The sequence below is a fragment of the Bifidobacterium callitrichos DSM 23973 genome (assembly GCF_000741175.1).
In the GTDB taxonomy this organism is placed as follows: Bacteria; Actinomycetota; Actinomycetes; order Actinomycetales; family Bifidobacteriaceae; genus Bifidobacterium; species Bifidobacterium callitrichos.
Window position 1 is genome coordinate 173,015 of sequence record NZ_JGYS01000022.1, and the last position, 51,245, is coordinate 224,259.

A 51,245-nucleotide genomic window follows, 5' to 3' on the forward strand; every position below is an offset into this window, starting at 1 on the left:
CGCTCGGTCAGCGGCCTGCCGCAGATCTGCGTGACGTACCATTCGTCGCCGATCTCGAGGAAGCAGCAGTGGCCGGACTTCTGCAGCGGATTACTCGGCTCGTCGCGCGTGGTCATCAGCGGCGTGTACGGGGAATCCTCGAACGGTCCCTCGAGCGAACGGGCGCGGGCCACGGTTGCGGCGTGCATGTAGCCGGTGCCGCCTGCCGCGCACAGCAGGTAGTACCAGCCGTTCCTCTTGAGGATCTGCGGGCCTTCGCACACGCCGAGCTTGGTGCCCTTGTAGAAGTGCTTGCGCTCGCCGATCAGCTGCATCGATTCGGGATCGAACTCCTGGATGACCGTGCCGGCGAACCGCTGGCGGCCGGGACGGTAGTCGTAGAGCATGTTGAGGAACCACTTACGGCCGTCGTCGTCGTGGAAGATGGCCGGGTCGAAGCCGGATGCGGTCAGGAAATGCGGTTCGCTCCACGGTCCGGTGATGTCCGGGGCGGTGATCACGTAGTTGAGGGTGTCCTTGAACGGCGCGTAGGTTTTGACGTCCGTGTAGACGAGCCAGAACTTGCCGTCGGCGTAGCTCAGGTGCGGCGCCCACAGGGAGCCTGAATCGTAGTTGCCGCGAAGGTCGACCTGCGATTCGCGGTTGACGGGGGCGGCGACCCACTCCCAGTTGACGAGGTCCTTGGAATGGTAGATGTCGATGCCCGGCCACCATTCGAAGGTGGAGGTGGCGATGTAGTAGTCGTCGCCGACGCGCAGGGCGCTCGAGTCCGGATGGAATCCGGGAAGGATCGGGTTGGTGATCATCGTGGTCATTGTTGTTTCTGACTCCTTATATCCGCTTGATATATATCCGCGTTGTGCTGTGTGTTTGCCGTTTGCCGTCCAGGCCCACCGGTCATGCCGCCGTCGAACCCGCCGCTCCATCGTCCGCATCGTCGTAGGTGAACAGCAGCCAGTTCGCCGGCCTGGTGTCGGTGTTGCGTCCTTCGGGACGGACGCCGAGTCGCAGCGTCGGCGTGCCGCCGTCCGTCACGGTCTCGACGAGCCGTCCATCGTGGACGAGGTACATGCGTCCGATACCCCAGTTGCGTAGGGAGAAGCAGTCGACGTTCGCACCGGCATCGGGCTGCGACGCCATGCGCAGTTCGCATCCGCCGTCCGCAAGTCCGTCACCGACCGTCAGGACGCGTCCATCGGACGTGTCGACCAGCGAGTACGTGCCGTCGTCGCGGGCAACGAGCCGCAGCAGGGCGGCGTCGCGGCGCATGGCCGTCACGGCGAGCGTGCCGTCCGACTGGACGGCGAAGTACGAGGGCATGGTCTCGGTCGTGTACCCTTCAGGCAGCACGCCGTCGATCAGCGCGTTGGAGGGGACGTCCCCTTCGGCGCGGATCGCGGACCAGGAGTGCTGGTACCACGGTTCGAGCATCGTGCGCAGGCGTATGAGCGGTTCCGTCGTCTCCTCGGCAGGCCCGTCGTAGGTCGTCAGGGTGGAGAAGTTGAGGTTGTCGAAGTGGACGAGACCCTCCGGACGCATCGCACGCGCCGCACGCTCGGTCCATGTCATGTCGACGCCGGGCACGTGGCGGTAGTGGGCGAGAGCGGTCTCGTAGATCGGCCGCAGCTGCCCGCGGTAGACGCCCTGCTCCTCCATGTGGTCCCAGTAGGAGATGTCGTCGAAGTAGCCGAAGATGCCGGACAGCGGCGTCACGACGAGTTCTCCCTCGCCGTGGAACAGGTTGTAGCATGCGCACCATTCGTACGCCTTGGCGAGCCTGTTGTCCTTGAGATCCCACAGGTCGACGCCCTGATGCTCGGCGATGGCGCAGGTGTCGCCCATCGCGCCGATGCCGAGCTGGCCGTGCGCCTGATCGCGCGCGGTCTCGACGCTTTGGCCCCAGTCGGTCAGGTAGTTCTCGATCGACCCGTTGCAGTAGCGGCTCAAGTACATCTCGACGCCGCGGGCGAAGATCCGGCGGTCGTCGGTGGCGACGCCGATGGCCAGCAGCGTGGTCATCGGCGCGACGTCCCAGTTGCCGTTCGCATTCATCGGCGCGCCGCCGTCACGCACGACCGGGTAGATGACGTTGTGCAGCATGGTGCGGAATCGGGCGAAGGCCTCATCGTCGAATCCCGTGTAGCCGCCGTCGAAGTATCGTACGATCTCGGCGGCGTTGATGAGCTTGATGGTGGCGAGCGAGGCGCCGAGGATGCGGTCGCGTCCGTCGATGACCCGCAGGGTCTTCGACCAGCCGTCGATGATCTCGACGGTCTTGGCGGCGTACTTGTCCTCGCCGGTGACGACCCAGCGCAGCGCGTTGAAGTAGGCGGCCGCGCACGACATCTCCCAGTCGCCGATGTGGCCGGATCCCTCCGGGTTGCCACGGCCGACGCCCTCACGGAAGGTAGGTACGTACCGCTCGTTGGACATGTCGTTGGGCACGGTGTCGGTCAGTCGGTGATAATCGGCGACCCACGGGTTCTCGTGGGCGCGCACGTGATCGCGCATTGCCGTCAGCTGCGCGGCCGACAGGTTCACGCCGGGGTGGACGAAGACCTGCGGGATGGAGTCCGGAACGTCACCCGCGGAGTCCGCGGCGAATTCCGCGGAATCGACCTCCCCCGCATCCTCGACGAACAGTCGCTGCACGGCTACGTTGCCGTAGTCGATGTACGCGCCGGACAGGGTGACGCGCATCGGGAACGCCGAGCAGTTCGGCTCGTCGCGCAGGTCGTCGCAGTGGCTGGCGATCAGCGTGGAGCCGTCCGGCTGGTCGGTCAGCGTGAACCGCTCGTTCCAGAACGCCTCGGGCGCGGTGGCGGTGACTACGTACGTGAGTCCCCGCCTGCGGTAGTACGTGGGCCTGCCGTCCGCGTCGACGGTGTCGGCGTAGTTCTGGATCGTCAGGTAGCACCCGTTCGTCAGGCTTCTCAGGGCGTAGGTCACGTCCTGCGCGCCGTCGAATACGATGTCCGTCGTGCCGCCGGACATGCCACCGGAGCGCAGATACTGCGGGTACCGGGAGGCGTAGAGCGCGAAGCGTTCGGCCTCGTCGGCCGTGCCGAGCGTGAGCCCGCCGTCGGACGCGAGCGCGACGTAGTCGCCTTCGGCCGTGCGGATGCGCACGATGCGTTCCACGGTCCGCTCGCGTGTGGGGTAGTCGTCGGCGTGACCGGTCATGATTCATCCCCCTTGTTCATGCGGATGGTGACGGTGACGATTCTCAACGCGGTTCCCATATTGGTCTTTCCTGATCGTGTGCACCCCTAACTCATCTGAGTCTGAGCGTGCGTACGATCTGCTCGGTGGTGAACGTGACGTTGCGCGCGGCGTCCTTCAGGAGGCTGTCGAGGCTTGCGGCGCCGGGTGCGATGCCGAAGACCGCATCGATGCCGACCTCGTGGAGCTCGTCGATGCCTTTGCCGATGTGTCCGGCGACGGCGATGACCGGCTTGCGATGCGCTTTGGCGGTCTTAGCGACGCCGGCCGGCGTCTTGCCGAACTTGGTCTGGAAGTCGATCGAGCCCTCGCCGGTGAAAACGACGTCCGCCCACTGCGCGGCCTCATCGAGTCCGGAGGTCTCGATGACGATGTCGATGCCGGGGCGGAATTCGGCGTCGAGGAAGCCCTTCAAGGCCGCGCCGATGCCGCCTGCCGCACCGGCTCCGGGCACGTCGGCGACCTCGACGTGCAACTGGTCGGCGATGACGTGCGCGAAGTGGGTGAGCGCCTGGTCGAGACGTTCGACGTCGGCCGGCGTGGCGCCCTTCTGGGGCCCGAATACGGCGCTGGCGCCGTCGTGGCCGGTCAGCGGGTTGGTCACGTCGCAGGCGGCGATGACGTGCACGTAGCGCACGGCCTCGTCGAGTCCGCTCACGTCGATTCTTTCGAGACTGGCGAGCGCCGCGCCGCCGCGGGCGAGTTCTCTGCCATGCTCGTCGAGCAGACGCACGCCCAGCGCCTGAAGGAGTCCCGCGCCGGCGTCGTTGGTGGCCGAGCCTCCAAGGCCGACGATGATGCGCCTGGCGCCCGCATGGGCGGCCGCGCGGATCAGTTCGCCGGTGCCGTACGAGGAGGCGATGAGCGGATTGCGTTCGTCGGACGAGAGCAAGGCGAGTCCGCTGGCTTCGGCGGTTTCGACCACGGCCGTCACGCCGTCGCCGAGCATGCCGTAATGGCCGGTGATGGACCGTCCGAGCGGGTCGTGGACCGTCGCCTCGAGCATCACGCCGTGCGTTGCGTCGACGAGCGCACGGGCGGTGCCTTCGCCGCCGTCGGCCATCGGCAGGCAGCGGACCTCGGCTGCGGGGTCCGCGTTCTTGATCCCCTGGGCCATGGCCCGCGCCGCCTCCATGGCGGTCAGGCTCTCCTTGAAGGAGTCAGGGGCGCATAGATATCGCGTCATGCACCCCAGCATACCTCACGACACGCCGAAATGGAAAACGCTTACCGCAATATCGGGATGCGCGCAGGCGGATACATTCGAGCAAAATACTGCACAATCGCGCGTCATCGCTCGCATTTCGTGCGCAATGCAGCTATGATTGCGGTAAACGTTTGAAGATTATTTTCCGTTTCCGGGAAGAACAGGATCAGCGAGGACCATGGCAGCTCAGAACGACAAAACGCAATCGCCCGCGACACTGATGGACGTGGCAAAGGCGGCCAACGTCTCCATCGCCACGGCGTCACGTGTGCTGAACGGCAGCACGCGCAGGGTCCGCAACCAATCATACGTGAAGGTGATGGAGGCGGCCACCAAACTCAACTACCGCCCCAACGCCTACGCGCAGGCGGTCGCCAAGGGCACGGCGCCGAACATCGTCCTGCTCGTCTCGGACATCTCCGACCCGTACTTCGCCGCCGTCTCGCAGGGCGTGGTCAAAGCCGCGGCCGAACACGGCCTGACGGTCACGATCAGCGTGGCGCCCACCCCGCGCGAGGAGCTCGAGGCGGTGCGCAAGGCCACGGCCACCCGCCCGCGCGGCATCATCGTCGCGGAAAGCGAATACGTCGACGCGCCCGAACGCGAGCCGCTGACCAACGAGCTCAGACAGTACGAGTCGACCGGTGGCCGCGCCGTGTTCATCCTCAACCGCGACCTGCCGTTCCCGGCGGTGGACGTCGCCAACGACGTCGGCGCACGCGCGATCGCCAGACTCATCATCGACTCCGGATACACCCGGCCCGTGATCCTCAGGGGCGACGAGACCTACCGCACGTCAAGGGAACGACTGGACGGCGTGCTCGCCGCGTTCGCCGACGCCGACGTCGTCATCGACCCGCGTGCGACGGTCAACGGCCGGTTCAGCCGCACCGAAGGCTATGCGGCGATCATGCAGATGGCGCGCGCGGGGCTCCTCAAGCCCGGCGACGGCGCGCTGTATGAGGGCAGGGGCGCCGACTCGGTCATCGCCCTGAACGACGTGATGGCGATCGGCGCGATGACCGCGCTGCGCGCCAACGGCATCGAGCCCGGAGTCGACGTGGGCGTCACCGGATTCGGTGACATCCCCTACTCGGCGGACGTCTACCCGCCGCTGACCACCGTGCACCTGCCGCTCGAGCAGATGGGGCAGGCCGCCGTCGGCAGCGTCCTCGCCAAGCGCGACGCGCAGGAGACGACCGGCGAGACCGGCTCGAGTTCGGCCGACGCGGGACGTCTGATCTACGTGCAGAGCGCCCCGGACGTCGTCCTGCGCGGATCACTGCCCAGAAGGTGAGATGCGTCCCGTATTCCGGCGTGCCGGAATACGCCGCTTGCAGCGAATCGTTCTCAATAGCAAACGTGTGAGCCCATCGCACACCATCGCACAAACGCACAACAGGGGATGCCCCGGAATTCCAACGTTCCGGGGCATCCCCTGTTCGATTGAGGCCGAAAAGGCCTCACACGTTTCTTATTGAGAACGATTCGCTGCAAGCGGCTGGCGGCCGGCCGACTGCCGGCCGACCAGCCGGCCGACAATCACTCCGCGTACTCCAGCGGCTCGCCCTTGATCATGTGGGTGAGCTCGTTGACGACGTTCTCGCCCATGCCCTGCAGCTCGGTGCCTTCGGAGCCGGCGATGTGCGGGGTCAGGATCACGTTCGGCATGTCCCACAGCGGGGAGTCGGCGGACAGCGGCTCGTCCGGATCGGTGACGTCGAGGATCGCGTTGATGCGGCCGGTCCTGAGCTCGGCGATCATCGCGTCGGCGTCGACGACGGCGCCACGGGCGGAGTTGATGAACCAGGCGCCGTCCTTCATCATCTTGAAGTACTTGGCGCCGATCATGCCGCGGGTGGCGGGCAGGCTCGGCGTGTGCACGGAGATGACGTCGGACTCGCGGAACACGGTCTCCATGTCGGCCTTGACCGCACCGTAGGAGGCGGTCTCCTCGGCGTCCATCGAACGGGACTCGGCGAGCACGCGCATGCGGCATCCCTTGAGCAGGCCCATCAGGTGGCGGCCGATGCGGGCGGAGGCGGTGACCAGGCCCACGGTCTTCAGGTAGTTGCCGGCGGTCGGGAACTCGACCTCGCGGTTGATGTACTCGCGGCGCTCACGGTAGATGCGCTCGGCGCGGAAGAAGTCCTTGTTCGCCATGAGGATCATCGCCATGCAGTACTCGGCGACCGGGATGCCGTTGACATAGCCGGAGTTGGAGCGCAGGATGCCGCGCTTGTCGACCTCCTCGAGCGCCTCCGGGGTGAGCAGACGCCACGCGTTGCCGGCGGCCGCGGCGATGCCCTTGAGCTTGGGCATCCTGTCGAGGGTGTCGACGTCGATGCGGGCGTCCGGGCCCCATCCGGAGAAGATGTAGTCGGCGTCCTTGATCTGGTCTTCGACGCCTTCGGCGTGAAAATCGGTGATGACGTCGCGGTCGACGTCGGCGACGGCGTCGAGACGAGCCCACTGGGTGTCGTTCATGAGCTTGTCCACCAGCTCCGGCGGCTGCATGGTCAGGACGACTTTCGGCTTGGATTTGGTCATGGTGTATGCACTTCCTTTGATTGCCTGTAATTCTTGCTATTTGGTGAGTCTAGGTCTATCGGACGCTATTTCAGAACGCCTTACCGGCCTTCTTGGCCTCGCCGAGGGCGGGCACGACGGACAGAGCCGGGTCAAGGCGCGGGATCAGCGTGGACTGGGTGGCGTGGTACAGGTCGGACTTGCCGGGCCACACGGTGCCGATCACGTGGTTGTCGCGATCGAGCTGGTGGAACCAGGAGCCCTTGACATGGTCGACGACGCACTCGTCGATGTACTTGCAGAACCGCGCGTAGTACTCGTCGTAGAACGGATCGCCGGTCACCTTGGCGAGCGTGGCGGAGGTGTTGACGGCCTCGGCGATGGTCCAGTGCATGCGGTCGTGGACGACGGGCCTGCCCTCCCAGTCGGTGGTGTAGACGATGCCGGGCTGGCCGTCGGCGTCCCAGCCGTCGGCGACGGCGCGGCGGAACAGCTGTTCGGCGGCCTCGACGTACGGCTTGCGGGCGGTCTCGTCGTCCGGATAGGTGGACAGCGCCCACTGGGTGATCAGACGCGCCCATTCGATGCCGTGGCCCGAGGTGGCGCCGTACGGCTTGAACTGGTCGTCCTTCTTGTCCGCGTTAAACTCGAGCTGCGGCTCCCAGCCGGAGTTGAAGTGCTCCGGGATGCGCCAGCCGTTGTTCCGGGCCCAGCCCAGCACGTGGTCGATGATGCGTCCGGCGCGCACGCGGTAGGAGTTGTCGCCAGTCACGTCGGCGACGGCGAGGAACGCCTCGGTGGTATGCATGTTGGCGTTGAGTCCGCGGTACGGGTCGAGCTCGGTGAACTCGGTGTTCCACGTGTCGACGGCGAGTCCGAGCTTGTCGTCCCAGAAGTGCTCGTCGTAGGTCCTGAGCGCGAGGTCAAGCAGCTCCTTGGCGCCGGGGCGGTCGACGTAGACGGCGGAGGTGGCGGCGAGAATCACGAAGGCGTGGGCGTAGCAGACCTTGCCCGGAGCGTGGGTGCCGTCGGTGAAGACCTGCGGGTACCAGCCGCCGTGCTCGTCGTCGTGCAGGATGCCGGTCAGGCCCTTGAGGGCGGCGTCGACGAGTTCCTCGGAGCCCGGGTGGCCGTAGAGGACGCCCAGCGAGTAGACGTGCGCCATGCGGGAGGTGATCCAGGTCTCGACGCCGTGGGAGAGATCCGGGTTGCCGTTCTCATCCAGCCATGTGGATCCGCCGTCCTTGTACGGGAAACGCTTTCCAAAATTGAGCAGATCGTTGGTCTCCTCGTCAAGGAACGCCGTGTTCTCGGCGGTTCCGCGCTGATACTTCACACTTAGCTCTTCTTGACCTTGCGTCATTGTGATATTCCTTTCGCAGCTTTGCGGTAAGCCCTTACCGAAAACAAGTGTACAATGATCCCTGACATCTGTCGACCGGGTTTGGGAAAAAAAATCGGAAAAAACTGTAAGGGCTTGCTGAACTATGCCGTACATCATCAAACGTTTCCTCTGCTTCATCGCCGGAATCAGCATCGAATCCTTCGGCATCGCACTCATCACGAAAAGCGCGCTCGGCACCTCGCCGATCTCCAGCATCGCGTGGGTCGTCGCCCTGCGATTCCCACAGATCAGCTTCGGCGTGACCATCTTCGCGATGAACGTGATCTTCGTGATCATCGAGGTGATCCTGCTGCGACGCGATTTCCACGCCTTCCAGTACCTCCAGCTGGCCGTCACCTTCTGGTTCAGCGCCGTGCTGGACGTGAGCATGACCATCCTCGGCTGGTTCGACCCGGATACGTGGTGGATGCAGGGCGCGGGGCTGCTGCTCGGCTGCTTCGTCCTCGCCCTCGGCATCTGCATGGAGGTGGCACCGGGGATCATCATGGTGCCCGGCGAGGGCATCGTGCACGCCTTCTCCGTGGTGACCAAGGTCCGCTTCGGCACGGTCAAGGTGTACTTCGACGTCTCGCTGATCATCATCGCCGGCGTGCTCTCATTCGTCTTCTTCCACCGGCTCAACGGCCTCGGCGTCGGCACCGTCGTGGTTGCGGTCATCACCGGCCAGATCGTCAACCTGCTCAACCGGCACTTCCGCTTCGTGCCGGCGATCCGCAAGACGCAGGCCGTGCGGGAGGCGTGAGGGAGCCGAGTGTTTGGTAACATCCTCGTGAATTCCATATTCTGACTCTTGACAAAACGCGTGTCCCGATTAGGGACTTGAATGGAAGCATGACTGAAATGCGTTCTGCCAAACTCATGTCGGGCCGCGTCTTCGCAGGTGCCCGAGCCCTCTACCGTGCCGCAGGCGTCAGCGGCGACGACATGGGCAAGAAGCCCATCATCGCCATCGCCAACTCCTTCGACGAGTTCCTCCCCGGCCACGTCCACCTCAACAAGGTCGGCCGCATCGTCTCCGAAGCCATCAAGGAGGCCGGCGGCATCCCGCGCGAGTTCAACACCATGGCCGTCGACGACGGCATCGCCATGGGCCACACCGGCATGCTGTACTCCCTGCCTTCCCGCGACATCATCGCGGACACCGTCGAATACCAGTGCAATGCGCACTGCGCCGACGCCCTGATCTGCATCCCGAACTGCGACAAGGTCGTCCCCGGCATGCTGATGGCGGCCCTTCGCCTCAACATCCCGACCGTGTTCGTCTCCGGCGGCCCGATGGAGGCCGGCACCACCGTCCTCGCCGACGGCACCGTCAAGAAGAACACCGACCTCATCTCCGTGATGTACGCCTCCGCCGACGACAGCGTCTCCGAGGAGGACCTGCTCAACTACGAGAAGACCGTCTGCCCGACCTGCGGCTCCTGCGCCGGCATGTTCACCGCCAACTCGATGAACTGCCTGACCGAGGCCATCGGTCTCGCCCTGCCCGGCAACGGCACGATCCTCGCCTCCCACGGCTTCCGCAAGGAGCTGTTCCGCAAGGCCGCGCGCCAGGTCGTCAAGATCGCCAACCAGTACTACAAGGACGACGACGATTCCGTGCTGCCGCGCTCCATCGCCACCAAGGAGGCGTTCGAGAACGCGATGACGATGGACGTCGCGATGGGCGGCTCCACCAACACCGTGCTGCACATCCTCGCGATGGCGCAGTCCGCGGACGTCGACTTCACGCTCGACGACATCGAGCGCATCTCCCACACCGTGCCGTGCATCTGCAAGGCCGCACCGTCCGGCAAGTGGGAGATCTCCGACGTACACCGCGCGGGCGGCATCTGCGGCATCCTCGGCGAGCTTGACCGCGCCGGCAAGCTGCACAGGAACGTCCATTCGATCGACTACCCGACGCTCGAGGACAAGCTCGCCGACTGGGACATCATGCGCGACACCTGCACCGAGGAGGCCAAGACCCTCTACCACGCGGCGCCGGGCCACATCATCTCCCCCGAGCCGTGGACGCACGAGACCCTGTTCGACTCCCTCGACACCGACCGCGTCAACGGCGCGATCCACGACATCGACCACCCGGAGATCCACGAGGGCGGTCTCGCCGTGCTGCGCGGCAACCTCGCGCCCGACGGCTGCGTCGTCAAGACCGCCGGCGTGCCGCAGGAGATCTGGAAGTTCCGCGGACCGGCTCTGGTCGTCGAATCCCAGGAGGAGGCCATCAAGGTCATCCTCGACGACACGTTGAAGCCCGGCATGGCGCTCGTGATCCGCTACGAGGGCCCGAAGGGCGGCCCGGGCATGCAGGAGATGCTCTACCCGACCTCCTTCGTCAAGGGCAAGGGCATCGGCAAGCAGGTCGCCATGCTCACCGACGGCCGCTACTCCGGCGGCTCCTCCGGCCTCGCGATCGGCCACATGGCCCCGGAGGCCGCGAACAAGGGCCCGGTGGCGCTCATCAAGAACGGCGACATCATCGACATCGACATCGAGGCCCGTTCCGTCAACGTCGAGCTGACCGACGAGCAGCTCGCCGAGCGCCGCCGCGAGCTCGAGGCCGGAGACGGCTACGTCGCGCACCGCGACCGCAAGGTCTCGCAGGCCCTCAAGGCCTACGCCGCCTTCGCTCGTTCCGCCGACAAGGGTGCGACTCGTGATCCGGAACTCATCAACAAGCTTTCCGGCCTCGCCTGATCGGCTGGCGACATCAGCTGACGAATAGACGAAAAGCCCCGCGGTTCAAAGCCGCGGGGCTTTTCATATGTCTGAAATTCATATCAGTCGCCGATGATCGCGCCGACGATGCCGGAGACGATGGCCATGATGATCGAGCCGATCGTCGCCCACAGGAAGCCGTGCACGTAGACGCCGACGCCGAACAGGCTCAGCGCGAACCACGACGCCAATCGCATGCACAGCCAGTTGACCACCAGATAGAACACGCCGAACGTGAGGATCGTGATCGGCAGGGAGACCAGCTGCATCACCGGCTTGACGGATGCATTGATCAGCGCCATGAACAGGGAGAACACGGCGATGCCGAGGATCGGCGGCTCCCCCACCGTCGTCATGCCGGGCAGCAGCACCACCATCACGGCGGCGGCCACGGTCAGTATCAGCCATTGCGTCAGAAACTGTCTCATAGCCCCATGCTATCCGCGTCCCACTGGCGGTCTGCGGCCGAACGCCATCTTGTTACACAAGACCCATCACCCGCCCCGTCGTGCGATGACCATGCGCGAGAAGATTCCTCCTTGGTTGTTGTACAATATCTTGTACAACAACCAAGGAGGAGCCATGGTACAAGCCGTCACATACAGCGCCTTCCGCAACGACCTCAAATCCTATATGCGCAAGGTCAACGAAGACGCGGACATGCTGCTGGTCACCAACACCAATCCGGAGGACAACGTGGTCGTCATGAGCGCCGCCGACTACGATTCGCTGATGGAGACGTTGCGCGTATACCACAACCCCTATCTGCTCGACAAGGTCGCACGCGGTCTGGCGCAGGTGCGCGATGGATACGTCGCACAGCACGATCTGATCGACCCCGCCCCGGAGGACGATCGGTGACCATGCTGCTGTGCTGGACCGAAGACGCGTGGAACGACTATCTGTACTGGCAGTCGCAGGACAGGAAAACCCTGAAACGCATCAACACCCTGATCCGGGATGCCATGCGCACCCCGTTCGAGGGCATCGGCAAGCCGGAGCCACTCAAATGGGAGCTATCCGGCGCATGGTCCCGTCGCATCGATTCGGCGAATCGCATCATATACACGGTCAGCGGCGACAGGCTCTGCATCCTGTCCGCGCGCGACCACTACCAATAGCCATCGGCGGCAAAGCGCACTCAGGACCGGCCGGAAATGCCACCATCCCGATGCGTACGAATGTACGTATAGCGAGTCAGTTCGGGAGCACGCCAGACATACGGTGTATCGTTTGACGTATGGTTACGATGAAGCAGATCGCGCAGGAGACGGGGGTTTCGGTTTCGACGGTGTCGCTGGTGATGAATCACCGCGACGAGGGGCGCGTCAAGCCGGCGATCGCCTCGCACGTGCGCGCGGTGGCCGAACGCCTCGGCTACAGGGTCAACCCGATGGCAAGCTACCTGAGAACGAACCGCACGCACATCCTCGGCTTCATCAGCGAGGAGGTCGCCACCACCCCATACGCCGGCGGCATGATCCTCGGCGCGCAGTCCGCCGCCAGCCAGTACGGTTACATGCTCATCACCGTCAGCACCGACGGCGGCATGGACGAGGACGACGAGATCGCCGCCCTGAAACGCTACGGCGCCGACGGGTTCCTCTACGCGAAGATGTCGAACCGCATCACCGACGTGCCGCAGGCGCTCGCCGACCTGCCAGTCGTGCTCGTCGACGCCACCGATCGCAACGATGGAGACAGCCTCGCCGATGGCACCGGTTCAGCTCCGGTCCCCAGCGTCGAACCGGACGAGTTCCGCATCGGCTACGACGCGACCCGCCGGCTCATCGACGCCGGATGCGAGCGCATCGCGTACGTCGGCTGCAGCGAGGACATGATCGCCCAGCACGGGCGTCTCGCCGGCTATCGCGCCGCGCTTGAGGACGTCGGCCACAAGCCCGACGACCGGCTCGTCGTCAACGTGCTCAACAACGGTCCGGCACTCGCGGCCGTATCCGACCTGTTCGACTGGGAGCGGCCGGACGGCTTCTTCTGCTTCAACGACGCACGCGCCTGGTACGTGTACGAGTGCGCGGCGCGGCGCGGGATGACGGTGGGGCGCGACCTATCCGTCGTGGGCGTCGACAACCACCGCGTGTTCGCCGAGACCCTCTCCCCGCAGCTGACGACGATCGAGCTGCCGCACTTCGAGATGGGATACTGGGCCGCGGCGAAGCTGATCTCGCTGATCGAAGGACGCGATCTCGACGAGAGCGAGTGGCCGAGGACGACCGCGCCGATCCCGCCGCTCGACGCACCCGCGCCGGCGAAGATCCACTGCACCCTGATCGAAAAGGAGTCGGTCAGAAGGGGCTGACTTTGTTCTTCCGAGCCCGCGACACGCCGGAGTGTTGCGGGCTCTCGTTTTGGGACGGTCGACAAAAACGGCGTTATATCAATCGTTTGACGCGTTGACTCGTCTGTTGTCGAACCGGTTTACATAGAACGTTTGACGTAAATCGTTTGATGCGTTATATTGATAACCGTCAACACGATTCCCCACACGGCGTGGCAGCCGCGGGAGGAACCCCAGCCGGCATCCGGCACCGATACGACAAACGCCATACAAAAGGTCCATCCGCACGGCAGCGGATGGGAGAGACAAGGGAATACACATGGCAAGCACATCCAAGTCCGCATGGAGGAACCCTTCCTATCTGCAGAGCTCCTTCGGCATCTTCATGTTCTTCTGCTCCTGGGGCATCTGGTGGTCCTTCTTCTCGAGGTGGCTGACCGACCCGACGCACGGCCTCGGCATGACCTCCGCCGAGCAGGGCCAGATCTACTCGATCAACTCGCTGGCCACGCTGATCATCATGTTCGTCTACGGCGTGATCCAGGACCAGCTCGGCATCAAGCGCAAGCTGGTCGTCTTCATCTCGATCATCGCCGCGCTCGTCGGACCGTTCGTCCAGTTCATCTACATGCCGATGCTCACCGCCGGCGGCACCACGCGCTTCCTGGGCGTTCTGATCGGCTCGATCGTCCTGTCCGCGGGCTTCATGTCCGGCTGCTCCCTGTTCGAGGCGGTCACCGAACGATACTCGCGCAAGTTCGGCTTCGAGTACGGCCAGTCCCGCGCCTGGGGCTCCTTCGGCTACGCGATCGTCGCCCTGTGCGCCGGCTTCCTGTTCAACATCAACCCGCTGATCAACTTCTGGGTCGGCTCCGCCTGCGGCCTCGGCATGCTGCTCATCTACGCGTTCTGGATCCCGTCCGAGCAGCGTGAGGAGCTCAAGAAGGAGGCCGATCCGAACGCCGCCCCGACCAACCCGTCCTTCAAGGAGATGCTCGGCGTCCTCAAGATGCCGACCCTGTGGATCCTCGTCGTCTTCATGCTGTTTACCAACACCTTCTACGTCGTGTTCGACCAGCAGATGTTCCCGAACTACTACGCCGGCCTGTTCCCGACCACCGAGATGGGCAACAGCACCTACGGCGTGCTCAACAGCTTCCAGGTCTTCCTCGAGTCCGCGATGATGGGCGTCGTGCCGATCATCATGAAGAAGATCGGCGTGCGCAACGCCCTGCTGCTCGGCGCGTTCGTCATGTTCGCCCGCATCGGCCTGTGCGGCGTGTTCCACGACCCGATCACCGTCTCCATCGTCAAGCTGTTCCACTCCATCGAGGTGCCGCTGTTCTGCCTGCCGGCGTTCCGCTACTTCACCCTGCACTTCGACACCAAGCTGTCCGCTACGCTCTACATGGTCGGCTTCCAGATCGCCTCGCAGATCGGCCAGGTCATCTTCTCCACCCCGATGGGCGCCTTCCACGACTACATGGCCGCCCTCATGCCGGCCAACGACATGGGCTCCCGCGTGACCTTCTGGGTGATCTCCGGCATCGTCCTGCTCGCCCTGATCTACGGCTTCTTCATCATCAAGAAGGACGATCAGGAGGTCGGCGGCGACCCGTTCTACACCGATCGCCAGCTCAAGGCCATGGAAGCGGCCAAGGCCTGATCGCACACCACACTTGCGTCCGATCGTGACGGTTCCCCCTTCCCCGTCCGGTCGGGCGCAATCCCACATCCGCACCGAACCGCAACCACACCCGCAACCACACCCATACTCACAAGGAAGTGCATCATGACCACCGACTTCACCCCCGACTCCCCCGTGCTCACCCCGATCCGCGACCACGCCGCCGAACTCGTCCGCGCCGAGGAGGGCGTCGCCGCGCTCGCCGCCAAGCGCAACGACCGCTGGTACCCGAAGTTCCACATCGCCTCGAACGGCGGATGGATCAACGACCCGAACGGCCTGACCTACTACAAGGGCCGCTGGCACGTCTTCTATCAGCTGCACCCATACGGCACCCAGTGGGGCCCGATGCACTGGGGTCACGTCTCCTCCACCGACATGGTCAACTGGAAGCGCGAGCCGATCATGTTCGCTCCCTCGCTCGAGCAGGAGAAGGACGGCGTGTTCTCCGGCTCCGCCGTGATCGACGACAACGGCGATCTCAAGTTCTATTACACCGGCCACCGCTGGGCCAACGGCCACGACAACACCGGCGGCGACTGGCAGGTGCAGATGCTCGCCACCCCGGACAACGACGAGCTCACCTCCGCCACCAAGCAGGGCATGATCATCGACTGCCCGACCGACAAGGTCGACCACCACTACCGCGATCCGAAGGTGTGGAAGACCGGCGACAAGTGGTACATGACCTTCGGCGTCTCCTCCGCCGAGCACCGCGGCCAGATGTGGCTGTTCTCCTCCGACGACATGGTGCGCTGGACCTACGAGCGCGTGCTGTTCGAGCACCCGGACCCGGACGTGTTCATGCTCGAGTGCCCCGACTTCTTCCCGATTCGTGACGAGCATGGCGTCACCAAGTGGGTCATCGGCTTCTCCGCGATGGGCTCGAAGCCGAAGGGCTTCATGAACCGCAACGTCAACAACGCCGGCTACATGATCGGCACTTGGGAGCCGGGCGAGGCGTTCAAACCCGAGACCGAGTTCCGCCTGTGGGACTGCGGCCACAACTACTACGCGCCGCAGTCGTTCCACGTGGACGGCCCGGAGCACGGCGGCGAGGGCCGTCAGATCGTCTACGGCTGGATGAGCCCGTTCGTCCAGCCGATCCCGATGGAGGAGGACGGCTGGTGCGGCCAGCTGACCCTGCCGCGCGAGATCACCCTGCGTGACGGAGACGTCGTCACCGCGCCGGTCGCTGAGATGGAGGGCCTGCGCGCCGACACGTTCGACCACGGCGCGATCACCCTCGACACGGACGGCGAGCGCACGATCGCCGACGACGCCGAGGCGGTCGAGATCGAGATGACGATCGACCTCGACGCCTCCACCGCCGAGCGCGCTGGCCTGCGCGTCCACGCCACCGAGGACGGCGCATACACGTCGGTCGCGTACGACGACCAGCTGGGTGCGGTCGTCGTGGACCGTGGTGCGATGAGGAACGGCGACCGCGGCTACCGCGTCGCCCCGCTGACCGAGGCCGAGCTCGCCTCCGGCAGGCTCGAGCTGCGCGTGTTCGTCGACCGCGGCTCGGTCGAGGTGTACGTCAACGGCGGCCGTCAGGTGCTGAGCTCCTACTCGTACGCCTCCGAGGGCCCGCGCGCAATCAGGCTCGCCGCCGAATCCGGCTCGCTCAAGGTCGACTCGCTCAAGCTCCACCACCTGAAGTCCATCGGACTGGAGTAAGCCTCTCCCAAAACCATCCCCTTGCCGGACTAACCGCGTCGCTATACTGTGACGCGGTTAGTCATGTCCGGCTGGCGCGCAGGCTCCTCACCTTACTGCTCCACGCCCCGGCATCAGGCGTCGGACAGGCCGGCGCCACGGAAGGCAAGGTGAACCTCACATGTCCATCGTCGCGCGCGTCAGACGCCGCATCCCCACCATCATCGCCGTCATCGCACTGTTCTCCATCTGGGAGGCGTGGGTGCGCATCGGACACGTGCCCTCGACGATGATCCCCGCGCCGAGCGAGATCGCGCAGGCCACCATCGAGGTGTGGCCCACGCTCGGACCGGCTGCCGCCGTGACCACCTACGAGGGTGTGACCGGCTTCCTGTTCGCCGTGCTGCTCGGCATTCTCATCGGCATCGGCCTGTACTGTTCGCGCGTGTTCAACGCGGCGTTCTATCCGCTGCTCGCCGCCGCGCAGACGATGCCGCTCATCTCCATCGCCCCGCTGTTCCTCATCTGGTTCGGATTCGAGACCGAGGGCAAGATCGTCATCACGGCCGTGTTCGGCCTGTTCCCCGTCGCCGTGCAGACCGTGCGCGGACTGGAGGCGGTGCCGCAGTTCTACGAGGACGTGGCATTGACCTGCGGCGCCACGCGCGTGTGGACGCTGTGGCATGTCAAGCTGCGCGTCGCCGCCCGCCAGATCTACGGAGGCATTCGCGTGACCGCCGCCTACATCTTCGCCACCGCCTCGACGGCCGAGTATCTGGGCGCGCGCAAGGGTCTCGGCATCTGGCTGCAGGCCGCGTACAACTCGTTCCGCACGCCGCTGATCTTCTCCGCCACGTTCACGATCATCGCGATGACGTGTCTGCTGCTCATCGCCGTGAACATCAGCGAGCGCGTGCTGCTCGGCCCGGTGGGCGAGGACACGGATCCGGATGCGGATCAGTGAGGGGCCGGCAGGAGAGGTAGTGCCTGTCCCCTATAATGGGGGGCGCTTGTCCGACGTGTGGCAAACGGCCTCTCCCCTTTTCTAGCGCTTCGACCGGGAGACGCCGGGGCGTCGGTCGGGCGGATCGTCAGGCCCTCCATATCGTTCTCTGCCGATCATCCGCCCGAAGCGTCACCCAGAGAACGATCGAGAGAACAACGAACTAGGGATTCATCATGAAGCACAGCCTTGTGAACAAGGCCATCGCCCTCGTGGGCGCCCTCGCCATGACCATCGGTCTTGCGGCGTGCGGCCAGAGCAACGACACCTCTTCCTCCTCCGCTTCGAACGGCGACCTCAAGAAGGTCACGTTCATGCTGTCTTGGGCTCCCGACACCAACCACATCGGCGTCTACGTCGCCAAGAACAAGGGCTGGTTCAAGGATCAGGGCCTCGACGTCGACATCGTGGCCGTGGCGCAGGCCGGCGCCGAGCAGGCCGTGAACAACGGCAACGCCGACTTCGCGCTGTCCAACCTCACCAACGTGGGCATGTACAACATCAAGGGCGCGCACCTCAAGCAGGTGCTGCAGGTCCAGCAGAAGCCGAGCGCCATCTGGTGCGCGCTCGCCTCCAACACCGCCATCAAGTCCCCGAAGGACCTCGACGGCAAGACCTTCGCCACGTTCGGCTCCAACGAGTCCGACGCCGTGGTGCGCCGCATGATCCAGACCGACGGCGGCAAGGGCGAGTTCGACAAGGTCACCGTCGGCACCTCCACGTTCCAGACGCTCCAGTCCGGCAAGGCCGACTTCGGCGGCTTCTACGCCACCTGGGAGGGCGTGCAGGCCGAAATGTACGGCCCTAAGCTCAACTGCTTCACCGAGCCCGACTACGGCGTTCCCGGCAACGCCGACGCCATCGGCGTGATCACCAGCGACAAGACCATCAAGGAGAACCCGGATCTGGTCAAGAAGTTCACGCAGGCCACGCAGAAGGGCTACGAGTACGCCTACTCGCACCCGGACGACGCCGCGCAGATCCTCGTCGACGAGGCTCCGGAGGCCAACCTCAAGGTCGACTTCGTCAAGAAGAGCATGCAGACCATCGTCGACGGCCAGTACTGGGGAGACCCGGCCAAGATCAAGGACGGCTCGTTCGTGCTCGGCACCAACGACTTCGTCGAACCGCAGAAGTACTTCGATTTCCTCGCCGAGGAGGACGCCTACACGGACAGCCACGACAAGGTGATCCATGAGGCGCCGAACACCAAGGACTTCGCCACCAACGAGTTCCTTGGCAAGTGACTTTGACAGGCAGCCTGTTGACCAGTGAGCGCCAGCGCATCATCGCCAGCGTCGATACCGGCGTCGATGATGCGCTGGCGCTCGCATATCTGCTCGCTTCCCCCGCCTGCGAGCTCGCCGGCGTAATCGCCTCATACGGCAACGTGGACGAGCCGACCGCGTTCGCGAACACGCGACACGTGCTCGACCTGTTCGGCCATGCCGACGACGTGCCCGTGTTCCACGGCTCGACGCACCCCTCGTGGGCCGACTCGTTCATTCCCGACGCCGGGTGCGCCAAGTTCCACGGTACGGACGGACTGGGCGGATTGAGCGGGCGGACCGCGGTCCGCACCGACACCGCCGCACATGTCGTCACGGCGCATGGCCCAGCACGCGGCTCGCATCCGCAGACCGCACAATCCGCATGGCCCACGCATTCGCAGCCGTACGGCATCGTCTCGGTAGGCGGGTATCCACTGGACGACCCGCATGCGAATCCGGCCGTGCCGGCCGCCCCACCGCACGAGACCGGTATCGGAACCGTCACCGGGACCACCACCGATATCGCCACCGAGCCGGCGGCACGACTCTCGTCGGAGCAGGACGTCCCCTGCGGCATCGACTTCCTCATCGAACAGGTGCGCGCATACGGGCACGACGTCACCGTGCTCGCCACCGGACCACTGACCGACGTGGATGCGGCCCTTGCCAAGGCGCCGGACATCGCATCGAAGCTGCGACTCGTGATGATGGGCGGTACGCTCACCCAGCCGGGCAACTGCTGGGATGCGGTCGCCGAGACGAACGTCATCCAGGATCCCGAGGCCGCGGACCGCGTGTTCCATTCGGGTGCGGACGTGACGATGATCGGCCTCGACGTGACGCACCAGTGCCTGCTGTCCAGAGAAGCCGCCGCACGGTGGCGGGCCATCGGAGAGACGGCGGCGGAAGTCCGCGGTCGTTTCCTCGACGGTCTCGCCGAGTTCTCCATCGCGGCGAATCTCGAGGCCGATCCGGCGATCTTCGCCGGAGGCATGCCGCTGCATGATCCATTGGCGGCCGCGGTCGCCCTCGACCCGACGCTTGTCGGCTGCTTCGACATCGCCTTAAAGGCCGAGACCGCGACCGGCGACTTCCATGGCGTGCGCGGGCGCACCACGGGAGACCCCGCGGGCCTCGTCATCCCGGACGCCCCGCGCGTCCACGTGGCCCTTCAGGTCGATGCGCAGCGGTTCCTCGAGGAATTCACCGACCGTCTGGCATCCCTATGCCGTTCCGTCGGCGTTTCCTAGGCACTTTTTGCATTTCCTAGGCAGGTGTCGTCGGAAACCGGATACGGAACCGACTCCAAAACTTAAGGAAATCAAGACATTCCGAAACGTGGCTTCCAATTCAATGCGGACGGACCTGCCTAGGAAACACAAAATGTGCCTAGGAAACGCGGTTTCTCCCCCAGTCAGCTCGCCGCCAGGCCTCGCGTCCTACTTCTTGACGCCGCCGAAACGGCGGTCGCGGTGGATGTAGTGGTCGATCGAACGCCACAGGACCTCGCGGCCGCAGTCGGGGAACAGTTCGGGCACGAAGTCGAGCTCGGCGTAGGCGGCCTCCCACGGCAGGAAGTTCGACGTGCGCTGCTCGCCGGAGGTGCGGATCACGAGATCGCAGTCCGGGATGTCCGGGTTGTAGAGGTGGTCGGCGATCATCTTCTCGGTGACGCGGTCGCCGGAGATGCGCCCGTCGCGCACCTCGCGCGCGATCGCGGCGCAGGCGTCGGCGATCTCCGCGCGGCCGCCGTAGTTGATGCAGAACACCACGTCGATGACCTTGTTGTGCTTGGTGCGCTCCATCGCGACCTCAAGCTCGTCGATGACCGACTTCCACAGCTTCGGACGGCGTCCGGACCAGCGCACGCGCACGCCCCAGTCGTCCATCTGCGCGACGCGGCGGTGGATGATCTCACGTGAGAAGCCCATGAGGAAGCGCACCTCCTGCGGGCTGCGCTTCCAGTTCTCGGTCGAGAACGTGTACAGGCTCAGATAGCGCACGCCGGCCTCGATCGCGCCGGCGATCGTATCGAAGACGACCGGTTCGGCGGCCTGATGGCCATTGGTGCGGATCATGCCGCGCTGCTTGGCCCAGCGTCCGTTGCCGTCCATGATGACGCCCACGTGGCGAGGCACCTTGTCCTTGGGAAAATCGGGGATGCGCGAAGGGTCGGAGAATGGTGCCGCGGGAATGTCCAGCGAAGTGTAGTCGACGTTTTCGAAAGCCATGACTGTCAATCTAGCAGTCGCATGGAACGTAGGGGGCGTTCGAGATAGTACTCGGCCCATTCCTCCACTTCGCGTTCGGTTTCCTGCGCGAGCTCGGTGCCGTCGAGCGTGGCCCAGTCGCCGTCGACGAGCGCGCGCAGCTGCGTGAGCGCGAGCGGCGAGAGCCGGTGCGATTCGGGCGTGTGGTCCTTGCCGCACATGAGACCGCCGGCCGGCATCGACAGGTACATGCCGAAGGCGAAGCCGTTCGATCGATCATCCATCGCAGGCCTCTCCCCGCACACCACGCAGGTCCTGAGGCGCGGCTCCCAACCGGCGAGCGCGAGCGCGCGCATCACGTAGGACGAGGAGATGTGCGATGGCGCGTGCGCATGCCTGGCGAGTGCGTTCAACGCCCCGACGAGCAGCCGGTATTGTCCGGCGACGCGCTCCTCCTCGGTGCTCACGAGCTTGTCGACCGTTTCGACGATGACGTTCGCGGCGGTGTACGCGTCGTAGTCGGCGCTGATCGGACCGGCGTAGGCGGCGATCGATTCGGCCTGCGAGACGACGTCGAGCGAGTGTCCCTGCGCGATGAGCAGATCGGCGCGCATGAACGGTTCGAGTCGCGCGCCGAAGCGCGATTTGGTGCGTCGCACGCCTTTGGCCACGGCACGCACCTTGCCGTGGCCTCTGGTCAGCAGGGTGATGATGCGGTCGGCCTCCCCCAGCTTCGCGGTGCGCAGCACCACCCCTTCATCCCTGTACAACGGCATGGACGATTAATCCCCTCAGTAGACGAACAGGCCCCAGAAGGCGAAGAAGAACAGCACGTGGAGCATCGTGACGGCGGTGAGCCAGAACAGCACGCGGCCGAAGCGCGTGGTGGCGAGCACCGGTTCGGTGCCGCTGACCACGCCGCGGATCGATCCAGCCCGCGGCGGCCAGGCGAGGATGCCGCGTTCGGTGGCCACTTCGATGAGCCGGGCGAACACGCGCGACCACGCCCAGACGACGAGCGTGCACACGATCTGAATGACCGGCCAGCTCCACCACATGACCCCGGGCTCCTCGGCCGGCGCGGCGCCCCATGCGAGCCTGACCACGCCCATGATGACCTGCCCCAGACCGGAGGCGAACAGCAGCAGCGTGGCCATCGTGGTGACGGCGAGGGTGATGAGGGCGTTGCCGAATCCGTGCCGGAATCCCAGCCCCGGATAGCGTACGCCACGGTTGGCGCGGTGCAGTCTGAACGCCGCGTGCCGCCACAGCGCCGCAAGCCATGCGAGCGCCGTGGCGACGAGCAGCACCAGCATTCCCGCGTGCAGGATCGCGCCGTAGACGGTCAGCGACCGTCTGGGCGTCAGATCGTCGGGCACGGCGATCGACTGGTAGATCACATCGCCGGCGACGCGCTCGCTGGTCTGCGTGAGTCCCGCGACGGTGCCCAGCGCCCATGAGGTGACGTCGTCGACGTACTGGTCGGCGAACTTCGTGCCGGTCTCCGCCTCGTCGCCGACGCGCAGCACGTGGTTGGCCACCGGGTAGCTGCGGACGGTGACGTCCCAGTTGCCGGCCCGGTGCGCTTCGAGGAGGATGTGTTTGACACCTTCGACCTGTGCGGTCATCACGTCCTTCGACCCGTAGGCGACGAGCGTCGGTATCGCGTAGGCGTGCGATTCGGGCAGGTCGAGGTCGAAGTTGGTCAGGCCGAACAGGGCGGTGTCGGCGTTGAACACGCGCCGGACGATCGACTGGTAGCCGTCGTTGGCGCCGACGAGCGCGAAGTCCTGGGAGATGAAGAAGCCGAGCGATCGGCGGGGCGTGAACACCATGGGGCTCAACAGCACCTGGAAGGCGATGTCCGGATCGTCGGCGAGCAGGTACTGGCTGATCCACGTCGATTCGCTGGTCGCGTAGATGCCGACCTTGTCGGCGTCCACGTTCTCGAAGCCGCGCAGCAGGTTGATGGCGGCGTCGTAGACGCGCGCGGACGCCGGATAGTCGCGGGTGACGTCGGAGGTGGACCAGACGGGCTTGTCGATGACGGCGGTGACGAATCCGGCGGAGGCGAGCGTGGTGGCCATGTCGCCGAACGAATTGTATGCGGTGCCGAATCCGGCGCCGTGCATGAAGACCACGCCCGGACGCCTGACCGGTTTGCCCGAGGCCTCGACCGGCTCGCGTATCAGCACGGTGATGGTCTGCGTCTCGTCCGCGCCCGACCCCTGCACCTTCCAGGTGTCGTCCGCGTCCGGGTCGACGGCGACGCCGCGCGGTCCGCCGACCTGCGTGCCGTCGCGGCGCATGGTCAGTTCGATGGCTCGCTCCTCGACCTCGTACGTGCCCGCGCGGTCGAGCGTGCGCCCGGCCGCGCCGCCCGCGTCATCGTTCGCATCGCCATCCGCATCCGTGTCGAACGTGACGGCCGTGTCGTCGGTGAGCGTGGCGATGGTCTGTCCGGTGGGATCGTTGTTCCACGGGACGGTGGTGAGGTTGGAGACGGAGACGAGCAGGCCCATCAGGATGATGAAGATGGGCAGGCTGACCGTCAGCCGACGCCAGAAGGACCACGGGGCGGGATCGGTCAAGGCGCGTCCTCAGCCGTTACGGCGGTTGGGGTGCTGGATGGGCACGACGACCAGGCCGGTGGAGCCGTCCGGCACCTTGCCTTCGGCCTCCATCTGCGCGGCCATGTCGTTGGCGATCTCGAGCAGCGTGTCGACGATCTGATCCTCGGGCACGGTCTTGATGACCTTGCCCTTGATGAAGATCTGGCCCTTGCCGTTGCCGGAGGCGACGCCGAGATCGGCCTCGCGCGCCTCGCCGGGGCCGTTGACGATGCAGCCCATGACGGCCACGCGGATCGGCGCGGTCACGTTTTTGAGGCCCTCGGTCACGGCGGAGGCGAGCTGGATGACGTCCACCTGCGCGCGTCCGCAGCTCGGGCAGGAGATGATGTCGAACTTGCGGGGCCTCAGGCCCATATATTCGAGCAGCTTGCAGCCGACCTTGACCTCCTCGACCGGAGGCGCGGACAGGGAGACGCGGATCGTGTCGCCGATACCCTCGGCCAGCAGCGCGCCGAACGCGAGGCACGACTTGATCGTGCCCTGCCATTGCGGTCCGGCCTCGGTGACGCCCAGATGCAGCGGCCAATCGCCCTTCGAGGCGAGCAGACGGTAGGTCTGGACCATGGTGATCACGTCATGGTGCTTGACGGAGATCTTGAAGTCGTGGAAGCCGACGTCCTCGAACATGTGGGCCTCCTTCAGCGCGGAGGCGACGAGCGCCTCGGGCGTGGGGCCGCCGTACTTGGCGTACAGCTCCTTGTCGAGGGATCCGGCGTTGACGCCGATGCGCAGGGAGATGCCCGCGTCGGTCGCCGCCTTGCAGATGTCGGGGCCTACAGACTCGAACTTGCGGATGTTGCCCGGGTTGACGCGCACGGCCGCGCATCCGGCGTCGATCGCCTGGAAGACGTACTTCGACTGGAAGTGGATGTCCGCGATGACCGGGATCGGCGACTTCCTGCAGATCTCGGGCAGCGCGTCGGCGTCGTCCTGGCTGGGCACGGCCACGCGCACGATGTCGCAGCCGGCGGCGGTCAGCTCGGCGATCTGCTGGAGCGTGGCCGGCACGTCCGCGGTGAGCGTGTTCGTCATCGACTGGACGGAGATCGGCGCCCCTCCGCCGACCGGCACCGGGCCGACCATGATGCGGCGCGACTTGCGACGCGGGTGCAGCGGCGACTCGCTCGTGAGCGCGACCGGGTCGCCGGTCTTGCGGAACGGCTTGGAAACGGGATCGGTATTCAACGTGTTCAACGTATTCATCACTGCTTGTCTATCAGGTCGTCTGCCAGGCGGCGGGCCTCGCGCTCGAGCTGTTCCATTTCCTCCACGTCACGGAACAGCGGGTCGCCTCGCAGTTCGGCGTCCATCTGGTCGAGCACGGCCTTGACCGTGTCGACGATGCCGAGATACGGGAGACGATGATCGAGGAAGGCATGCACGGCCTGCTCGTTGGCGGCGTTGAGGACCGCGGTGTGCTTCTCCGACGCCGTCAGGCAGTGGCGCGCGAGCGAGACGGCGGGGAACGCCTCGTCGTCGAGCGGCTCGAACGTCCACGAGGCCGCCTTGGTCCAATCGCATGCGGCGGCCACGTTCGTCATGCGATCCGGCGCGGACAGGCCCAGCGCGATGGGCAGGCGCATGTCCGGCGGCGACGCCTGCGCGATGGTGGCACCGTCGACGAACTCGACCATCGAATGCACGATGGACTGCGGATGGACCGTCACGTCGATGCGATCCGGCGGCACGTTGAACAGGCGCGACGCCTCGATGACCTCGAGGCCCTTGTTCATCAGGGTGGACGAGTTGATGGTGACGACCGGACCCATGTTCCACGTGGGGTGGTGCAGCGCCTGCTCGGGGGTGATGTCGGTCATCTGCTCGCGCTTCATGCCGCGGAACGGGCCGCCGGAGGCGGTGACGATGAGGCGGGCGACCTCGGCGTGCGTGCCGGAGCGCAGCGACTGCCAGATCGCGGAGTGCTCGGAGTCGACCGGATTGATCTGATCCTCGCGCACGCGAGCGCCGAACAGGAGGTGTCCGCCGGCGACGACGGACTCCTTGTTGGCCAGAGCCAGCTGCGATCCGGCCTTCAGTGCGGCGATCGACGGTTCGAGGCCGATCGAGCCGGTGATGCCGTTGAGGACGACCGAGGCGCCGAAGCCGGCCATCGCGACGACGGCGTCGTGGCCGGCCTGCACCTGCGTGTAGGGGGCGCCGGCACGGTCGAGGGCCTCACGCAGCTCCTTGACCTTGGACGTGTCGTTGATGACGACCTGCGGCACACGGAAGCGAGCCGCCTGGCGGGCGAGCAGATCGATGTGCGAACCGCCGGCCGCAAGGCCGACGATGGTGAATCGTTCGGGATGACGGGAGATGACGTCAAGAGCCTGGGTACCGATCGAACCGGTGGACCCGAGTACGACGACGGTGTTGCTGTGGATCACTGTTCCTTCTTTGTCGTGTCCTGTATCTCATCCGACATGTTTCCGTTGATGGACGGGAACGAGAGGTCGGGGATGCCGAGATCGTGGTTGTTGGCCGACAGCAGCGAGAAGGGCGGCTGCGGGGGTTGCGTGGAGCCGCGTTCCGGCTTCGCGGCGGGCGCGAAGGACGGGATCGCGGCGGACGTGGAGACCGACGGTGAGGTGGATGATGGGGTGGGTGATGCCGTGGCGGAGGACACGACGGGCGCGGACGGCGCCGAGGCCGGGGCGGACGGCGTGACCGCCGGCATCGAGGTGAAGGTGTTGGGCACGTCGAGGCTCGGCATATGCGGCTCGAACGGGGAGGTGCCGTTCACCTTCGGAAATTCCTGGGAGGCCTCGGCCATCTGCGCAAGCGCATCCAGCGAGGAGGTCGTGTACTTGTCGTCCGACTGTGCGGGAGCCGGGGATGCCGGTTTCGGCGACGCGGACGGGGCGAAGGACGGGGACGGCGGCGTCGCGAACGACGGCGGCATCTCGATCGGAGCCGTCGGCGTGGTGTACGACGACGCCGGCGCCGACGCCGACGAAGGCGTCACGGGTGCCGCAGCGACCGGGACGACGGGAGAGACGATCGGAGCAGTCGGGGCGACCGAGACGGCCGAGGCAGTCGATGCGGTCGGGGCTGCGGCGGAGGTCGCGGGCGCGGCCGAGGCGGCCGGGAAGAGCGGCGCCACCGGAGTCGATGCGACCGACGCGACCGGTTCGACTGGCGGCACGGACGGTGTCGACGCCGATGCCGCGCTTCCGGCCGATGCCGAGAACAGACTCTGCTCGGCCTGGCTCAGCGCGTTGAAGCTTGCCGCCTCGTCAGCCTTGACGGACGGCGCGTAGCCGTGCGGGGTGTCGTCGTCACCGTCGGTCGAACGGCGTCGGGCGTCGGCGGAGAACAGGGGCGCGACCTGTCCGCCGGCGATCGCGGTGGCCGACTGCGCGGCGGAGGATGCGGCGTTCGCAGCGGATGCGACGGGTTGCGCGGCGGATGCGATGGACGCCTCTGCCTCCATCGGCACCGCGCGGGGGCGCGGCTGGGAGCCGATCGAGGCGGCGGAACCGTCGGCGTCGCCGTCGGCGGTGATGTAGTCGGAGATGCGGTCGAAGGATTCGATGCGGCTCAGCAGCTCCACGCAGGAGTTGAGGAAGTAGTCGACCTGACGTTCGTCATAGCCCTTCCTGCCCTTGCGCTGGGTGAACACGGAGTCCGCCACGTAATCGGGGGTGATGACGTCGAGCTTGGGATCGTCCTCGGCACCGTCCACGCCGAGTTCGGCGGCGCATTTGTCGACGATCCGGTCGATCAGGCGATCGACCTGTTTGCGATCGTAGGAGGGGGACTTTCCCCGCCCTGGCGCGAACCGCTCGCCCTCCCCTCGGTCGGCATGGCCGGCGATCTCGCGGTACAGCTCCTCGGTGCGCGCCTTCCACGCCACGCGACCCTGCTTGGAGATCTCCCATGTGGTCTGCTTGTCGACCACCGCGCGCTCCAGCCTGGCGAGCGCCGCATCGACCTGCGCGATGACGTATCCGCCCCTCTTCAATTCGAAGGACACGTTCTGAATGTCCTGCTGGGTCAGCTGCGCGTCGTCGCTCTCGTACAGCTTGTGCGCCTTATCCAGAAACTCGTCCACCTGATCGGGGTCGTATCCCCACTTGCGCTTGCCCGCCCTGGGGATTCCGGCTTCGGATTGCTGCGCCATGGGCTTCAAACCTCCTCAAGGAACATACGATACTGTGTGCCACATTACGTGACTGTTGAGACGCATGAGCGCATTCGGCGTCGATCAACAGGGAAATAACACGGCGTTTTCACCACCGGGCCGCCGTTTTCCCGCCGGCGAAGGCTGCCAATAGGGGCGTTTCCTCCACTACCGGCGTTTTTTCGCGTTGCTTCCCCCATCCGGCTCCATCCGCCCCCATCAGGCTTGCGGCTTGTGCCCGGGTTGCGCTATGGTTAAATGTCTACGGGCGATTAGCTCAGTTGGTTAGAGCGCCACCTTTACACGGTGGATGTCACAGGTTCGAGTCCTGTATCGCCCACATAGGATAAGGCCCGGAATCCCAACGATTCCGGGCCTTATCCGTCCCGTAGGATGGCGCTGTGACAACATCGTGACAACGAAAAGTCACGTGGCATCCCCCGCCACCCTGTCGAGCGCATCCGCCACGTCGTCAAGGTCGCTGTCGAACAGGTCGGCGTACACGTCCAAGGTCATCGCCGCCGAGGAATGACCAAGCATCCGCTGGAGCGCCTTGACGTTCGCGCCAGCATGCACCGCCAAGGACGCCGCCGTATGACGAAGGTCGTGTGGAGACGGCCATTGTTTGGCCGGCCATCCGAGCCGGCGAAGCGCGGACGGCCACCACGTCCGATTGCGCTTCAGGGAACTCGCGGATTGTGGGCGCAAGGGCGCGCCCGACCTGTCCACGAATACCCTCGCGTCGTCGCCGTCCGTCTCGCGCCGCCGTACGACTATCGGACCGACCGCCTCGAGGACCACGCGGGGCATGACTACATCCCGCCCCCTGCCGTTCTTGGGCGTGCCGTCGATTATCTCGCCATCCACTTTCGACGTGCTGGACACTATGTGGAGCCGCCGCCGCTTCAGATCGACGTCGCGGACGCGAAGCGCCGCCGCCTCGCCCCATCTCAACCCGCACAATCCCAAGGTGAGTATGAGCGCGCGTCGGTCCGCGCCGAGTTCCTCACCCCTGCCGCATTCATCCGCGAAGTCGAGTAGCTGACCCATCGTCAGGTACACGCGCCGTTCCTTGCGCTTGGGGCGCGCTGGAAGCCGGACATCATCACAGGGATTCGATGGTAGACGCTTTTCCTTGACCGCGTATCCAAGCACGCCATTCATGACGCCGAACGCGCGCGACGTGGTGGAAGCGCTTCGCCTCGCGGCTATCCCGCTGACCCACGCCTGTAGCTCGCCGCACGTGATCGATGCAATCTTGCGCCGCGCCCACACGTCGCGGCAATGGGTGGCCCACGCGACGGCAACGCCGTGACGATAGGTCGGTTTCCACAGCGGCCTCATTACGTCGAACCACCGTTCGTAGAGTTCTCCCACTGTCAGGTTTCCCGCCGAAGGGTCTATGAACGTGTTCGTGGCCGAGGCGATCACGACGTGTTCCGCCGCCCACGTTTCGGCGTCGCGTTTCCGTCTGAACCCGCGTTTCGTGGTCTGTGAGCCGTCAGGCTTGCGGTAGGTGACGCGCCACCGCGTCTCGCCTGTCCTCAGCGTGTATTTCTCATAGCTCGCCACGGAAGACTACCCCCTCGAGCCGCGTATGAGTTGGGCGTCTGATCGGCGGGCCGACTCAACTAGAGCTGCCTTCTCGGCTTGAGTTGCCGCCTCTGCGTCGTCAGGCAGCCACATCGTCACCCCTGCCGTCATGTTTCTCGCCTGTATCTCGGGGCGCGCGTGAAGCCGGAACAACGCTATCGCCCGATCATTGCCGGAATGGTCGGATAGTGCGGGGTCCTGTGGAAGCTCAAGCGGTTCATCGCCCCTAGCCCATAGCCATGCGACGTTCGACCCCATCTCATCCGGGTATCCGGTTATCCGCGTGGTGATGTCCCTCGAGCCGCTTTCAGGCAACAGAAGAGTGAGCGGACTGACCTCGAACACGATGGCGAGGGCCATTAGGTCGTCTACATCCACCTTGCGTTTCCCGTTCTCGGCATCGCGGATAGCAACCGGCGTAAGCGGTCGGCCGACTTCCGCCAACTTCTCGGCTAAGTCCTTGTATTGCATACTGCCGCGCAACCTCTTTATGTTCGCGGCTACTTGCTTACCAGTTTCGTCTATTGGGTTCGTGGCTCTTGGCATGGCTTAAGTCTATTGACATTTATCAGCAATGAGCAACATTACGACACGCTGACACCAAATTGTTGACAATCACTGACGATTGCAGTAGTTCTATAGTCATCGTCAAAAATCAACAATGATTGACATTGTTTCACGTGAAACCGTGGAACACAGGGATAGGAGATGCACAGGGATGACTCAGACAGCTACCCCCGCCATCGCGATCACCAGCGATGACGTGTGGATGACCCCGCGCGAAGCCGCCGAGTACGCGCACACCACCACCGGCACGCTCTCGACGCTTCGCTGGACCAAAAACGGACCCAAATTCTACAAGCCGACCTCGCGCCGAGTCCTGTACAGGAAGTCCGACCTTGACGACTGGATTATGGGCGGTACGAAATGAGACACGTTGACGCCCTATGGCTGACAGTGCTGTTGTCGGTGCCGTTCATCGTGGGTTTCGCCACGTACGCCCTACACATGTCCCTGTTGATCGGCTTCGTCGCACTCGCCGTCTGCCTGACCGCAAACCACATGGAAACAAGAAGTACCCCCGCACAGCGGAAGAGCTTTGAGCGGGGGTTGGAGAAAGGAAGGCGAAATGGCGAGACCGATTCATCCGCAATCGCCCTATCCGATTCTACTGCCTTTGGCGTACACGGACGAGGAAATGAAGGCGATTCGGGACTGGATTGCATGGAACCGGCACATGGTCAGGGCCACGCGCCCGCCCCGACTAGACGATTCGTGGTATGTGGGCGACGGCACACCCCGCGATCAATCCGGCAAACCCTTTGAACCGTTGAACTGGAAGAAGGACTGAAATGGCAACCGCGTTGAAACAACGCCCCGCCGTCCACAGGACGGCCGAACAGATCGAAGAGGTAATGGAACCCCGACAGACGCCCACAGGACTCTACACGATGCGCCAGTGGCTCACATGGGTATGGCAGTACGCGAAGCACTACAACCTCAACCCGTTCGCGCTCGTAATATCCGTGATCGTACGTGAGGCCATGCGCATCCCCCTGAACCTGCTCATACCCTCGCTGGGTATCGGCAACGGCAATCAGGCCGGAATCAACGTGTACGCCGCGCTGGTTGGCGGAAGCGGCTCGGGTAAGGACACCACCGACCGGACCGCCGCCGCCATCGTGCCCGACATCCTAGGAGCTGGCGTACACGTGCCGGTATCCGGCGAAGGACTCGCCGCCATGTTCGCCGCACGCATCCCCGAACTGGACGAGAACGGCAAGAAAACCGGACTGTCGCACCAGACCTGTATCAACCCGCGCGCCCTGCTGTCCGTAAGCGAGGTCAGCCAATTGTCAGGCGCGGCCAAGATCAGCTCGAGCACGCTCATAGCGACCATGCTCACACAGTTCATGGGCTACCGTTTCGGCGCGTTCAACAAATCGGTTGACAACCGGCTCGAGATACCCGACTTCGCCTATCGACTCTGCCTCACCGTGAACGCCCAGCCGGACAGCGCGGACGTGTTCGTGGAGAACGAAGGCAAGGGATTTCCCCAACGGTTTCTATGGGCGGACGTGCTGGACCCCGATTGTGACACCGACTATGATCATCGCACCCCGTTGCCGAAAGGCGAGTTCACATGGCACGTCAACTATGAGCATGTCACATTGAACGCGCTAGCCGACCTGTATGAGGCTGGCGACTGGACCACCTACATGGCGACCCACACGCCCGGACCCGACACCATCGAGCTGACCACGCTCAAATACCCCAAGATCGCCTACAGGGACGCCTTCGAGGATTCCGTCAGACGCAACCGTGGCACAAGGGCCAAGCGCGACTCGCACGTCATGCTGCTCACCGCCCACGTCGCCGCTGTGGTCGCGTCCATGCGCGCATCCGACCTCAAAGTCACCGCCGACGACTGGAGCATCGCGAAGGCAATCGTAGAGGAATCCAACCGGATACGCGAACGATACCTAGCGTCCGCCCGCGACTCGATCACCGACCGCGAAGCCGAGGACATGGCATTGAAGGACGAAGCCCGCGAACGCAACGACATCAGGATTGCCGAGAAGGCGAGGGTGCGAATCGTGAAGGTGCTGACCGAACGCGACCCCCACCGTGTGGGCATGCCTGAGCGAGAACTACGTGGTTTATTGAACAGCACGCAACGACGTCAGTTTCTCCCCGCACTCGATTCACTCAAAGCGGAAGGCGTTATTGAGTGGACGGAAGGGCCTGAAGGCGGAAAACTCTATTCACTTTCCATGAAAGACGAGTGAAAAACGTGTCCACACCGTCCACACGTTCTCTCGCTTGGTTTTCCACTGTCCACGCCCACTGTCCACAACTGTCCTCAAGTGTCCACATCAATCCATGACGTGTGGACACTTGCGGACACGTGTGGACAGTGCATGTGGACGGCGGAAACCCAATGATTGCAACGTGTGGACACTTGAGGACACTTTTTAGCGACGCTCACTGAAATCAGAGGTGACAGCAACCATGAAACCGGCGATAGTGCATTACACAAGAACCCTCAGCGACCACACGACGGCCGTCACCCTATGCGGCATGAAACTACGTACCGACCACAGGGCGGTACGCGAAGCCAAACAGTCCGGCCCTTGGGTGTCGTGCCCATTGTGCGAAGCCGCCCTCATGCTCGCTGACATCACCCTCGAGGAACCCGATGAGCCGGACCGGCCGGACGGCTGGACCCAACCCACATTCACAGGAATGGAGAACAGACCATGAACCCGACCACACGCGCCGCAATGGACGCCTACAGGCTGGACACCAGCGAAGTCAAGGCCATGTTCGTGGGCGACGTGACCCAGCCGCGACGCGACGCGCGCAAGCTCGCCGGTTCCATGTTGCGCGCCGCCGCTCACGCGATCACGGCCGGAACGGAAACGTTCACGTTCCGCGTGCCCGCCGACCCGCTCGCCGCGTCGGTACAGGCCGCGTCGCTCGTCCGGCTGGCACAGGACATCGACCCCGTGATCATGCGCACGTCCCCGCAATGGGAACGCGACGAGGGGACTCGCCGCAGGCGAGGCGAAGGAAGACCAATCACAGAAGCTGACCCGACAACGGAAAGGAAGCCATTATGACGGAACACAACACACAGAGCAAGAACAAGACCGCCAAGGCCCTTATCGCCGATATGCTCTCGAAGCTGGACGAGCAGGAAGACCGCCTCGAGGAGAGACGTCGCCGCATCGCGGCATTGAACGAGGCGCGTACCGTCCTGTACGAGCATGCGCAGCAGATCGACCTCGAACTCGACAACGATCCAACGGCATCCGAGGAAACGCGTGAGAACCGCATGCTGTTCGCGGATGATATCCGCATCATCGCGGAACGGTTGGTCGCGGATTACGCCATGCGGTTCGACGAGAAGACGGGATTGAGCCAATGAGCAGGATTGACGGGATATTCACGGAAACACCGACCGGGAGCACCCCCCCCCTGAGGCTCGCGCATGCGCCCGGCTGGAGGTTCGATGCGATGCCCGACCCGAATGATGATGGTCTCATCGTGTTCTCCAGCGATAACGACGACTTCAACCTTGGTTTCGATATCGACGTGTTCGCGGACGGCACGGTGTCCAACTCGCTCAGTCCCGGCAGCGTCGTGGAGACGCGCGACCTCACCCCGGACGGGCTGGAACGGCTCGCCGACCGGACCGACCGACTCCGGGCATGGCTCGACGACCTCGCCGTCGTCGTCGCTTGGACCCGGGAACACCAAGACGACCTCGTAAGGAGGATACGTACATGCTGACCCGCGTGCCCGTCCGGTACCGGCGAAGGATGCAACGAATCGAACAACGCATGGACCACAGGCCACGCCCCGAAAAGGACGTGACGGCAGGCGAACAGGATGAAAGGAAACGGCAATGGCCCGGAGACGACACGGCAGCGGCATCAGGTCCGCGAGCCTCGAGGAACGGTATCTGGCCGAACTCGGCGATGGACGGCAGGAACGCGACGACATGCTACACGCCCTATGCCGCATCGCCGACCAGATGAAACGACTCGCCGACCGGCGGGACAACCAACGACAGGAGGGAACACCCCATGAATGACAACCACAAGCCGAACGACGAGTTTGACGACATCGACCTAACCGGCATGCTGACCGGACCGGAAAGAGACGCCATGAACGACGAGGACGCGAAGGCCCTCGCCCTCATCGCCGCGCGCATGGGCGGCAACGCGCTCATGCTCATGCACAACGCCCTCGCCGACCACAACAGGCAGGTGGTGTTCGTCATGCCCACAGGCATGTCCGAGCACGCACGAAGCTGCATCGCCACCGCGCTGGACATAGCCGCCGGCGCGTTCGCCGAGATCGAGGACCGCAACACCGACGACACCCACACGTTCGACACGGCCGTGCGCCGCTTCGGACTCATGCAGGAGGAGAACACCCGATGACCGACACGACACCGACCACACGCACCCCGGCCGACATCGCCGCCCGGAACGCCGCCAACGCCTTGGCTACATCCATCAGACGCGACCCGGCCAAGGCCGCACGCGAGATGGGACGACTACGCAGGGAGGCCGAACAGTGGCGCGGCAGGGCCAAGGCATTGCAGACCCGCCCCGAATCCGTCACCACGGAGGAATGGGACGCCATGACCGCCGAGCAGAAAGCCGAGGCATGTCAGATCGACCGCGAGACGGACCGTATCAGACGACGCACCGCCGACATCGAGGCCAAGGCCAAGGCATCCATGGAAGGCCCGCGCGGGGAGATACGCCGCCTACGCATCGAGTCCGCCGCCCGACGGACGGGAATCGACCCCGCCATCGCCGTCGGCATCCTCGACAAGGCCATCCCGGAGGACACCGACGAGACGACCATCGACCGCGCCGTGACCGAACTCGCTGCAAGGTACCCGTACCTCGTCGAACGACGGACACGACCGGAGACCGCCCAACGCGAGACGCCCCCGTCGCCCAACAGCCTCGAACGGCTGCTGCCCCAATACGGTCAGTCGCCCGCCGACTACCGCAACAGGACCGCCATGAACCGCCTCACCCGCGCGTTCTCCCCGTACGGCGAAATCTGACCCCGACGCATAGCGTATAATGATAACCAGAAGCAATACCGCAACGGGTTGCTTCCATACACTTCATTCCGAACGGCCCGGAGCCGCCTAGGAGAGCACCACGCAAGCTCTACACAGGCACGCCCCGGGCCGTTCCGCATACACGCCCCGGGAACAAGTGCCGGAAAGACACCCCAATGGCAGACATCACCAGAATCACCAGCGGCGACGAATCCCTGTACCCCTCGCTCAGCTTCATCGCACAGGACCTAATCCCCGACGCGCTCATCTACACGCTCACCACCACGGCCGGCAAGATCGAGGGCGACGCCCCGTTCGTCCGCGTCCCGATCGTCACCACCGACCCTAACCCCACATTCGTACGCGAGGGACAACAGATCACCCGAGACGCCCCCGAACTCGCAGAGGTCAGGTTTACCACCGCCAAGCTCGGCAACATCTTCCGACAGTCCAACGAATCCGCCGCAAGCGCGAACGCAAACGGACTGCTTGCCCAAAGCGTGCGCCGCGCCATCACCACCGCCGCCGACACCGCCCTACTCAGCAACAACCCCGCCGAACAAGACGGCAACTGGCAACCCACCGGACTGTTCAACGACCCCGACATCCCCGTCTCGACCGACACGTTCGGCACCGTCGGCAAACCCTCGGAAGCGTTCAACGCCGTCAGCAACGCAATCACCACGATCAGCACCAACAGCGGCAACGCAACACACATCGTCATGCACCCAAACGTGTGGAAGACATTCACCGACGCGACCGACGCCAACGGCCGAAGCATCCTCGGCGACCCCGCCACCGCCACCGAACGCACCCTATGGGGAATCCCCGTCATCGTCACCCCATGCGCGCCGGACAACAAAATCCTCGTACTCGACAACACCGCCATCGTCTCCGCGACAAGCGACATCCAACTCGCCAAATCCGGAGAAGCCGCATTCGACTACGACTCAATCGTCTGGCGAACCACGTTCCGAATCGGATGGAAACCCGCAAACCCCAAACGCTGCATCATCATCACCAAGACAACCAGCACCAAGTAAACCCCGACACGACGGGTTGCGACCGACCACACACCGGTCGCGACCCGTCCACAGGGACACGAAAAACCCGCAACACACCCCCGGGGGGATACCCCCAGACACACCCCGAAAGACCGCCGGTGAGGGGGCTCGCAAGTTTTTGCTAATCAAACATCCGACAGAACGAAACGCAAGGCAGTGAGCACCAACCGAAATTAGGGTTTTGCCGGCGACAGGCCTACGGCGGAATGTCGGCGCGGTACGAGAGTGACGTGCCGACTGAGGAGAAACCGGCTGGATAGTCCAGCCGGTTTTCCTTTTGCCGTGACAACATCGTGACAACATTCACCGTTGAACTACAGTGATAAACGTTTGCCCAGGACGAACTACAGTGAACTGGAGATTGTAGGCGGCAGTAGGCGTTTCGGCCATTTTCCACCGATACCCGCCCATAGGCGTCAATGTTTCGAGTCCTGTATCGCCCACATAGTAAAAGGCCCGGAATCCCAACGATTCCGGGCCTTATCCGTCCCGTAGGATGGCGCTGTGACAACATCGTGACAACGATATGGACGCACTACGTCCCCAGCCGCCCTGTCCGGCGCGTCCGCCATGTCGTCACGGTCGGTGTCGAACAGGTCGGCGTACCAAGGTCATCGCCGGCGAACGGACATGCATGTCATGGTCGCGTCAAAACTCATCCTGCGGGATTCGGTGGGACCGGTACCGCAGGGGAACAGAAAGACGCTCAGCGGCCCTTGCCGAAGGCGCGCAGGCGGATGCCGTTCCAGTCGGGGCTGACGGTCAGCGGAGTCGCTGCGTTCATGCCGGCGGTCTTCGCGGCGGACTGGACGGTCGAGGAGCTGGCGGCACCCGGGCGGCCGGGCTTGGGGGTCAGGACCCACAGCGGACCGTCGTTGCCGACGACCGCGTACGCGTCGACGATCGTGTCGGACAGCTCGTCCTCGTCATCGCCGTCGCGCCACCACAGAATCACGCCGTCCACGGCGGAATCGTAGTCCTCGTCGACGAGATCCTCACCGGTCAGATTCTCGATCTTCTCCCTGATCGAGTCATCCACGTCATCATCCCACAGCCATTCCTGCACGATGTCGCCGGGCTTGAAGCCAAATTCCTCTGCGTTCTGTGATGCGGTTTCATTCACGAGAGTCAAGAATAGCAATACACGACGAACAGCGGCGTTAACACGCGATTAAATCGCTGAAATATGGGACGGCTACCGCTTGATCTGTTTGTCGACCGTGTCGACCGTGCAGTGAGGCAGGGAGTCGCCCTTGCCCTGGCCGATCGCGACGAGCGCGTCGTACGCCTCGTCGAGCGTCGAGACCTTCACGTCGCGAAGGCCGGATGGCACGTGGCCGACGACCTCGCCGCAGTTGGACTCGGGGGCAAGGAACCATGTGGCGCCGTCGCGCTTGGCGCCGAGCATCTTGAGCCTGATACCGCCGATCGACCCGACCTTGCCCTTGGCGTCGATCGTGCCGGTGCCGGCGATCGTCTTGCCGCCGGTCTCGTCGGCGGGCGTGAGCTTATCGATCAGGCCCAGCGTGTACATCATGCCGGCGGACGGACCACCGATGTCGTCGACGTGCATCGAGACCTTGAGCTTGGACAGATCGGCGCCCGTCAGACCGGCCGATTCGGCGACGTCCGCATTCGCTGCAAGGAAGCGTTCGGCGGCCTTGATCGCGTTCGACTGCGAGCTGGACATCTCCCTGTCGGTCTCCTTCTTGTACTCCTGCGTGGTCTGGCCGACCGGCACGACGGCCTCGCGCGGCATGACGACGCGATCGGAGGCGATCCAGCCCCACAACACCTCGGCGTTGGTCACCGGATAGCCGGGCACGCCGTTGGCGGAGACGGTGACGAGCAACAGCCTGCCGGAGTCCTTGTGCGTGTCGGCGCCGGAGACCTGAATCACCTGGTCGTCGACGGACTTGCCGTCGCCGCCGACCGTGCCGAGCACGTCGCGCGTCGGCCCGGGCCATTCGACCGAGTAGGCGCTCGGCAGGCACATCACCAGCACGCACAGGGCGACGGCGAGGAAACCCGCAAGGAATCGGGGCGAACGGGTGGTCAGGTACCTGCCGATTGCGCCCGGGATCTTCGGCACGCGGCGCAGGATATCGACGATCGAATTCAGGAACGGCATACCGCGCATGATACCAGCGCTTGCTTTACGCGGAAAAACATGCGGCCGGACGCCTGTGCCCCCTAGAATGGCAGGAAAAGACCGCGAACGACCAAGAGGTTCCGATATGGACGAGAACGCAATTCACGAGTGGCTGATCAAATGCTTCGGCCCGGTCCAGGGCGAGATGGCGTGGCAGCAGATCTCCCAGCTGCCCGATTCGATCCGCGAGCAACTCATGAGCCAGGATCCGAGCACGCTGCCGAATCCGGCCGAGGTGCAGCAGATGATGGCCGCGTTCACGGCCGGCGGCCTCAACACGATGGGCGACATGGCCCACGTGGTCGAGGAGGGGCCGATCAACGTGAAGCTCGCCAAGTCGCTGGCATTGCAGCAGGCGAACGCGAACGGCTCGCGCACGTCGGTCTCCGCCGTGGAGGGCGGTGAGGTGCGTCGCGCGATGAGCGAGGCGAACCTGTGGCTCGACACCGCGTGCGAGTTCGATCCGGCGCCGGGAGAGGCGCAGGCGCTCACCCGCGCCGGTTGGGTGGAGGGCACGCTCGACGCGTGGGCGAAGTTCGCCTCCCCCGTGGCCGCGTCGATGGGCGATGCCCTGGCCGCGGTGATCTCGGAGCGTCTGGGCGATTCGTTCAACGGCGAGGTCGCAGGCATGTTCGCCGGCCCGATCCCGATTCCGATCCCGGACGGCATGAAGGACCCGAAGCAGCTGGTCAAGCTGCTGGGCAACACCTCGTTCGCGATGCAGCTGGGCAACGCGGCCGGCACGCTGAGCCGCGAGGTGCACGGCGGCTTCGACCAGGGCATCGCGCTGCTGTCCAATCCGGCGGGCGCACTGGTCGTGGAGAACGTCGAGGAGTACACGAAGCAGCTCAACGGCGAGGCCGGGGACGACTCCGGCGACGTCGGTGCCGGCGATACCACCAGCAATGGCACCGGCAATCCGATCGGGTTCACGTCGGCCGCCGCCCCGCAGGCCGAACCCAAGTCGGACGGCGGTGCCGACAACGACGCCGACAACGACGGCACCGATGCCGAGGGCACCGGTACGCCGCATCACCCGGCGTCAGACCCGCAGACCGAGGCGCTGTTCGCCGAGATCGTGCGCCCGAACGACACGATTCCGGCCGACGAGGTCATGTCGTTCCTCGCTCTGCGCGAGGCCGCGCACGCACGCCTCTACTCCGCCGTGCCGTGGCTGATGCCGCGATTCGAGGCGTTGATCGGCAAGTACGCGCGCGGCATCTCCATCGATCTGGATGCGATGGAGGAGCAGCTGCGCGACGCCGGCGCGCTCGACCCGGATTCGATCTCCGACGCGGTGAACCTCACGAAGGTCGGCATTCCGGACACGCCCGAGCAGAAGGAGGCGCTGCGCTCGCTCGAAACCATGCTCGCGATGGTCGAGGGATGGGTCGACTGCGTGGTGTGGCGCGCCGGCATGGCGCACCTGCCGCATATCGAGCAGCTGCGTGAGATGATGCGCCGCGAGCGCGCGACCGGAGGCCCGGCCGAGCGCACCTTCGAAAGCCTGCTCGGTCTGGAGCTGCGTCCGAAGCGCATGCGCGAGGCCGCGTCCCTGTGGGAGATGATCACCTCCGCCGAGGGCGTCGAGGGACGCGACTCGAAGTGGTCGCATCCGGATCTGCTGCCGACGCTGGCCGACGATACGACGGCGGCCGGCACCGCGGGCACGGCCGGCACCGGCCCGGATGCCGACACCGCCGACTCCTCCAAGGGGGAATCCTCCACCCAGTCGGGTGCGCAGGACTCCCCCACGACCGGCGGGTCCTCCGGGGCCGGCTCCACCGGCACCGACTGGGACGCCGAACTCTCCAAGCTCCTCGGCGAGGAGGGCGGCGAGGACGACTGATTACTCCAGCTCCACCGCGCCGGTGTAGAGCTGGTAATACTCGCCCTTCAGGGCGATGAGCTCGTCGTGGTTGCCGCGCTCGATGATGCGGCCATGGTCGAGGACCATGATCACGTCGGCGTTGCGCACGGTGGACAGGCGGTGGGCGATGACGAACACCGTGCGCCCCTTCATCAGCGCGTCCATGCCGGCCTGCACGACCTCCTCGGTGCGCGTGTCGATCGACGAGGTGGCCTCGTCGAGGATCAGTGCCGGGGAGTCGGCCACGGCGGCGCGGGCGATCGAGATCAGCTGGCGCTGACCTTGCGACAGGCCCGAACCATCGCCCTCGAGCACGGTGGAATACCCCTGCGGCAGCATGCGGATGAAGCCGTCGGCGTTCACCAGTTTCGCCGCGGCGATGCACTCCTCGTCGGTGGCGTCAAGTCGACCGTAGCGGATGTTGTCCATCACGGTGCCGGTGAACAGGTTCACGTCCTGCAGCACGATGCCGAGCGAACGGCGCAGATCGGGCTTGGCGATGTTCTTCACGTCGATGCCGTCGTAGAGGATCTGGCCCTCCTGGATGTCGTAGAACCGGTTGATGAGGTTCGTGACGGTGGTCTTGCCGGCACCGGTCGCGCCCACGAGCGCCATCTTCTGGCCCGGCTTGGCGAACCAGGTGATGTCGTGCAGGACCGGCTTGTCGGGGTTGTAGCCGAACGTGACGTCGGTGAAGCGCACATCGCCCTGCAGCAGGGTGAGACGCCCGTCGGGCGAGGTGATGGCGTGTTCCCTGGCCTTGAGCGCGACCTCACGGGCCTTGCCGTGCAGCTTCTCGGCGGCCTTGATCGAACGCGTGCCGTCGTCGCCGGCCTCGCGCTTCCACGCCCAGTGGCCGGTCTCGTGGTCGACCTCGCGCATCGTCACGCCGTCCTCGCCGAGCTCGACGTTGACGAGCGTCACGGTGCCGCCGTCGATCTCGACCGGCTCGTCCATCAGCGCGAAGATGCGGGATGCGCCGGCCAGGGCCATCATCACCATGTTGAGCTGCATGGAGACCTGTCCGAGCGGGTTGATGTACGAGCGGGACAAGGTCAGCAGGGAGACCAGCGTGCCGATGGTCAGCGGGCCGGAGCCGGACAGGCCGAAGTTGCCCACGCCCGCCAGCGCCATCGCGCCGCCGATGATGGCGAGCAGGATGTAGAGCACGTAGCCCATGTTGCCGACGACCGGCATCGTGACGTTGCCCCACGTGTTCGCCTCGGCGGATGCGGCGAACAGCTCGTCGTTCTTCTCGTCGAAGGTCCTCTGCGTGGCGTCCTCGTGGTTGAAGACCTTGATGACCTTCTGTCCGTTGACGGACTCCTCGACGAACGCGTTGACGTCGCCGATCCAGCGCTGCTGCTGGACGAAGAAGCGTCCGGCGCGGCCGACGATCGCCCTGATGATGAAGAACAGCATCACGGTGAACGCGAGCACGAACAGGGTCAGCGGCACGGACAGCCACAGCATCGAGATGACCGCGGCGAGCGCGGAGATCAGCGAGGCGAACATCTGCGGGAACGACTGGCTGATCGCCTGACGCAGGGTGTCGGTGTCGTTGGTGTAGTGGCTCATGATGTCGCCGTGCTCGTTGGTGTCGAAGTAGCGGATCGGCAGCTTCTGCTGGTGGGCGAACATGTCGTCGCGGATCTTCTTCAGGGTGCCCTGCTCGACGGCGACGATGAGGTACTGCCAAGCCCACGACGCGACGATGCCGGCCACGTACAGGCAGCCCATCAGGGTGATGGCGCGGATCAGCGGGTTCCAGTCGGGGTTCGTTTCGCCGACCATCGGGATGATGTACGTGTCGATGAGCGACTGGAGGAACAGCGCCGATCCGGCCTGCGCCACCGCGCCGATGAGGATGCATGCGACGATGGTGACGACATGCCAGCGGTAGGAGAGGATGTAGCCGAAGAGGCGCTTGGTGGTGCCCGGCGCCGGCTTGCCCATGGCCGGCTTGCGGCCGTTGAAGGTCTGCTTGTCCCGCGCGTCGCGCGCGTCGCGGGTGTCGCGCTTGGTGTCGTTGCCGCTCATCGGGTCTCCTCCTTTGCTTCCTGGTCCTTTGCTTCCTGTTCTGCCTGTTCGAGCCGGTCGAGTTCGGCCTGTCCGGCGGCGGTGTTGCGGGTCTGCGACTCGTAGATGGATCGGTATTCGTCGCAGGTCTTGAGCAGCTCGTCGTGCGTGCCGCGCGCCATGATGCGTCCGTTGTCCATGACGAGGATCATGTCGGATTCCTGCACGGAGGCGACGCGCTGGGCGATGATGATCTTCGTCGTGTCCGGGATCTCGTGGTGGAAGGCCTCGCGGATGAGCTTGTCGGTCTTCGTGTCGACGGCCGAAGTGGAGTCGTCGAGGATGAGGATCTTCGGCTTCTTCAGGAGCGCGCGGGCGATGCACAGACGCTGGCGCTGGCCGCCGGAGACGTTGGTGCCGCCCTGTTCGATGTACGTGTCGTAGCCCTTGGGGAACTCGTTCACGAATCCGTCGGCCTGCGCGAGCTGGCAGGCATGGCGGATCTCCTCGTCCGTGGCCTTGGGGTTGCCCCACTTGAGGTTCTCGGTGATCGTGCCGGAGAAGAGGATGTTCTTCTGCAGCACCATCGCCACCTGATCGCGCAGGGTCTCCAGATCGTAGTCGCGCACGTCGCGGCCGCCGACCTTGAGGCAGCCGCCGGTCACGTCGTAGAGGCGCGGGATGAGCTGGACGAGGCTCGACTTGGCGGAGCCGGTGCCGCCGACGATGCCGACGGTCGCGCCGGACGGGATCGTCAGGTTGATGTCGTCGAGCACCGGATTCTCGGAGTTGTCCGAGTAGCGGAACATGACGTGGTCGAATTCGATGGAGCCGTCGGCGACCTCCATGACCGGCTCGGCCGGGTCGACGACGGTGCTCTCCTCCTGCAGCACCTGGCAGATGCGTTCGGCGGAGGCCTGGGAGATGATGATCATGACGAAGATCATCGAGAGCATCATCATGGCCATGAGGATCTGCATCGCGTAGGTGACGAGGGCCGTCAGGTCGCCGGTGGTCAGTCCCATGGCGGCGTTGTTGCCGGAGGCGACGATCTGCTGGGCGCCCATCCACGAGATCATGATCATCGAGGCGTAGATGCAGAACATCATGATCGGGCTGTTGAAGCTCATGATGCGTTCGGCGAGCTTGAAGTCCTTGAAGATGCGCTGCGAGATGCGGTCGAACTTGGAGACCTCGAAGTCCTCGCGGTTGTAGGACTTGACCACGCGGATGCCCTGCAGGTTCTCGTCGACGACGTTGTTCAGGGCGTCGTACGTGTGGAACACGCGCTCGAAGACCGGATGGACGAGCACGGCGAGTCCGCACAGGCCGATCGCCAGGATCGGGATGCAGGCGAGGAACACCATCGAGATCGACGGGGAGATGCGGAACGAGAAAATCCAGGCGACGATCACCATGATCGGGGCCCGCACGCCCATGCGGATCATCATGCCGTACGCCATCTGCAGGTTCGTCACGTCGGTCGTCAGACGGGTGATGATCGAGCCGGTGGAGAAGCGGTCGATGTTGGTGAAGCTGAACGCCTGCACCTTCTCGAACTGATCGTGGCGCAGGTTCCTGGCGAAGCCGGCGGCCGCGATCGCCGCGAACTTTCCAGCGAGGAAGCCGGTGATGAGCGAGACCGCCGAGCAGCACAGGAGGATCAGGCCGAACTTGACGATGGCGTTCATGTTGCCGCCGGTGACGCCCTGATCGATCAGCGAGGCCATGACCGTGGGGATCACGATCTCCAGCACGCTCTCGACGACGACGAACAGCGGCGTCAGCAGGCTTTCCTTCTTGTATTCGCGCATCGATCCGGCCAGCGTGCGGATGATGTGCTTCGGTCTGGCGGGCGCCACGGCCTTGCGGGACCTTTCGATCGCGGCCTCGGTCGCGGCCGCCTCGGCGTCCGTGCCCCCCGCGGCCGCGGTCTTCGTTGAAGTGTTGTCGCTCACTCGTGCTCCTCCTTCGTTTCGTTCGTATCCATGTCGTTTTCTTCGGCCCTGTCGGCTCCGTCGCTGGCGAATCCACCGGTGCCAGCAGTCCCGTCATCGGCGGATTCGCGTTCCTCGAACTCGCACCGCGCGGCGTCGATGTTCGCCCGCATGCGCTCGACGTAGCCGGCGAGCGCCGCACGCTCCTCGTCCGAGAACCCCTCGACCAGTCTTTGCTCGATCCGCTCGCCGTTCTCGACGAGGATGCTGACGATGGCATCGGCCTTGTCGGTCAGGACGATCTTCTTGAGCCGGGCGTCATGCTCCACCGGCACTCGTTCGATCAGACCCTTCTTCTCCATCAGCGCGAGCACGCGCGAGGCGGTGGACCGCGTGATGCAGAACTTCTGTTCGATCGTGTGCTGGTAGATGTCGCGATCGCGGTTGCGGGCGAGGAACATGATGATGCGGGCGTTGCCGCCGGTGGCGATGCGCGCCGTTTCGGGCATCGTCTCGCTCAGCAGGCGGTTGAGCGATTTGACCAGGGCCCTCAGGTCGAAGCTGAGGATGTGTTTGTCCATATCTCCTCACTTCACTGCCGTTGATCCGCGACGAACCGTCTTGACGTACTGCCCTGCACTGCAGGACCCTGCAGGGCGGTGTCGCACTTGCGTCGACGGTCCATCACAGATGAATTGTTGCATATGCAACCTTTACCGACGGCCATGGTAATACGTTCCGTATACAACAGTTGCATATGCAACAATCGGCGTGTCGCGCGACCGAGGACCGCCGACGACACGGCATCGGGGCACGACATCGGCCTTCACGCGGGGAGACCTTCGCCAGTCACAATCACCTGTCTCCGTTTCAGCGGCGGACGTGGAAAACCCTGCTTCGCCACCTTCACGCCCGTTGCCATAACCCGATCATTGCGGCCGTATTGGCGTGATGTGGCAAAATCCGCTGCCACAAGTGTTCGAAAACGGGATTCCGGGCGAGTCGTGACAGCATGCTCCAGAAGCACTTGAGGACCGATTCAAATAAAATGGCGGAATTCCAAGGATTCGGCAATGGGAGGTACGCCACGACGCTTGCATTACGCCGATTTCGTCGTGTTGTGGCCGGACCTGTTGCCACAAGTGTTCGAAAAAGCGAAATCGTCGATCCCGTGGCAGGGATTCCCGCCACAGGATCGCACAAGTACGGTTCCGGTCGTGTTGTGGAAACGCAGGGGGCCACAACAGCGCGGAATCGGCGCGCAGTGCAAGTTGTGGCAGCGAGTTGTGGCAGAAACGCCCCGTGGCAGAAACGCCCTGTGGCAGAAACGCCCCGACACCGAGTGCCTTTTTCTTTCCCGCCGGCAACACGACTGCCGGCAAGAGTCACCGGACACCGCAGAGGACGCGAAGTGACACTGTCACGCCACGGTGAAGGTGGTGCGCTTCAGGTCCTCGCGCCTCGACGAGTGGCCGATGAGCAGTTCGAACTCGCCGGGTTCGACGACGCGGTTGGCATCCGGGTCGACGATCGTGCATGCGGCGACCGGGATGTCGAAGGCAACGGTCCGGGTCTCGCCGGGCTGGAGGTCGACGCGGCGGAAGGCCTTGAGCTCGCGGTCCGTCCAGCTGTACGAGGTGACGAGGTCGCCGATGTACGCCTGCACGATCTCGGTGCCCTCGCGCTCGCCCGTGTTGGTCAGGGTGATTTCGGCGTGCACGGTGTCGGTCTCGGCGAACGTGCCGTCGGCGTTGCTCGCGCCGCCGGTGATGACCGGATCACCGTATGCGAACGTCGTGTAGGACAGGCCCTCGCCGAACGCGAACGCCGGATCCTGCGTGAGATCGGCGTAGCGGTTGCCGTGCTGGCCGCGGATCTGGTTGTAGTAGACGGGCAGCTGGCCCACGTGGCGCGGGAAGGTGATCGGCAGCCTGCCGGACGGCTCGGTGACGCCCAGCACGATCTCGGCGACGGCGCGGCCGCCCTCCATGCCCGGGTTGGCGGCCCACAGGATCGATCCGATGCCGGACTCGGGGTCGCTCACGCGCTTGGCGAAGACGCCGTTCTCGCCGGCGATGGAGGCGGGGAACACCTGCGGCTTGGAGCTGACCAGCACGGTGACCATCGGCTTGCCGGTCTCCCTGGACACGGCCGCGAGCGCGTCGAGCAGCGCGTTCTGGCCGCCGAGCAGGTCGAGGGTGGCGGTGGAGCAGCCTTCGCCGATCAACTGGACCACGTCTCCGACCACGGCGACGATCAGGTCGGACCGGCGGGCGTTGGCAACCGCCTCGTCGATGAGCTTGCGGTCGCCGGATGCGGCCACGCCGACCTTCGGGCGCGGCTGTCCGTCCGGGTAGAACTCGCCCGCCGGGTCGGGGACGAGGTCGATGATGTTCGCGCCGCGCGAGTAGACGACCTCGCATTCGTCGCCGGCGATCTGGCGGAAGCCGTCGAGCACGGTGGTGATCATGTCGCGCGGCTGGCCGTCCGGCATCCAGGAGACCTGTCCGGAGTTGCCGGTCCAATCGCCCAGCTGGTTCTGCGCGTCGTCGGCGAGCGGTCCGATCACGGCGATGCGCCGCTTGCGTCCATCGTCGGCGCCGTCATCGGCGCCGACGGCGTTGGCGTCGAACGGCAGGCCGCCGTCGTTGCGCAGCAGTACGACGGACTCGCGGGCGAGTTCGAGGTTGGCCCGGCGATGCGCCTCGCATCCGATGACGGCCTTGATGCGCTCCTCGTCCGGCAGGCGAGGATCCTCGAACAGGCCGAGGCGGAACTTGAGAGCCAGAATGCGGGAGACGGCCTCGTCAATCAGCGATTCGTCCAGCAGACCAGTGCGCACGGCCTCGATCGCTCCCTCGTAGAACTGCGGGGTGGTCATGATCAGGTCGTTGCCGGCCTTGACGGCGTCGGCCGCGGCGTGCACGTAGTCCGGCTTGACGTGCTGCTCCCAGACGGAGCGTCCCACGTTGTCCCAGTCGGTGATGAGCGTGCCGTTGTACTGCCATGCGCCGCGCAGCTTGTCGGTGAGCAGCCACTTGTTGAACGTGACGGGCACGCCGTCGATGGACTCGTAGCCGAGCATGAACGTGCCGCATCCCTCCTTGGCCACTCGCTCGAACGGTGGCAGGAACCACGATTCGAGCTTGCGGTGGCTCAGGTCGGCCTCCGAGGCGTCGCGGCCTCCCTGGGTTTCGGAGTATCCGGCGAAGTGCTTGGCGCAGGCGAGGATCGCATCCTTGGGCAGGGGGTCACCGGCCTTGGCGCCGCCCTGATAGCCCCTGACCATGGCGGAGGCGAATTCGCCGATCAGCGTCGGATCCTCGCCGAAGGTCTCGTCGACGCGGCCCCAACGGGTGTCGCGGGCGATGCACAGGACCGGGGAGAACGTCCAGTGCACGCCGGTGCAGGACACCTCTTCGGCGGTGGCGCGTGCGGCCGCCTCGACCTTGGCGGGGTCCCAGCTGACGGCCATGCCCAGCTGGGAGGGGAAGATCGTGGCGCCGGGCCAGAACGAGTAGCCGTGGATACAGTCGTCGCCGATGATCAGGGGGATGCCGAGTCGGGTCTTCTCGTTGACGATGTCGACGGCGAGGGACAGGTCCTTGCGGCTGGTGTGCAGGATAGAGCCGACGTGCCTGTTCACGATGAGATCGTTGAGATCGTTGCTGCGCGCGTCGAGCTGCATCATCTGGCCGACCTTCTCCTCGAGACTCATGCGGGAGATGAGGTCGGCGATGCGCTCGGAGTCGGGCAGGTCGGGGTTCCTGTACGGCGCGTCGGCGGCGACGGGTGTGTAGGGAGTCTGGTTGGCCGTTTCCTTGGTCATGGCTGTGTTCCTTTCGGCTGGAATGAGCGGAAAGCAAATGGGCGAGGTGACCAGCGGTGTCACCTCGCCCATGCACGAGCCCATAGTATCCCTTTGAGATCCCTTTGAGATCCCTTTAGCCCTGGAACACCTCGGGGTGCTTCGGATCGCCGGGGATGTCCTCGAGGAGGCCTTCGAGGCCGAGGAACTCGCGCCAGAAGTCGAGCGGCTGGCCGTAGGGGTTGGAGTCGCGGCCGTGGGCCTGGATGTTGGCCTTGGCCTCGAACACGTCCTCCTCGGTGAGCCCGTCGAAGTAGCTTTCGAGGCGGATGCGGTTGGACGGCACGTAGTACAGCGAGTTGATGATCTCGGTGAGCCTCTCGGCGCGTTCGATCGGCAGGGAGTCCCAGTGGCGGAACTCGATGAAGTTCTTGAGGCGCACGTCGTTGAAGTGCGTGGAGATGATGTGGTTGATCTCGTACGCGTTGAGCTCGCGGTCCGGGTACACCTCGCCCGCGTTCTCGCGGAAGGCCGCGTGATGCAGCTCCTTGCGGCTCAGCCCGGCCTCGACGGCCTCGGGCGTGTGCGTCAGGTCGGCGAACATGAGCGGCGTGGACAGCACGTCGATCGCGTAGTCCTCCCAGCTGAAGCGCTGGTCGTACAGGCCCGGGATCACGTTCGTACGCTGGAAGTCGAGGTAGTCCCACATGCGCTGGCGCAGCAGCGGATACGGGTTGAGCCGCCCCTCGAAGTACGGGGTGTTGCGGAAGAACCAGGCGAGGATCGGGCCGATCGCGGTGCCGACGCGCATCTTGTCGATCGAATCCTTCTCGTCGACGAAGTCGATGCTCACCTGCGTGGAGGCGGAGCAGCGCATCATGCACGGGCCGAACTGGCCGACGCGTCCCAGATAGTCGGTCATCGCGTCGTAGCGGTCCTTCGGATTGACCGGCACGTCGGCGAAGCTGGACTTGGGCTGGTAGCCGTAGTTGACCAGTCGGAAGCCGAGCTCGTCGAGCACAGGGTCGACCTCGCGGCGGAACGTCGCATACGTCTGCAGCAGATCCTCCGGCTTGTGCAGGATGCCGATCGAGGTCTCGACCTGACCGCCCGGCTCGAGCGACACGGCGATGCCGGGGCGAGAAAGGCCCACCAGATGATCGTTCTCCCAGTACTCCTTGTCGTGATCGTAATACGGGGCGATGCGCTCCAACAGCGCCTCGATGCCATTCGGCTCGTAGTAGCTCACCGCCGTATCGTCGCTGTTGTGCACCGGCAGATGCTCGATCTCGACACCGAAGCCACCGGTGCCGCGCTCGGACCGGCCCGCCTCGAAGAACTTCAGGAGACTTTCGACATGCTTCGGGTTCGGCTTGGCGAGCAGGTGCGCGTAACTGATTCTGGGAGTAACCATAAGCGGTATGGTATCCGTCCCTCCGGCCGCGCCCCGCCGTACGCCCGCCAATCGGCTATACCTTTTTCCGATAGCGGGCGATTTCCATGGGTTTCCGGCCCACGCAGCCGACGTTCAGTCGGCGGTCGTGAAGCCCTGCGGCTCGGCGCCGTCGGCGAACTTGGCCTTGTGCGCCTTCTTCGCCGCCGCGATCATGAGCTTGATGCGGTTGAGCTGGTTGGCCTCGGAGGCGCCCGGATCGTAGTCGATCGAGACGATGTTGGCCTCCGGGTGCAGTCGGCGGATCTTGCCGAACATGCCGCGGCCGGTCACGTGGTTCGGCAGGCAGGCGAACGGCTGCGCGCAGATCACGTTCGGGCAGCCCTGTTCGATGAGTTCGAGGATCTCGGCCGTCAGCAGCCATCCCTCGCCGGCCTGCACGCCGATCGACGTGACCTCGGCGGCCTTCTTGACGAGCTCCGGCATCGGCTCGTCGCGGCGGAACTTGCCGTGCGAGGTGTCGAGCGCGGCGTTGATCGGCGCGAAGTAGCGGTCGAGGCCCCAGCGCATCACGCGTAGGCGAACTGGTTGCCGCCCATGCCGAGGTTGTGCTCGTTCCAGTCGGTGATGTACGGCTTGGTGGTCATGAACTCCATGATGCCGGGCACCACGGCCTCGCAGTCCTGCGATTCGATGACGTCGACGACGTGGTTGTTCGCGTCCGGCTGGTACTTGACGAGGATCTCGCCGACCACGCCGACGCGCACCTTGCGCGGGATGTCCTTCAAGGGCAGGGCGTCGAACGACTTGACGATCTCCTTGGCGAGGGTCGGGTACGGCAGCCAGCCCTTCTTCAGCCACGGGGTCTTCGCACCGGTCTTCGAGTAGCCGTGATGCTCGATCGTCTCGCGCACGATCGTGTCCCACTGCTCGTAGAGCCTGTTCGCCGAGCCCTTCTCCACCTCGTACGGGCGCACGCGGTAGAGGCACTTCATCAGGAGGTCTCCCAGAATCAGCGCCTTGACCGCGCGATGCAGCATCGGCACGGTGGCCTTGAATCCGGGGTTGTCCTCCAAGCCTTGCGTGGAGATGGCGATGATCGGGATCTGCGGGTAGCCCGCGTCGATCAGGGCCTTGCGGATCAGACCGAAGTAGTTGGTCGCACGGCACATGCCGCCGGTCTGGGTGATGGCGAGCGCCACGTGGTCCGGATCGTACTTGCCTTCGAGGATCGCGTCGATGAGCTGGCCGATGACCATGATGGCCGGGTAGCAGGCGTCGTTGTTGACGTATTTGAGGCCGGTCTCCACATCCGCGCGGGAGGCGTGCTTCAGGACGTCGAACTTGTAGCCGCCGGAGCGGATGACCGATTCGACGAGCGAGAGGTGGATCGGGCTCATCTGCGGGGCGACGATCGTGTAGTTCTTCTTCATGTCCTTGACGAACTTCTCGCGATGCGCGTAGCGGGACATGGTGGCGTTGTTGTGGCCCTTGGTCCTCCCGTTGCCGGCGGACTTGCCGGTCTTCTCGGCATCGGAGGTGGTGCCGTCGCCGAGCGCGGCGAGGCGGGCGGCCTCGATGTCGCGTTTGGCGGCGCGCTTGGACGCCTCGCGCATGCGTTCGGTGAGCTTCGGGTTGGCGGCCATCGTCGTGTCGAGGAGGATCGTGGCGGCCGGGGGTCGGCGCCTTGGATCCGGTCCTGCGGAATCCGGTGGACTTCGGCGCGCCGGCGGGAACGGAGCCGGAGACGTCACCGGACGCGTCGCCGGACGCATCACCGGACGCGTCGGAGGCGGCCTGCTCGGCCTTGACCTTGGCCTCGGCGGCGTCGACGGCGGCCTGCGCCT

Annotated in this window: 42 protein-coding genes, 1 tRNA gene and 3 pseudogenes (1 of these 46 cut by a window edge); 24 read left to right on the top strand and 22 right to left on the bottom strand. The window is 64.9% G+C overall.

Annotated features, from left to right (window positions below):
* From BCAL_RS10660 to BCAL_RS10670, 3 genes are all read right to left on the bottom strand, one after another.
* A protein-coding gene (locus BCAL_RS10660; protein WP_043165185.1) for a glycoside hydrolase family 43 protein crosses the window boundary here: on the bottom strand, window positions 1–815 show its beginning. The gene continues 850 nt to the left of window position 1, outside the view; 815 of the gene's 1,665 nt are visible here — the first part of the coding sequence; it begins with the start codon at window positions 813–815; its stop codon lies beyond the left edge, outside the window.
* A gap of 82 nt (window positions 816–897) precedes the next feature.
* Window positions 898–3,183, bottom strand: coding sequence for an alginate lyase family protein (locus BCAL_RS10665; RefSeq protein ID WP_043165184.1), 2,286 nt, complete (start codon window positions 3,181–3,183; stop codon window positions 898–900).
* A 91-nt stretch (window positions 3,184–3,274) separates the two neighbouring features.
* Window positions 3,275–4,339: a glycerate kinase family protein gene (locus BCAL_RS10670; protein ID WP_043165268.1), complete on the bottom strand. Its 1,065-nt coding sequence runs from the start codon at window positions 4,337–4,339 to the stop codon at window positions 3,275–3,277.
* 268 nt (window positions 4,340–4,607) lie between these two features.
* Between BCAL_RS10670 and BCAL_RS10675 the strand changes: the two genes are divergently transcribed.
* Complete coding sequence (locus BCAL_RS10675; protein WP_043165182.1) at window positions 4,608–5,726, top strand: LacI family DNA-binding transcriptional regulator; 1,119 nt, start codon at window positions 4,608–4,610, stop codon at window positions 5,724–5,726.
* Window positions 5,727–5,971: 245 nt separating this feature from the next.
* Here BCAL_RS10675 and BCAL_RS10680 read toward each other — a convergent pair whose 3' ends face one another.
* Together BCAL_RS10680 and BCAL_RS10685 are read right to left on the bottom strand one after the other, a co-directional pair.
* The gene (locus tag BCAL_RS10680) at window positions 5,972–6,979 is read right to left on the bottom strand and encodes a hydroxyacid dehydrogenase (RefSeq protein WP_043165180.1); all 1,008 of its coding nucleotides are present in this window, start codon (window positions 6,977–6,979) and stop codon (window positions 5,972–5,974) included.
* Window positions 6,980–7,049: 70 nt separating this feature from the next.
* Complete coding sequence (locus BCAL_RS10685) at window positions 7,050–8,321, bottom strand: AGE family epimerase/isomerase (RefSeq protein ID WP_043165178.1); 1,272 nt, start codon at window positions 8,319–8,321, stop codon at window positions 7,050–7,052.
* A gap of 124 nt (window positions 8,322–8,445) precedes the next feature.
* Here BCAL_RS10685 and BCAL_RS10690 point away from each other — a divergent pair, with 124 nt between their 5' ends.
* Together BCAL_RS10690 and ilvD are read left to right on the top strand one after the other, a co-directional pair.
* Window positions 8,446–9,105: a YczE/YyaS/YitT family protein gene (locus tag BCAL_RS10690; RefSeq protein ID WP_043165177.1), complete on the top strand. Its 660-nt coding sequence runs from the start codon at window positions 8,446–8,448 to the stop codon at window positions 9,103–9,105.
* 89 nt (window positions 9,106–9,194) lie between these two features.
* A complete protein-coding gene (ilvD, locus tag BCAL_RS10695; RefSeq protein WP_043165175.1) occupies window positions 9,195–11,060 on the top strand; it encodes a dihydroxy-acid dehydratase in 1,866 nt (621 codons plus the stop codon).
* Window positions 11,061–11,143: 83 nt separating this feature from the next.
* Here ilvD and BCAL_RS10700 read toward each other — a convergent pair whose 3' ends face one another.
* Window positions 11,144–11,509: a phage holin family protein gene (locus BCAL_RS10700; protein WP_043165173.1), complete on the bottom strand. Its 366-nt coding sequence runs from the start codon at window positions 11,507–11,509 to the stop codon at window positions 11,144–11,146.
* A gap of 154 nt (window positions 11,510–11,663) precedes the next feature.
* Between BCAL_RS10700 and BCAL_RS10705 the strand changes: the two genes are divergently transcribed.
* The 8 genes from BCAL_RS10705 to BCAL_RS10740 all read left to right on the top strand — a co-directional run bounded on the left by BCAL_RS10705 (window position 11,664) and on the right by BCAL_RS10740 (window position 20,253).
* Complete coding sequence (locus BCAL_RS10705; RefSeq protein WP_043165171.1) at window positions 11,664–11,942, top strand: type II toxin-antitoxin system Phd/YefM family antitoxin; 279 nt, start codon at window positions 11,664–11,666, stop codon at window positions 11,940–11,942.
* 2 nt (window positions 11,943–11,944) lie between these two features.
* Window positions 11,945–12,202, top strand: coding sequence for a Txe/YoeB family addiction module toxin (locus BCAL_RS10710; protein ID WP_043165169.1), 258 nt, complete (start codon window positions 11,945–11,947; stop codon window positions 12,200–12,202).
* A 119-nt stretch (window positions 12,203–12,321) separates the two neighbouring features.
* Window positions 12,322–13,401: a LacI family DNA-binding transcriptional regulator gene (locus tag BCAL_RS10715; protein WP_043165167.1), complete on the top strand. Its 1,080-nt coding sequence runs from the start codon at window positions 12,322–12,324 to the stop codon at window positions 13,399–13,401.
* 298 nt (window positions 13,402–13,699) lie between these two features.
* On the top strand, window positions 13,700–15,046 hold the full coding sequence (locus tag BCAL_RS10720; protein WP_043165165.1) for an MFS transporter: 1,347 nt from the start codon (window positions 13,700–13,702) through the stop codon (window positions 15,044–15,046).
* Window positions 15,047–15,172: 126 nt separating this feature from the next.
* Window positions 15,173–16,750 (top strand): glycoside hydrolase family 32 protein, encoded by a 1,578-nt coding sequence (locus BCAL_RS10725; protein WP_043165163.1) that lies wholly within the window; start codon window positions 15,173–15,175, stop codon window positions 16,748–16,750.
* 160 nt (window positions 16,751–16,910) lie between these two features.
* Window positions 16,911–17,693: an ABC transporter permease gene (locus tag BCAL_RS10730; protein WP_043165161.1), complete on the top strand. Its 783-nt coding sequence runs from the start codon at window positions 16,911–16,913 to the stop codon at window positions 17,691–17,693.
* A gap of 215 nt (window positions 17,694–17,908) precedes the next feature.
* The gene (locus BCAL_RS10735; protein WP_043165159.1) at window positions 17,909–18,979 is read left to right on the top strand and encodes an ABC transporter substrate-binding protein; all 1,071 of its coding nucleotides are present in this window, start codon (window positions 17,909–17,911) and stop codon (window positions 18,977–18,979) included.
* Between the two features lie 17 nt (window positions 18,980–18,996).
* Window positions 18,997–20,253, top strand: coding sequence for a nucleoside hydrolase (locus tag BCAL_RS10740; protein WP_043165267.1), 1,257 nt, complete (start codon window positions 18,997–18,999; stop codon window positions 20,251–20,253).
* A gap of 189 nt (window positions 20,254–20,442) precedes the next feature.
* Here the strand turns inward: BCAL_RS10740 and BCAL_RS10745 are convergent, their stop codons facing one another.
* The 6 genes from BCAL_RS10745 to BCAL_RS10770 all read right to left on the bottom strand — a co-directional run bounded on the left by BCAL_RS10745 (window position 20,443) and on the right by BCAL_RS10770 (window position 27,969).
* Window positions 20,443–21,234, bottom strand: a complete 792-nt coding sequence (locus tag BCAL_RS10745) for an isoprenyl transferase (protein WP_043165158.1) — start codon at window positions 21,232–21,234, stop codon at window positions 20,443–20,445.
* Window positions 21,235–21,239: 5 nt separating this feature from the next.
* Window positions 21,240–21,989, bottom strand: a complete 750-nt coding sequence (gene recO / locus BCAL_RS10750; RefSeq protein WP_043165155.1) for a DNA repair protein RecO — start codon at window positions 21,987–21,989, stop codon at window positions 21,240–21,242.
* A 15-nt stretch (window positions 21,990–22,004) separates the two neighbouring features.
* The gene (locus BCAL_RS10755) at window positions 22,005–23,735 is read right to left on the bottom strand and encodes an alpha/beta hydrolase family protein (protein WP_043165265.1); all 1,731 of its coding nucleotides are present in this window, start codon (window positions 23,733–23,735) and stop codon (window positions 22,005–22,007) included.
* A 78-nt stretch (window positions 23,736–23,813) separates the two neighbouring features.
* Entirely contained in the window at window positions 23,814–25,049 is a 1,236-nt protein-coding gene (gene ispG / locus BCAL_RS10760) for a flavodoxin-dependent (E)-4-hydroxy-3-methylbut-2-enyl-diphosphate synthase (protein ID WP_043165153.1), read from the bottom strand.
* Complete coding sequence (dxr, locus tag BCAL_RS10765; protein WP_043165263.1) at window positions 25,049–26,230, bottom strand: 1-deoxy-D-xylulose-5-phosphate reductoisomerase; 1,182 nt, start codon at window positions 26,228–26,230, stop codon at window positions 25,049–25,051. The genes ispG and dxr overlap by 1 nt, the downstream gene beginning before the upstream one ends.
* Window positions 26,230–27,969, bottom strand: coding sequence for a DivIVA domain-containing protein (locus BCAL_RS10770; RefSeq protein ID WP_043165151.1), 1,740 nt, complete (start codon window positions 27,967–27,969; stop codon window positions 26,230–26,232). Before BCAL_RS10770 ends, dxr begins: the two co-directional genes overlap by 1 nt.
* A 266-nt stretch (window positions 27,970–28,235) precedes the next feature.
* Between BCAL_RS10770 and BCAL_RS10775 the strand changes: the two genes are divergently transcribed.
* A tRNA-Val gene (locus tag BCAL_RS10775) sits at window positions 28,236–28,309 on the top strand.
* An 86-nt stretch (window positions 28,310–28,395) separates the two neighbouring features.
* Here the strand turns inward: BCAL_RS10775 and BCAL_RS10780 are convergent.
* Complete coding sequence (locus BCAL_RS10780) at window positions 28,396–29,541, bottom strand: site-specific integrase (protein ID WP_043167810.1); 1,146 nt, start codon at window positions 29,539–29,541, stop codon at window positions 28,396–28,398.
* A gap of 6 nt (window positions 29,542–29,547) precedes the next feature.
* Entirely contained in the window at window positions 29,548–30,108 is a 561-nt protein-coding gene (locus BCAL_RS12410) for a helix-turn-helix domain-containing protein (RefSeq protein ID WP_152600447.1), read from the bottom strand.
* A 172-nt stretch (window positions 30,109–30,280) separates the two neighbouring features.
* Here BCAL_RS12410 and BCAL_RS10790 point away from each other — a divergent pair, with 172 nt between their 5' ends.
* From BCAL_RS10790 to BCAL_RS10840, 10 genes are all read left to right on the top strand, one after another.
* On the top strand, window positions 30,281–30,493 hold the full coding sequence (locus BCAL_RS10790) for a helix-turn-helix transcriptional regulator (RefSeq protein ID WP_043167807.1): 213 nt from the start codon (window positions 30,281–30,283) through the stop codon (window positions 30,491–30,493).
* Window positions 30,494–30,691: 198 nt separating this feature from the next.
* Window positions 30,692–30,913, top strand: a complete 222-nt coding sequence (locus BCAL_RS10795; protein WP_043167805.1) for a hypothetical protein — start codon at window positions 30,692–30,694, stop codon at window positions 30,911–30,913.
* 193 nt (window positions 30,914–31,106) lie between these two features.
* Entirely contained in the window at window positions 31,107–32,351 is a 1,245-nt protein-coding gene (locus BCAL_RS10800; RefSeq protein WP_152600446.1) for a hypothetical protein, read from the top strand.
* Window positions 32,352–32,822: 471 nt separating this feature from the next.
* Entirely contained in the window at window positions 32,823–33,185 is a 363-nt protein-coding gene (locus BCAL_RS10810) for a hypothetical protein (RefSeq protein ID WP_043167798.1), read from the top strand.
* Entirely contained in the window at window positions 33,182–33,493 is a 312-nt protein-coding gene (locus tag BCAL_RS10815; RefSeq protein WP_043167796.1) for a hypothetical protein, read from the top strand. Before BCAL_RS10810 ends, BCAL_RS10815 begins: the two co-directional genes overlap by 4 nt.
* Complete coding sequence (locus BCAL_RS10820) at window positions 33,490–33,858, top strand: hypothetical protein (protein WP_043167795.1); 369 nt, start codon at window positions 33,490–33,492, stop codon at window positions 33,856–33,858. Before BCAL_RS10815 ends, BCAL_RS10820 begins: the two co-directional genes overlap by 4 nt.
* A gap of 115 nt (window positions 33,859–33,973) precedes the next feature.
* Window positions 33,974–34,162 carry a hypothetical protein gene (locus tag BCAL_RS10825; protein ID WP_043167794.1) on the top strand — a complete coding sequence of 63 codons (189 nt, stop codon included), beginning with the start codon at window positions 33,974–33,976 and terminating at the stop codon, window positions 34,160–34,162.
* Window positions 34,155–34,514 (top strand): hypothetical protein, encoded by a 360-nt coding sequence (locus BCAL_RS10830; protein ID WP_043167793.1) that lies wholly within the window; start codon window positions 34,155–34,157, stop codon window positions 34,512–34,514. The genes BCAL_RS10825 and BCAL_RS10830 overlap by 8 nt, the downstream gene beginning before the upstream one ends.
* On the top strand, window positions 34,511–35,155 hold the full coding sequence (locus BCAL_RS10835) for a hypothetical protein (RefSeq protein ID WP_043167791.1): 645 nt from the start codon (window positions 34,511–34,513) through the stop codon (window positions 35,153–35,155). Before BCAL_RS10830 ends, BCAL_RS10835 begins: the two co-directional genes overlap by 4 nt.
* Before the next feature lie 176 nt (window positions 35,156–35,331).
* Complete coding sequence (locus BCAL_RS10840) at window positions 35,332–36,198, top strand: phage major capsid protein (protein WP_043167789.1); 867 nt, start codon at window positions 35,332–35,334, stop codon at window positions 36,196–36,198.
* A gap of 727 nt (window positions 36,199–36,925) precedes the next feature.
* Here BCAL_RS10840 and BCAL_RS10845 read toward each other — a convergent pair.
* A complete protein-coding gene (locus BCAL_RS10845; RefSeq protein ID WP_162178552.1) occupies window positions 36,926–37,351 on the bottom strand; it encodes a DUF3052 domain-containing protein in 426 nt (141 codons plus the stop codon).
* 63 nt (window positions 37,352–37,414) lie between these two features.
* The gene (locus tag BCAL_RS10850) at window positions 37,415–38,350 is read right to left on the bottom strand and encodes a YlbL family protein (protein ID WP_043165262.1); all 936 of its coding nucleotides are present in this window, start codon (window positions 38,348–38,350) and stop codon (window positions 37,415–37,417) included.
* Window positions 38,351–38,456: 106 nt separating this feature from the next.
* Between BCAL_RS10850 and BCAL_RS14110 the strand changes: the two are divergent.
* Both BCAL_RS14110 and BCAL_RS14115 read left to right on the top strand, forming a co-directional pair.
* Window positions 38,457–39,230: pseudogene (locus tag BCAL_RS14110) on the top strand (zinc-dependent metalloprotease); the annotation flags it as partial.
* A gap of 237 nt (window positions 39,231–39,467) precedes the next feature.
* Window positions 39,468–40,220: pseudogene (locus BCAL_RS14115) on the top strand (zinc-dependent metalloprotease); the annotation flags it as partial.
* Here BCAL_RS14115 and BCAL_RS10860 read toward each other — a convergent pair.
* The 6 genes and pseudogenes from BCAL_RS10860 to BCAL_RS10890 all read right to left on the bottom strand — a co-directional run.
* Window positions 40,221–42,281 (bottom strand): ABC transporter ATP-binding protein, encoded by a 2,061-nt coding sequence (locus BCAL_RS10860; RefSeq protein WP_052119068.1) that lies wholly within the window; start codon window positions 42,279–42,281, stop codon window positions 40,221–40,223.
* Window positions 42,278–44,074 (bottom strand): ABC transporter ATP-binding protein, encoded by a 1,797-nt coding sequence (locus BCAL_RS10865; protein ID WP_081887444.1) that lies wholly within the window; start codon window positions 44,072–44,074, stop codon window positions 42,278–42,280. The genes BCAL_RS10860 and BCAL_RS10865 overlap by 4 nt, the downstream gene beginning before the upstream one ends.
* A 140-nt stretch (window positions 44,075–44,214) precedes the next feature.
* Window positions 44,215–44,778 (bottom strand): MarR family winged helix-turn-helix transcriptional regulator, encoded by a 564-nt coding sequence (locus BCAL_RS10870; protein WP_081887438.1) that lies wholly within the window; start codon window positions 44,776–44,778, stop codon window positions 44,215–44,217.
* Between the two features lie 839 nt (window positions 44,779–45,617).
* A complete protein-coding gene (locus BCAL_RS10880; RefSeq protein ID WP_081887439.1) occupies window positions 45,618–48,026 on the bottom strand; it encodes a glycoside hydrolase family 3 N-terminal domain-containing protein in 2,409 nt (802 codons plus the stop codon).
* 115 nt (window positions 48,027–48,141) lie between these two features.
* On the bottom strand, window positions 48,142–49,419 hold the full coding sequence (locus tag BCAL_RS10885; RefSeq protein WP_043165141.1) for a glutamate-cysteine ligase family protein: 1,278 nt from the start codon (window positions 49,417–49,419) through the stop codon (window positions 48,142–48,144).
* A 114-nt stretch (window positions 49,420–49,533) separates the two neighbouring features.
* A pseudogene (locus BCAL_RS10890) lies at window positions 49,534–51,245 on the bottom strand (activase); the annotation flags it as partial.

What these genes read in the sequence shown, in the direction of transcription:
- BCAL_RS10665 (WP_043165184.1), bottom strand. Translation starts at nt 3,183, where the DNA reads ATGACCGGTCACGCCGACGACTACCCCACACGCGAGCGGACCGTGGAA.
- BCAL_RS10670 (WP_043165268.1), bottom strand. Translation starts at nt 4,339, where the DNA reads ATGGCCCAGGGGATCAAGAACGCGGACCCCGCAGCCGAGGTCCGCTGC.
- BCAL_RS10675 (WP_043165182.1), top strand. Translation starts at nt 4,608, where the DNA reads ATGGCAGCTCAGAACGACAAAACGCAATCGCCCGCGACACTGATGGAC.
- BCAL_RS10680 (WP_043165180.1), bottom strand. Translation starts at nt 6,979, where the DNA reads ATGACCAAATCCAAGCCGAAAGTCGTCCTGACCATGCAGCCGCCGGAG.
- BCAL_RS10685 (WP_043165178.1), bottom strand. Translation starts at nt 8,321, where the DNA reads ATGACGCAAGGTCAAGAAGAGCTAAGTGTGAAGTATCAGCGCGGAACC.
- BCAL_RS10690 (WP_043165177.1), top strand. Translation starts at nt 8,446, where the DNA reads ATGCCGTACATCATCAAACGTTTCCTCTGCTTCATCGCCGGAATCAGC.
- ilvD (WP_043165175.1), top strand. Translation starts at nt 9,195, where the DNA reads ATGACTGAAATGCGTTCTGCCAAACTCATGTCGGGCCGCGTCTTCGCA.
- BCAL_RS10700 (WP_043165173.1), bottom strand. Translation starts at nt 11,509, where the DNA reads ATGAGACAGTTTCTGACGCAATGGCTGATACTGACCGTGGCCGCCGCC.
- BCAL_RS10705 (WP_043165171.1), top strand. Translation starts at nt 11,664, where the DNA reads ATGGTACAAGCCGTCACATACAGCGCCTTCCGCAACGACCTCAAATCC.
- BCAL_RS10710 (WP_043165169.1), top strand. Translation starts at nt 11,945, where the DNA reads ATGCTGCTGTGCTGGACCGAAGACGCGTGGAACGACTATCTGTACTGG.
- BCAL_RS10715 (WP_043165167.1), top strand. Translation starts at nt 12,322, where the DNA reads ATGGTTACGATGAAGCAGATCGCGCAGGAGACGGGGGTTTCGGTTTCG.
- BCAL_RS10720 (WP_043165165.1), top strand. Translation starts at nt 13,700, where the DNA reads ATGGCAAGCACATCCAAGTCCGCATGGAGGAACCCTTCCTATCTGCAG.
- BCAL_RS10725 (WP_043165163.1), top strand. Translation starts at nt 15,173, where the DNA reads ATGACCACCGACTTCACCCCCGACTCCCCCGTGCTCACCCCGATCCGC.
- BCAL_RS10730 (WP_043165161.1), top strand. Translation starts at nt 16,911, where the DNA reads ATGTCCATCGTCGCGCGCGTCAGACGCCGCATCCCCACCATCATCGCC.
- BCAL_RS10735 (WP_043165159.1), top strand. Translation starts at nt 17,909, where the DNA reads ATGAAGCACAGCCTTGTGAACAAGGCCATCGCCCTCGTGGGCGCCCTC.
- BCAL_RS10745 (WP_043165158.1), bottom strand. Translation starts at nt 21,234, where the DNA reads ATGGCTTTCGAAAACGTCGACTACACTTCGCTGGACATTCCCGCGGCA.
- recO (WP_043165155.1), bottom strand. Translation starts at nt 21,989, where the DNA reads ATGCCGTTGTACAGGGATGAAGGGGTGGTGCTGCGCACCGCGAAGCTG.
- BCAL_RS10755 (WP_043165265.1), bottom strand. Translation starts at nt 23,735, where the DNA reads ATGGGCCTGCTCGTCTCCGTCTCCAACCTCACCACCGTCCCGTGGAAC.
- ispG (WP_043165153.1), bottom strand. Translation starts at nt 25,049, where the DNA reads ATGAATACGTTGAACACGTTGAATACCGATCCCGTTTCCAAGCCGTTC.
- BCAL_RS10770 (WP_043165151.1), bottom strand. Translation starts at nt 27,969, where the DNA reads ATGGCGCAGCAATCCGAAGCCGGAATCCCCAGGGCGGGCAAGCGCAAG.
- BCAL_RS12410 (WP_152600447.1), bottom strand. Translation starts at nt 30,108, where the DNA reads ATGCCAAGAGCCACGAACCCAATAGACGAAACTGGTAAGCAAGTAGCC.
- BCAL_RS10790 (WP_043167807.1), top strand. Translation starts at nt 30,281, where the DNA reads ATGACTCAGACAGCTACCCCCGCCATCGCGATCACCAGCGATGACGTG.
- BCAL_RS10795 (WP_043167805.1), top strand. Translation starts at nt 30,692, where the DNA reads ATGGCGAGACCGATTCATCCGCAATCGCCCTATCCGATTCTACTGCCT.
- BCAL_RS10800 (WP_152600446.1), top strand. Translation starts at nt 31,107, where the DNA reads ATGCGCATCCCCCTGAACCTGCTCATACCCTCGCTGGGTATCGGCAAC.
- BCAL_RS10810 (WP_043167798.1), top strand. Translation starts at nt 32,823, where the DNA reads ATGAACCCGACCACACGCGCCGCAATGGACGCCTACAGGCTGGACACC.
- BCAL_RS10815 (WP_043167796.1), top strand. Translation starts at nt 33,182, where the DNA reads ATGACGGAACACAACACACAGAGCAAGAACAAGACCGCCAAGGCCCTT.
- BCAL_RS10820 (WP_043167795.1), top strand. Translation starts at nt 33,490, where the DNA reads ATGAGCAGGATTGACGGGATATTCACGGAAACACCGACCGGGAGCACC.
- BCAL_RS10825 (WP_043167794.1), top strand. Translation starts at nt 33,974, where the DNA reads ATGGCCCGGAGACGACACGGCAGCGGCATCAGGTCCGCGAGCCTCGAG.
- BCAL_RS10830 (WP_043167793.1), top strand. Translation starts at nt 34,155, where the DNA reads ATGAATGACAACCACAAGCCGAACGACGAGTTTGACGACATCGACCTA.
- BCAL_RS10835 (WP_043167791.1), top strand. Translation starts at nt 34,511, where the DNA reads ATGACCGACACGACACCGACCACACGCACCCCGGCCGACATCGCCGCC.
- BCAL_RS10840 (WP_043167789.1), top strand. Translation starts at nt 35,332, where the DNA reads ATGGCAGACATCACCAGAATCACCAGCGGCGACGAATCCCTGTACCCC.
- BCAL_RS10850 (WP_043165262.1), bottom strand. Translation starts at nt 38,350, where the DNA reads ATGCCGTTCCTGAATTCGATCGTCGATATCCTGCGCCGCGTGCCGAAG.
- BCAL_RS10860 (WP_052119068.1), bottom strand. Translation starts at nt 42,281, where the DNA reads ATGAGCGGCAACGACACCAAGCGCGACACCCGCGACGCGCGCGACGCG.
- BCAL_RS10865 (WP_081887444.1), bottom strand. Translation starts at nt 44,074, where the DNA reads ATGCGCGAATACAAGAAGGAAAGCCTGCTGACGCCGCTGTTCGTCGTC.
- BCAL_RS10870 (WP_081887438.1), bottom strand. Translation starts at nt 44,778, where the DNA reads ATGGACAAACACATCCTCAGCTTCGACCTGAGGGCCCTGGTCAAATCG.
- BCAL_RS10880 (WP_081887439.1), bottom strand. Translation starts at nt 48,026, where the DNA reads ATGACCAAGGAAACGGCCAACCAGACTCCCTACACACCCGTCGCCGCC.
- BCAL_RS10885 (WP_043165141.1), bottom strand. Translation starts at nt 49,419, where the DNA reads ATGGTTACTCCCAGAATCAGTTACGCGCACCTGCTCGCCAAGCCGAAC.